At 39.1% G+C, this 57,671-nt stretch carries 38 protein-coding genes (2 of these 38 only partly in view); 2 read left to right on the top strand and 36 right to left on the bottom strand.

The features are described 5' to 3' along the window. The 3 genes from LY28_RS05020 to metG all read right to left on the bottom strand — a co-directional run. Positions 1-244, bottom strand: partial view of a hypothetical protein gene (locus LY28_RS05020; RefSeq protein ID WP_242981154.1) — the beginning only. Its footprint begins 479 nt before the window's first position; the window shows 244 of its 723 coding nt (coding positions 1-244); its start codon is at positions 242-244; the stop codon falls past the left edge of the window. A 91-nt stretch (positions 245-335) separates the two neighbouring features. Further along, positions 336-1,103, bottom strand: coding sequence for a TatD family hydrolase (locus tag LY28_RS05015; protein ID WP_110461083.1), 768 nt, complete (start codon positions 1,101-1,103; stop codon positions 336-338). A gap of 23 nt (positions 1,104-1,126) precedes the next feature. Further along, a complete protein-coding gene (gene metG / locus LY28_RS05010) occupies positions 1,127-3,100 on the bottom strand; it encodes a methionine--tRNA ligase (RefSeq protein WP_110461082.1) in 1,974 nt (657 codons plus the stop codon). A gap of 253 nt (positions 3,101-3,353) precedes the next feature. Between metG and LY28_RS05005 the strand changes: the two genes are divergently transcribed. Beyond that, positions 3,354-4,430 carry a DUF2600 family protein gene (locus LY28_RS05005; protein WP_110461081.1) on the top strand — a complete coding sequence of 359 codons (1,077 nt, stop codon included), beginning with the start codon at positions 3,354-3,356 and terminating at the stop codon, positions 4,428-4,430. 29 nt (positions 4,431-4,459) lie between these two features. Here the strand turns inward: LY28_RS05005 and LY28_RS05000 are convergent, their stop codons facing one another. Next, positions 4,460-4,990 (bottom strand): spore maturation protein, encoded by a 531-nt coding sequence (locus tag LY28_RS05000; protein ID WP_110461080.1) that lies wholly within the window; start codon positions 4,988-4,990, stop codon positions 4,460-4,462. Positions 4,991-5,002: 12 nt separating this feature from the next. Further along, positions 5,003-5,596, bottom strand: a complete 594-nt coding sequence (locus LY28_RS04995; protein WP_110461079.1) for a nucleoside recognition domain-containing protein — start codon at positions 5,594-5,596, stop codon at positions 5,003-5,005. 414 nt (positions 5,597-6,010) lie between these two features. Here LY28_RS04995 and LY28_RS04990 point away from each other — a divergent pair, with 414 nt between their 5' ends. Then, a complete protein-coding gene (locus tag LY28_RS04990; RefSeq protein WP_110461078.1) occupies positions 6,011-6,253 on the top strand; it encodes an AbrB/MazE/SpoVT family DNA-binding domain-containing protein in 243 nt (80 codons plus the stop codon). 112 nt (positions 6,254-6,365) lie between these two features. Here LY28_RS04990 and rsmI read toward each other — a convergent pair whose 3' ends face one another. From rsmI to LY28_RS04830, 31 genes are all read right to left on the bottom strand, one after another. After that, positions 6,366-7,214: a 16S rRNA (cytidine(1402)-2'-O)-methyltransferase gene (rsmI, locus tag LY28_RS04985; protein ID WP_110461077.1), complete on the bottom strand. Its 849-nt coding sequence runs from the start codon at positions 7,212-7,214 to the stop codon at positions 6,366-6,368. Beyond that, entirely contained in the window at positions 7,211-7,960 is a 750-nt protein-coding gene (locus LY28_RS04980) for a tRNA1(Val) (adenine(37)-N6)-methyltransferase (protein ID WP_110461076.1), read from the bottom strand. Before LY28_RS04980 ends, rsmI begins: the two co-directional genes overlap by 4 nt. 105 nt (positions 7,961-8,065) lie before the next feature. Next, a complete protein-coding gene (locus LY28_RS04975; RefSeq protein ID WP_110461075.1) occupies positions 8,066-8,236 on the bottom strand; it encodes a DUF362 domain-containing protein in 171 nt (56 codons plus the stop codon). A 115-nt stretch (positions 8,237-8,351) separates the two neighbouring features. Beyond that, positions 8,352-9,227 (bottom strand): PSP1 domain-containing protein, encoded by an 876-nt coding sequence (locus tag LY28_RS04970; protein WP_110461074.1) that lies wholly within the window; start codon positions 9,225-9,227, stop codon positions 8,352-8,354. Between the two features lie 70 nt (positions 9,228-9,297). Continuing rightward, on the bottom strand, positions 9,298-10,284 hold the full coding sequence (gene holB, locus LY28_RS04965) for a DNA polymerase III subunit delta' (protein ID WP_110461073.1): 987 nt from the start codon (positions 10,282-10,284) through the stop codon (positions 9,298-9,300). Positions 10,285-10,352: 68 nt separating this feature from the next. Then, entirely contained in the window at positions 10,353-10,769 is a 417-nt protein-coding gene (locus LY28_RS04960; RefSeq protein ID WP_278302769.1) for a YaaR family protein, read from the bottom strand. 71 nt (positions 10,770-10,840) lie between these two features. Continuing rightward, positions 10,841-11,179 carry a cyclic-di-AMP receptor gene (locus LY28_RS04955; protein ID WP_110461071.1) on the bottom strand — a complete coding sequence of 113 codons (339 nt, stop codon included), beginning with the start codon at positions 11,177-11,179 and terminating at the stop codon, positions 10,841-10,843. 25 nt (positions 11,180-11,204) lie between these two features. Next, entirely contained in the window at positions 11,205-11,825 is a 621-nt protein-coding gene (gene tmk, locus LY28_RS04950; protein ID WP_110461070.1) for a dTMP kinase, read from the bottom strand. Positions 11,826-11,981: 156 nt separating this feature from the next. Continuing rightward, positions 11,982-13,502, bottom strand: coding sequence for an aminotransferase class I/II-fold pyridoxal phosphate-dependent enzyme (locus LY28_RS04945; protein ID WP_110461069.1), 1,521 nt, complete (start codon positions 13,500-13,502; stop codon positions 11,982-11,984). A 133-nt stretch (positions 13,503-13,635) separates the two neighbouring features. Next, entirely contained in the window at positions 13,636-14,157 is a 522-nt protein-coding gene (locus LY28_RS04940) for a nitroreductase (protein ID WP_110461068.1), read from the bottom strand. Between the two features lie 73 nt (positions 14,158-14,230). Continuing rightward, complete coding sequence (locus LY28_RS04935; RefSeq protein WP_110461067.1) at positions 14,231-17,323, bottom strand: glycoside hydrolase family 2 TIM barrel-domain containing protein; 3,093 nt, start codon at positions 17,321-17,323, stop codon at positions 14,231-14,233. 390 nt (positions 17,324-17,713) lie between these two features. Continuing rightward, positions 17,714-18,628, bottom strand: coding sequence for a carbohydrate ABC transporter permease (locus LY28_RS04930; RefSeq protein ID WP_110461066.1), 915 nt, complete (start codon positions 18,626-18,628; stop codon positions 17,714-17,716). A 12-nt stretch (positions 18,629-18,640) separates the two neighbouring features. Continuing rightward, positions 18,641-19,624: an ABC transporter permease gene (locus tag LY28_RS04925; RefSeq protein ID WP_110461065.1), complete on the bottom strand. Its 984-nt coding sequence runs from the start codon at positions 19,622-19,624 to the stop codon at positions 18,641-18,643. Between the two features lie 162 nt (positions 19,625-19,786). Next, positions 19,787-21,478: an ABC transporter substrate-binding protein gene (locus LY28_RS04920; protein ID WP_110461064.1), complete on the bottom strand. Its 1,692-nt coding sequence runs from the start codon at positions 21,476-21,478 to the stop codon at positions 19,787-19,789. A 124-nt stretch (positions 21,479-21,602) separates the two neighbouring features. Then, a complete protein-coding gene (locus tag LY28_RS04915; protein WP_110461063.1) occupies positions 21,603-23,186 on the bottom strand; it encodes a response regulator transcription factor in 1,584 nt (527 codons plus the stop codon). Positions 23,187-23,231: 45 nt separating this feature from the next. After that, positions 23,232-25,016 (bottom strand): sensor histidine kinase, encoded by a 1,785-nt coding sequence (locus LY28_RS04910; RefSeq protein WP_110461062.1) that lies wholly within the window; start codon positions 25,014-25,016, stop codon positions 23,232-23,234. 23 nt (positions 25,017-25,039) lie between these two features. Beyond that, on the bottom strand, positions 25,040-26,611 hold the full coding sequence (locus LY28_RS04905) for a response regulator (RefSeq protein ID WP_110461061.1): 1,572 nt from the start codon (positions 26,609-26,611) through the stop codon (positions 25,040-25,042). A gap of 208 nt (positions 26,612-26,819) precedes the next feature. Beyond that, positions 26,820-27,626: a polysaccharide deacetylase family protein gene (locus LY28_RS04900; protein ID WP_110461060.1), complete on the bottom strand. Its 807-nt coding sequence runs from the start codon at positions 27,624-27,626 to the stop codon at positions 26,820-26,822. Positions 27,627-27,783: 157 nt separating this feature from the next. Then, positions 27,784-37,449, bottom strand: coding sequence for a non-ribosomal peptide synthetase/type I polyketide synthase (locus tag LY28_RS04895; protein ID WP_110461059.1), 9,666 nt, complete (start codon positions 37,447-37,449; stop codon positions 27,784-27,786). Position 37,450: 1 nt separating this feature from the next. Further along, on the bottom strand, positions 37,451-39,583 hold the full coding sequence (locus LY28_RS04890) for an AMP-binding protein (RefSeq protein WP_165835500.1): 2,133 nt from the start codon (positions 39,581-39,583) through the stop codon (positions 37,451-37,453). A gap of 34 nt (positions 39,584-39,617) precedes the next feature. After that, positions 39,618-40,727 carry a saccharopine dehydrogenase NADP-binding domain-containing protein gene (locus tag LY28_RS04885; protein WP_110461057.1) on the bottom strand — a complete coding sequence of 370 codons (1,110 nt, stop codon included), beginning with the start codon at positions 40,725-40,727 and terminating at the stop codon, positions 39,618-39,620. After that, positions 40,714-46,191: a non-ribosomal peptide synthetase gene (locus LY28_RS04880; protein ID WP_110461056.1), complete on the bottom strand. Its 5,478-nt coding sequence runs from the start codon at positions 46,189-46,191 to the stop codon at positions 40,714-40,716. Before LY28_RS04880 ends, LY28_RS04885 begins: the two co-directional genes overlap by 14 nt. Continuing rightward, the gene (locus LY28_RS04875; protein WP_165835499.1) at positions 46,188-48,008 is read right to left on the bottom strand and encodes a non-ribosomal peptide synthetase; all 1,821 of its coding nucleotides are present in this window, start codon (positions 48,006-48,008) and stop codon (positions 46,188-46,190) included. The genes LY28_RS04880 and LY28_RS04875 overlap by 4 nt, the downstream gene beginning before the upstream one ends. A gap of 690 nt (positions 48,009-48,698) precedes the next feature. After that, complete coding sequence (locus LY28_RS04865; protein ID WP_110461053.1) at positions 48,699-50,996, bottom strand: ABC transporter permease; 2,298 nt, start codon at positions 50,994-50,996, stop codon at positions 48,699-48,701. A 16-nt stretch (positions 50,997-51,012) separates the two neighbouring features. Continuing rightward, positions 51,013-51,714, bottom strand: a complete 702-nt coding sequence (locus tag LY28_RS04860; RefSeq protein WP_110461052.1) for an ABC transporter ATP-binding protein — start codon at positions 51,712-51,714, stop codon at positions 51,013-51,015. A gap of 533 nt (positions 51,715-52,247) precedes the next feature. After that, the gene (locus tag LY28_RS04855; RefSeq protein ID WP_110461051.1) at positions 52,248-53,423 is read right to left on the bottom strand and encodes an NAD(P)-dependent malic enzyme; all 1,176 of its coding nucleotides are present in this window, start codon (positions 53,421-53,423) and stop codon (positions 52,248-52,250) included. Between the two features lie 158 nt (positions 53,424-53,581). After that, positions 53,582-54,523, bottom strand: a complete 942-nt coding sequence (locus LY28_RS04850; protein WP_110461050.1) for an L-lactate dehydrogenase — start codon at positions 54,521-54,523, stop codon at positions 53,582-53,584. Positions 54,524-54,878: 355 nt separating this feature from the next. Continuing rightward, on the bottom strand, positions 54,879-55,649 hold the full coding sequence (locus LY28_RS04845; protein WP_110461049.1) for a type III pantothenate kinase: 771 nt from the start codon (positions 55,647-55,649) through the stop codon (positions 54,879-54,881). Positions 55,650-55,673: 24 nt separating this feature from the next. Further along, positions 55,674-56,144, bottom strand: coding sequence for a hypothetical protein (locus tag LY28_RS04840; protein ID WP_110461048.1), 471 nt, complete (start codon positions 56,142-56,144; stop codon positions 55,674-55,676). 42 nt (positions 56,145-56,186) lie between these two features. Further along, complete coding sequence (locus LY28_RS04835; protein ID WP_110461047.1) at positions 56,187-57,167, bottom strand: biotin--[acetyl-CoA-carboxylase] ligase; 981 nt, start codon at positions 57,165-57,167, stop codon at positions 56,187-56,189. A gap of 44 nt (positions 57,168-57,211) precedes the next feature. After that, a protein-coding gene (locus LY28_RS04830) for a hypothetical protein (protein WP_110461046.1) crosses the window boundary here: on the bottom strand, positions 57,212-57,671 show its 3' portion. The gene runs 164 nt beyond the window's last position; the window shows 460 of its 624 coding nt (coding positions 165-624); the start codon falls outside the window, past its right edge; its stop codon occupies positions 57,212-57,214.

Here is a 57,671-nt window from a genome sequence, read left to right as displayed (position 1 = left end):
GCCTCATTGCCTCGTTGTCATTGGTAAGCGTTTCTACCTTTGTAGCGAGCTCCTTATTAAGCTTATCAAGGTTAGTCATCTTTTCGCTCAGAGTATCAATTGTAAGGTTATTGGACTGTTTCATATTCTGATAGCTTTCGATTTGCTTTTCCCTGTCCCATAGCAAATAATTAAAAGAGATAAGTATGGCAATTAAAAATACAAATACAATTACAATAATAAACTTCTTCATATTTATGTCCATTCCTTTCACTTCATTCAAACAGCAGAAGCAACATTTCCTGAGCATACTCATTGTAAGAACTGAATATAGCATTGATAACCGGAGAACTCTGTCAGCCTATTTTTAATACTTTTTTTGCATTGGCGAAAGTCGTATCTGCTACCTCACTAGCACTTATGCCTTTTATTTCAGCAATCTTATCTATTACATAATTCAGATAGCCTGAATTATTTCGCTTTCCTCTATAGGGCTTGGGCGCCAGATAAGGACAATCTGTTTCAATCAGAAGCTTATCCAGCGGAACAGCCTTAACAACTTCTACAGTTTTTCTGGCATTTTTGAAGGTAACCACACCTCCAACAGAAATATAAAAATTATAGTCAAGCATTTCCATCGCCATTTCAGTACTTCCTGAAAAGCAATGGAAAATACCCCCTACCTGATAAGCCTTTGTTTTTTTTATAATATTTATAGTGTCCCCATGTGCCTCTCTGTCATGGATAATAACAGGAAGCCCCAGCTCCCTTGCCAGCTCAATCTGCCTTTCAAACCACTTTTTCTGTACGTCTGCGGAGGGCTCGCCGTAATAGTAATCCAAGCCTATTTCACCTATTGCAGCCACCTTTTTGTTTTTTGAAAGTACTCTGATTTTATCCAGCACAGCTTCAGTTATTCTGTCGGCATACTCAGGATGTATTCCCAAGGCAATATATACAAAGTCATATTTTTCCGCCAGCTCCATATTGGCAGCTAAAGATTCCAGACTGGAGGAAGCATTAAGAATATATGAAACCCCGTTCTTGTGCAGTTCTCTCAGCAAGGAATCCCTGTCCTCATCAAATTTTTCATCATCATAATGTGCATGTGTATCAAAAATCAATTTATCACCCGTCTTGGAATATTTTATCCTACTATTGCGCCGCTGCCCATATCCTTGTCTATCGTAACAAGTGAAAGCCCGTTTTCATCCGAAGCCGCAAGAATCATACCCTGTGATTCAATTCCTCTGAGCTTGGCAGGCTTTAAATTTGCAACAAGAATCAGTGTCTTTCCTACCATTTCCTCGGGCGTATAATATTTAGCAATGCCTGAAACCACCTGCCTTGTTTCTTCACCCACCTGAAGCTTCATTTTTAACAGCTTGTCCGCCTTTTCCACCTTTTCTGCCTCAATAACCCTTGCAACCTTTAATTCTATCTTTGAAAAATCATCAATTGTTATAAGATTCGCATTTGTTTCATTATCATCCTTTGCAGGTTCCTTTTCTGCTTCTGCAGCTTCTTTTATCTCTTCTGGCTTGTTTGCCTGACTGATTTTTTCAATTTCCTCCAGTTCCTTTTTTACGTCTATTCGAGGAAATATTATTTCACCCTTTTTGACGCTTGCTCCAGCCGGATATAGACCCCACTCCTTTGCTCTGCTCCATTCGAGCAGGCTTTTATCCTCTATCCCCAGCTGCCCCCATATTTTTTCAGGTGTTTCAGGCATAAACGGCTGGATAAGGATGGCTATTATTCTTAAGGTTTCGGCAAGATTATACATAACCTGTGCAAGTCTTGCACTGTTTGCCTCATTCTTCGCAAGCACCCAAGGCATTGTTTCATCTATATATTTGTTTGAGCGGGATACAACCTTCCATATCTCAGCTAATGCAGTATTAAACTGGAGATTATCCAGCAAATTCTCCACTTTTTCAGGTGTTTCCCTTGCAATTTTTATCAAATCATCATCAAAATCACCTGCTTCTTTTACATCAGGGATAGTTCCGCCGAAATATTTATCTATCATGGCAACAGTTCTGCTTACCAAATTTCCTAAATCATTCGCCAAATCTGAATTTATTCTGTTAATAAGTGCTTCATTTGTAAATACTCCATCCTGTCCGAACGGAACCTCTCTGAGCAGGAAGTACCTTATTGCGTCAAGTCCGTATTTTGCTACCAGTATCTTAGGATCAACAACATTTCCTTTAGACTTGGACATCTTGCCGCCTTCAAGCAAAAGCCACCCATGTCCGTAAATCTGTTTCGGCAGCGGCGCACCCAATGCCATAAGCATTGCAGGCCAAATTATAGTATGAAATCTTACTATTTCCTTTGCCATCAAATGAACATCCGCAGGCCAATACTTCCTGAAATCTGAATCGTCCTCAGACAAGTAGCCAAGTGCAGTAATATAATTTGATAAAGCATCTACCCATACATATACGACATGCTTATCATCAAAAGTAACCGGAATCCCCCAGTTGAAGGATGTTCTGGATACACACAGGTCTTCCAGTCCCGGCCTTAAAAAGTTATTCAGCATTTCATTCTGTCTTGATACCGGCTGAATAAAATCCGGATTTTCTTCAATTAATTTTATTAATCTATCCTGATATTTTGATAATCTGAAAAAATAGCTTTCTTCTCTTGTAAGCTCAACCTCTCGTCCGCAATCCGGACATTTTCCGTCCACCAGCTGGGTTTTTGTCCAGAAAGACTCGCAAGGGGTACAATACCAGCCCTCATATGAGCCCTTATATATATCACCCTGTTCATACAGTCTTTTAAATATCTTCTGGACTGCCTTGACATGTTCCTCATCTGTCGTTCTGATAAACTTGTCATTAGTTATTTTCATAAGCTTCCAAAGCTCTTTTATGCCGGAAACAATTTCATCAACATAGGCCTTCGGTGTTATACCCTTCTCCTCGGCCTTTCTCTGAATTTTCTGTCCGTGCTCATCAGTTCCTGTCAAAAACATTACATCATATCCGTTTAATCTTTTATATCTGGCAACAGCGTCTGCCGCAACAGTTGTATATGAATGCCCTATATGAAGGTTACCGCTCGGATAATATATAGGTGTTGTAATATAGTATGTTTTTTTAGTCATTTTTTCCTCCTCATTTGCCGCTAATTGTACTTCCTCGATGAAAACAACCGGACAACAGCATTTATTTGATATAATTATGTCCATATTCCTATACTATAACTAATAGTCCAATTAATTTCCCGTATAATTTTCTGTTTTCTTTCACATTAATTTATTAAATGTTATAATAAATAAAATTACATATTATTACTATACCTATTTGTTAATACTTTTTCAAGGCTAAAATTACAGGAAATTAGGCGTGGAGGTTAGTATGAGTTATTTACCAAACTGTATAAATTTCAAAAAAAACTACTCCGGCACCGTCTGCCCTCTGGTAACCAAAAGAATATATGAATACAGCCGGTATACACAGCAAATCAGAACGCGCCTGATAAGATCATATGCTATTGAAGCTTTAGATAAAAACAGATTTGATTTGGCAGTTTCCTCTGTTTTTACTCTTTATCCCAATGTAAATATTTCATTGGCTGCAGATATTATTTTTTCCTTTCAGGCGATAGTTCAGTACTTGGACACAATCTGCTCCCATTACTCATCAAGTACGGAATCCTTTCTCAAGCTGATTTTTTCATCATTAAAGGATGCTACAAATATCCGTTCAGACGATTTTATAAAATATTTTACGTTTTTCCCCTCAAAGGATGATGACGGGTATCTAAGCATTCTTGTGGAAAAATGCAGGCAAAAGGTGCTTCTCCTGCCTGCTTTCAGTGTAGTCAGGGATTATATTGTCGCTTATTTGACGCTGTTTATTGATTTACAGGTCCTTAAATATTCTTCTGACGAAGCAGATATTGAGTTTAATCTTTTAAGCTGGAGCAACGCCCATAATCAAAGATATTCAGAGATATCAAGCTGGGAATTCTGCATGTCAGTGGATTCACCTCTCATGCTTCAGCTTTTGCTTGCTTTAGCCACAAACCCTGATTTAACAGAGCAGGAGGTGGAAAATATAAGCAATGCCTTTTTTCCCTGGATATGCGGAATTCAAAAAATATTGGAAGGCTATTTGAGCTATAATGACAGCCTCTTTTCCAGAAGCATTAATTATATATTTTTGTATACAAATTTGAAGGAGTATGAAGACAGGATCACTTACTTTATTAAAAAAGCATATGAAAATAAAAATTCTTATTTTAAAAAGTATGGTTCTATAATTAAAATATTGCTGAGTATTTATGCCACACATCCGAAAGCTGACGCAGGTATGAAAAAAATAACCAGCAAGGTTATACTGAGAGCCGGAGGCCGGGGAATGTTTATATATACCGGTCTTATCAATGTGATAAGAGCAAAAAATCAGCTGCTGTCAAACAAAGACCAATAGCCCGTATTACTCGTCCGTAACCTGTACCTTTATCCGAATACCAGCCTGCATGCCCACAAGGATGCTATAACACTGATAATATCAGCCATTATAGCTGCCGCAAGAGTATATCTTATATTCTTTATGCCGACAGCTCCGTAATAAACCGCCAAGGTATAGAATATAGTCTCGGTAGAGCCCATCATGACCGCAGCCACCCTCCCTTCAAAGGTATCCGGCCCGAAGTTTTTTATTATTTCCGTTACAAACGCAAATGACGCACTGCCTGAAATAGGTCTTAACAATGCCAGCGGGGCTACCTGCGGCGGCATTCCCAAAAGATCAGTTAAAGGCCTCAGTATGTAAATTAAAATATCCATCGCCCCCGAAGCCTTAAAAACTCCCACTGCAACCAATAACCCAACCAGCGACGGTATTATCCTGATGATTGTTTCTATTCCCTCTTTGGCACCTTCAACAAACAAATCATAAGCCTTGATTTTTTTTATTACTGCCGCAAGCAATATTACAATAAAGATTACAGGGATTGCAAAATCCGAAAAACTCCTTATCACTCCCATAGTCACCACATTCTAGCTTTCATTTTTATCGTTCCATGCTTTTGATAACAGCTTTGCCGCAATAATGCCCATAATAGTGGCACATATAGATGCAATCCAGATACATACTATGATTTCGGCAGGCTTTTTTGAGCCTGCGGAGGTTCTAAGGGCTATAATATTGGCAGGAATCAGCTGAATTGCCGCAGTATTCAGCACTAAAAACATACACATGGAATCTGTCGCCGACCTCTTATTTTTGTTCAGACTTTGCAGCTCATTCATAGCTTTGATTCCAAGGGGAGTTGCCGCATTTCCGAGGCCTAAAAAATTTGCTGTCAGATTCATGACTATCGCACCAAGTGCCGGGTGGTCCTTTGGAATATCGGGAAATAAAAATTTCAGTACAGGTCTTACAAGTCTGCCGAGCACATTAATAAGCCCGCTTTTTTCCGCCACCTTCATTAACCCGGTCCAAAGGCACATTACCCCCAAAAGCCCAAAACACACAACTATAGCTGATTGTGCAGAATCCATCGCAGCTTTTGTCACCTGATCAAGCCTGCCGGTTAAGCCTCCTGCGATAAAGCCTATTAAAAGCAGTCCAACCCATATATAATTAAGCATATACACCTCTGTAAATCCTTTAAGCTGTTATCAGTAAAGCTTCATATTTTTTGGCAAACACAGCCTAAATACAGCAATACCTACTAATTATATATGCTGAGTTTCATAGCTTTTATGACTGGTTATTTAATCGTTTTTTGTCGAATAACCTCATGTAAATGATATCCTTTTCCCAGTATTATTTTTCTAGCTCTGTAATTTACTTTGTAATAAAAAATTCACAAAAATTTAATATTTTTTTCACAATGAGTAAAAAACCCTTGAAACGCACTAAAATCCAGTATTTTTCTTACATTCTTACTCTCAAATGTCATTTTATTTTTTTTATTTTAAAGTTGACGGTAAATGGAATATATGGTATTATAAATTCGAAGTTTGTCGAAATATAAAGTGTATATAGGAGGTTATATAGTTATGAAATCTACAGGTATAGTAAGAAAAGTTGATGAGTTAGGAAGGGTTGTTTTACCAATTGAGCTTCGTAGAACATTTGATATCGCAGAAAAGGACGCTCTTGAAATTTATGTTGATGATTCAACAATAATTCTTAAGAAATATGAGCCTGCATGTATATTCTGCGGCAATGCAAAGGATGTTCAGGTTTATAAGGGAAAGAATATTTGCCCTGATTGCATGAAAGAATTAAAAGGTAAATAAAATCAATTGATTTTCTAATTGCAACTAAAATAAAGAGAACCTGCATCAACGGTTCTCTTTATTTTTATATAAAAAGACCTCAGGTTAACCTTCCTTTATTTAGCGTCCCCTGTTATTTTTTCATGACAGCATTATACACATCTCTTTTACTTATGCCTCTATCCTCTGCCGCCTTTTTTACAGCCTCTTTTTTTGTCATTCCTTCCTTGACATATGTCTGAACATGCTCTTCAATGCTTATTTCGGAATACTTTTCTCTGGCACTGTCTTTAAGCACATCCTGCTTTTGTCCCTCCACTATAAGTACAAACTCACCCTTTGGCGGTTCAGTCTTATATTTTTCCATAGCCTCCCCGATACTGCATCTTACAACCTCCTCATGTATCTTCGTAAGCTCTCTTGCAAGCGCTATCCTTCTGTCTCCAAGGGCATTATATATATCCTTCAAGGTATATGCAAGCTTATGGGGTGCCTCATAAAAAATAATAGTACGGGTTTCGTTCTCCAATCTTCTCAGATGCTCCTGCCTAACTCTTTTATTCATGGGCAGAAATCCTTCAAAAACAAATTGTCCTGCCGGCAGGCCGGAAATTACCAAGCCTGTCATAGCGGCAACCGGCCCCGGAATCATTGTTACCTTGATATTGTTTTCTATTGCAAGCCTTACCAAATCCTCTCCGGGATCGGATATTCCAGGGCTTCCGGCATCTGAAACCAGGGCAATATTCTCCCCTGTCAGAAGCTGCTCAATTAAATAATTCCCTTTTGTATTCTTATTATGCTCATGATAGCTGATTAACGGTTTCTTTATTTCAAAATGATTAAGAAGCTTTATCGACTGCCTTGTGTCCTCAGCAGCAATTATATCCACCTCTTTAAGCGTATTTACCGCTCTGAAGGTTATATCCTGAAGATTTCCTATCGGAGTAGCCACAAGATAAAGAGTACCCTTTTCACTCAATTTTCTGTTACCTCTCTGCCATATATTTTGTTTATTTCATCTGAATATGTTCCATCCTGATTATATACATACAGAGGCTCCTGAACCTTTAGCTCGGGCTTTCCTCCCCTGTTTCCCTTTATCAATATCATATTTGGCTTTTTATAGGGCTTTGGATGTACAAATCTCAGATATTTAGGCTCTATTCCGTTATTTCTCATACTGCATATTATATCTGCCAGTCTTTCCGGTCTATGAACCATTGCCAGCTGTCCGCCCGACACTAACAATGCTGCGGCTGAGCTTACAACATCCTCCAGACTGCAAAGAATCTCATGCCTTGAAACAGCCTTGCTGTCATGTGGATTTACAAGGCCGCAGCCCTTATTTGTATAAGGAGGATTTGACACTACCAGCTCAAAGCTGGATTTGCTGAAATATTCACTATATCTTTTTATGTCTCCATGTATTATTTGAACTCTGTCTTCAAGTCCATTCAAAATAACACTGCGATTTGCCATTTCAGCCATATTCCCCTGTATCTCAAGACCTGCAATTGCTTTTGCCTGTGTTTTGCCTGCCAATAGTACGGGAATTATTCCTGTACCCGTTCCAATGTCAAGTACTCTGCAATCCTTTTTAACATCTGCAAAATCAGATAATAAAACTGCATCCACTCCAAAGCAAAAGGTTTCTGTATTCTGGATCAGTCTCAATCCTTTAAGCTGCAAATCATCTATTCGTTCCTTCTCATTTATCTCAACCAATGCGGCACCTCTTGACCTGTTGCATTTTATGGTTTAAATTATATCTGCTGAAAAAAAGGCCAAATAAAGGTTATCCCCTTATCTGACCTTCATTGCCTGAAAATATTACTTTTGTTCCGGAGCATCAACTGGACAGACATTTGCACATGCACCGCACTCAATGCAAGTGTCTGCATCTATTACATATGCGCTGTCTCCTGCAGCTATACAGGATACTGGACATTCAGATTCACAAGCTCCGCAGCTGATACATGCATCAGTTATAAAATATGCCATTAAAATACACCTCCTAAGAATTAAGAAAAAAGCAATCTCTAATTGTCATGCTATTCGCTATTATTTTAACATCATTTTTTATTATTGACAACGTAATTTATTTAAATTTAAAGATTTAATCCTCAAGCTGTTTGAGAGCCTCCAAGTCAATATCGGCATCATCTGTGGCAGCCGCATCCTTTATAACCTTTACTTCACCATCCTTGAAATTATATACTCTGAGCTCATTGTCATTTCCCTCATCAAGCTTTATCTTGAGAACCTCTCTCAGCAAATTAACTCCAACAACCGTTCCATGTCCCTCGGGAGTGTCTACTATGGCACCTGTCTTTGGAACTCTTCCCAAAAGGTCTTCATATGCCTCCTGCTCATATTTCAGACAGCACATAAGCCTCCCGCAGGTACCTGATATCTTTGTCGGATTCAAAGAAAGAGATTGTTCCTTCGCCATTTTTATGGAAACAGGCTGGAACTCACCCAAAAATGAGTTGCAGCAAAGAACTCTGCCGCATATTCCCATTCCGCCCATCATCTTTGATTCATCTCTTACACCAATCTGCCTTAATTCAATCCTTGTTTTAAAAACCGCAGCCAAATCCTTTACAAGCTCTCTGAAATCAACTCTTCCGTCAGCTGTGAAATAAAATAATACTTTGTTGTTGTCAAAGGTATATTCCACATCTATAAGCTTCATATCAAGCTTATGGTCATTTATTTTTTGAAGGCAAATATTGTATGCTTCCTTTTCTTTTCTGTCATTCTCCTGCGCGTGAGCAGCATCCTCTTCAGTGGCTATCCGTATTACTTTTTTAAGAGGCGCTACTATCTCGGACTCATCAACCTCTCTGTTCGGAACAACTACAAGTCCGTATTCAATGCCTCTTGCCGTTTCTACAATTACATTCCGGTTTAAATCAATCAAAAGCTCGCCGGGATCAAAATAATAAATTTTTCCCGCATTTTTAAACCTAACGCCTACTACATTTACCATTTATATGATTCCTTTCTTATTAAAACGCATATGTAATAACGAAGCTCAATCCAGAGCCGCAGCACCTCGCTTATGAAACAACGCTTTGCTTTGACGAATTCTGCTGAATTTTCATCAGCATTACTTCAATTGCAAGCTGAAAGTTCGCATTTACCTCTAAGCTCTTTTTTGCACTCCAGACAGCACTTATACACTTCATTATGCCGGATACTTTTATACCGGTATTCTTAATAATCATATCTTTTTTATCTGAATTAATCAATATCCTAAAATCACCTGTTTGCCTGTATACCAGCATATCCCTGAAAAACAGCAGCATTACACGCAATATAAAATCTATCTTGTCATCATTTTTTTCAAAAAGCCCATACAGCGAAAACAAATCCAAATCCTGCGAATTCAACAGCTGCACCACCTTATCCAAAACCTCATCCCGTATTTCCAGATAATGCGGTGAATCCAATAAACCTATTGCAGTACCAATTACACCGTCTGAATATGGCACTATAAAATCCCACTCAGGCTTACTATTTCCATATTTCTCTTTGAGGATACCCATAATTTCTTCATAAGTTAATTTATTAAAGAAAATTCTCCGGCATCTGGAACGAATAGTAGGCGTCATAGCTGCCGAGGACTGTACTGCAAGTATAAACACCACGTAAGGCGGAGGCTCTTCAAGTGACTTGAGCAGCGCATTCTGAGCCTGCACAGTCATTTTGTCCGCATTGTTTATTAGAAATATTTTATATTCCGAATATAACGGTCTTATTACAAGCCCCTTCAGTAAGTTTCTGATGTTTTCAACACTAATGCTTTTGTCATCCTCTGCATATATTTCCTGAAAATCCGGATGAGAGCCCTGCTGAAATAACAGGCAGGCTTTGCACTTTCCGCAAGGTCCGTCTTCAGCTTCACACATAAGCACAGAAGAAAACGCCAAAGCAGTCTCTCTTTTTCCGATGCCATTCGCTCCTTCAAATATATATGCATGACTTACATTATTGTTTTTTATCGCTGCCCTTAAGGTTTTCAACACCTTTTGGTGCCCTAACATTATAAGCTTCAACCTCCCGCCTACGGTATCCCTCTCCAAGAGCTGTCTTACGACTTAGAAGGCATATCCTATAAGAACAAATCCAGAATTAACCCCCTGATATCATCCAGCTTTTTTAATATGCTGATATTATCCTGCTCTGCTTTAAGCACCTCATTTGTAAGCTCAATCAGCTCTTCATTTATCTTATTGATAATAGCATACACCCTGTGCCTTCCCCGTCTATCCAAAAAGCTTTTTTTTGAAAAGCTGTGAGAGTGAGCAACTGCCTCATCAAGAAATTCGGATATTAACTGCTTGTAAATTTTCAAGTCACGTATATCCGCTTTTTTCCCCAGCTTCTTACCCTGACTCTGTATCTTATCGGCAAGTGTCCTTATTCTTTCCTCATAATTTACAGTTTCCAGCCTTCTCAGCTGAGATGCAAAATTAATATCTCTTTCATTTCTGACAGCCCTTTCATCTCTCTCAGGAAAGGTCTTAATTCTGGAATTGTTAGATGCATCCTGAATTTTTATGGCTTACTCACTCCCCAAAGTGCATATTTAATAATAATTTATATTTTATAAAATCTCTCTACATCGACTACAAATATAGTCGCCCCTCCAACAACTACCTCAACCGGATACGGCATATACATTCCACTCATGGCATCAAGTCCGCCAGGTGTAGCCGGTGTGTTAATAACCTGCTTTCTGCTTTTTGATTTTTTCTCAATGATAGCAACTACCTCATCCAGCTTTTCTTCCTCCACACCAACCAGTAAAGTTGTATTCCCTGCCTTCAGGAAGCCTCCCGAAGAGCACATCTTCGTGACCCCAAAGCCACTCTTATTAAGTTCATCCATTACTTTACGGCCGTCCTCATCATGAACAACTGCAAAAACCAGTTTCATAAAGCATGCCCCCTTAATAAATATTTTATAGAAGTTCATTCAGACACTCGATTATTTGAGAAGAAATCTCACTTATCGATTTATTGGCATCAATTGCCCTGATTCTTTCCGGAAAAAGTAATGCCATTTTTTTATAGCCCTCATATACACGTCTGTGAAAGTCTATCTTTTCCTGCTCTATTCTATCAGCCCCGGATGCATTTATTCTTCTTTTTATTGCCGTCTCAGGAGCTATATCAAGAAAAAATGTCATATCCGGGCTCATTCCATCTATAGCCACTCTGTTGACATCTGCTATTATCCTGAGATCGACTCCTCTTCCGCTTCCCTGATACGCATAGCTGGAATCAACAAATCTATCACAAATTACTACTTTTCCGGCTTCCACCGCCGGCCGGATTACCTGTGCAACATGCTGCGCCCTTGATGCCGCATACATTATCATTTCAGTCAACGGAGTAATATCTGTGTTTGAAGGATCAAGGATTATGTCTCTAATCGACTCGCTGACTTTTGTGCCTCCGGGTTCACGTGACAGAACTACTTCATATCCCTTTTCTCTCACATACCCTTCCAGCAGCTTTATTTGGGTGGTTTTTCCCGAGCCGTCTGTGCCTTCAAAAGTTATAAATTTGCCATTTTTCATTTGTATTTTCCTCCAGCCGGATTACATGCGGTTTAAATAATTCATTTTAAATAATATCAAGTCAATCGAGGCTTCAAGCCTTTGTACAATTAGTCCTTATGTTCAAATATCCTTGCACAATAAAATAATTATATTCCTATATAAAATTATAACATATTATTTTATAACTTGGATATATCTATTGTAGCTAATGCCGTTTACCTTACCGCTGCCCTCAATAACAGCGGATATATACCGTATATGGTATTTTTCAATAATTTCCCCGGGATATAAAACCGGTATTCCGGGCGGATATGGAGTTATCACATCTGCACATATTCTCCCGCAGCTTTCCTTCAAAGGTATCGCTTTCTTCTGCGCCATATATGCCTCATAAGGCAAGCTTCCCGCTTTTGCCTTTTCAAAGGCACTTGTCTGCAATTCCTCATAATATTTTTCAATTATACTCTGCTGTAGGTTTAACCCTTGCAGTTCTCCCCTGAAGGCTAATCCCCGAAGCCCCTTCAAAGCTGCAAGCAAGCTTGAGAATGTGTCAGGGCTGTCAGCTATCGTTGTAATAAATACCAGATTTTCATAATCAGCCATTTCCACCTGTGTTTTAAAGCGCTCTCTTAATAGCTTCTCCGCATAATAGCCGCTTATTCCAAGCTTTCTTATATTTATAACCAGCCTGGTGGGATCATGAGCTGCTTTTTCATTCAAATTTTGCAGGAATGCTGACCCGCATGTTGTTTCCCCTTTAAAATTGCTCTCAGACATACTATTTGATAAAATTCTATATTCGGGATACTCCCGCAGCTCCCTGCTGAACAATTCAATTTCGCTTATCAAGGCCTCCAGCTTTGATGCCCCTTCTGTCACCATCAATTCTCTGGCGATATCAAGGTATGACATTATAATATATGACGGACTTGAGGTTTGAAGCATACTTAAATTAAATTTCAGCCTTTCAGCATCAGCTCTGCTTCCTTTTATGTGCAAATAGGCTCCCTGTGTCACTGCCGGAAGGGTTTTATGGGCACTTTGAATGCATATATCCGCGCCATACTGCAATGCAGGCGAAGGCAGTCTGCGATTAAAGGCAAAATGTGCTCCATGAGCCTCATCCACAATCAACAGCTTATTATGGGCGTGAACCGCACAGGCTATCTTCTCAATATCACTGCATATTCCGTAATAGTTGGGCCTTGTTACCAGTACCGCCGCCGCATCAGGATGCTCCTGCAATAACTTTTCTATACTTTTTGAAGTTATTGCCCCGGCAATTCCAAATTCACAATTGTATTCAGGGTATGCAAAAACCGGCTCTGCACCGGATAGTATAAGACCTGCCGCCACAGACTTGTGTGAATCTCTCCCCACAATGATTTTCTGCCCTCTGGAGCAGGCACTCATGATTGCCGCCTGAATACCGCAAGTGGAACCATTTACAAGAAAAAATGTCCTGTCTGCTCCAAAAGCGGCGGCAGCCAGTTCCTCAGCTTCTTTTATAATTCCCTCCGGATAGTGAAGGTTGTCTGTTCCCTCAACTTCGGTCACATCAAGTCTCAATATGTCCCTTGCCAGCTCCTGCGGTATTCCTTTCGAGAGCTTGTGCCCCGGCATGTGAAATATATTCATGTCCTGTTCCGCGTATTCCCTCAGGTAGTTGTATATTGGGGTGTTGTAGGTGTTCATCGTCGGATACCTGTATTTTTCATTAAATTGGCTAATCCATCTATTTTCATCCGTTGTTTTCTTCTATCAGTGTAACATATTACCTTTAAGCGCACAATTATATCTGTTTGAGGACTATAAATAAAAGCAGCCGTCATACTCTTATAATACGGCCCTCTTTTCTGGGCCTTGCGGCAGGATACTCAGAGTCATAGTAGCCCAGTATGCAATTGCCTATTCCAACATAGCTGTCTTTAATTCCCCATTCCTTTAAAAGAGCCTTTCCTTTTTCGGTCATGAACATTTCCCTTGCCCTGTGAATCCAGCAGGAGCTCACTCCTACGGCATAGGCAGCATTCATAAGATTGCCCAATACCAGACTTCCGTCCTCCAGATATGTTACTCTGTCACTGTCAGCCAATACAACAATTACGGTAGGCGCACCATAAAACGGATCTGAATCCGGCGCCCCTGTATATGCTGCATTTAACTTTGAGAGCCTTTGAATTACCTCCTCTTTCTGGACAACTACCATTATTGCCGATTGGGAGCCCATGCCGCTCGGTGCATATTCACCGGCTTCCAATATCTGATTCAGCTGTTCCTCTGTTATCTGTTCATCCTTATATCTTCTGATACTTCTTCTTTCCTTCAAAGCCTTCAATGTTTCATTCATAATTAACCTCCCCGCCGGATTTCCGGCAAAAATCAGCAAATAAAAATATATGCGTTATGCTTCCTTACTTTTTTTAAATCTGTTTTACAATAGGCTTAAATGTCATGTTGAATTCAAATCTCTGGGCATCAAACCTGTACTTTTTTGAAAGCTCGGGCCCGCAGCTGTTAGACCCTATTCCGCTCTGAGTATAGTCAAGGCAGAGAACCGTATAGCCGCTTTCCTCAAGTTCAAAATTGTGCTTTTTGGCTTCAAGCTCCTCCTGTGTATAGTGCGAGGCATTAAAGCAGAAGGTTTCATTATTTGTAGCTGCCAAGCCAACGCCCTCCTCCGAAAGCAGCTTTATATAATGACAGCTCCAATGGCTTCCGTTTTCCTGAGGCCTGATGTAGTCCTCATGCAGCTCCTTGACCTTTGCCCTGAACTCACCCAGATAGGATGCCCTGTGCTTATCTGCATAGCTTTCATAGGGTCCGTAGCCAAAGTATTCAACATTATTGATTTCTCCCGGCAGAAAGAGCCTGAGTCCAAACCTTGGAAGAAATGGCATTTCCATATTCTTCTCAACCTGAATATTGAAAGCCACTGTTCCGGTGTCACCAACAAGCCACTGGGCACTGATGTTCAATATCCTTTGTATATGAACGGCAGATACTGATATTTCACTTACAATTCTTATACTGCTTCCCAGCTGTGTTACATTAGTTGAATATGCTCTTGATATAGTTCTGTCGTATCCGCATTCCTTCCATTTTCTGCACATAACCTTATCATTGTCCGTGGGCGCTCTCCAGATATTATAGTTCATCGGCTTGGCCAATATGACCTCATTGTTATAAACCATCTGGTCAAATGCGCCCGTATTCTTGTTATAGGTATACTTAAAGTTTTGTCCTGCAACAATCAGGCTGCGGTCACTTTCTCTTGTATTTATTGTACTTATTCTCTTTTCCTCCTCCTGAGTTCCGGAGTCAAAGCCGCCTGTATTATTTGAGAAATCCGCAAGCTCAGCTTCTATGCCGATGCGGTTCAGCATATCCCTTTTAATTATAGAATCAATTTTACTTTCTGTGTCATATTTTTTTTCTATTGACACTTCGATTTGGTCAAAACCAAGCACATGGCCTTTCTTTGTAAATTCCATATCATTCTTCTGTATATAATTAAATTTGACATAGCAATTTCCTTCATTTATTTGTTCTAAGGTCAGATAAATCACCTTTTCGCCGTGAGGCTTTACGTTCAGGACATCACTGTCTTCCACCGTTCCCTCATATACCAGCTGTCCGTTCTTGGTAACATGATAGTTTATATACAGATAATCCTTCAAATTATAGAAGTCCAGCATATTCTTTATGGTAACCTTTCCTTCTTTTAAATTGGCTTTAATTATCCGCACAGGTCTTATAACATTCTTATATTCCAATAGCCCCGTATACGGTCTTCTGTCGGGGTAAACAAGCCCGTCTATGCAAAAATTCCCATCATTGGGAAACTCTCCGAAATCACCGCCATAATAAAACTTTTCCCTGCCCCGCTCATTTTTCCCCATAAAAATAGCATGGTCACACCATTCCCAGACGAAACCTCCGCAAAAGCCATCATACTTTTCAATCAGCTCATAGTACTCCTCAATATCTCCGGGGCCATTACCCATTGCATGAACAAATTCACACTGAATGAAGGGCTTGTCCCAATTTCCTCCCTCAAAGTAGTTGACTATATCCTCACAGGAGGCATACATACGGCTGTAAAGATCTAAATTGCTGTAGTCACAAGCATACCCATTAGGCGGATACAAGGCGCTTTCATAGTGTGTAAGCCTGTCGGCATCATAATTTTTAAGCCATTTAAGGGCATTCTCAAAATTTCTTCCATAGCCGGATTCATTTCCTAATGACCATATAAGCACACAAGGACGGTTTTTGTCCCTTACAACGCATCTTTGCACCCTGTCCAGAATTGTATCTTCATACAGCGGATTGTGGGCTAACAGTGGATATTCGCTGCCATCCTTTGTTTCAACATATATTGTAGTAGTCCCATGTGTCTCTATGTCGGCCTCATCTATTACATAAAAGCCGTATTTATCACAGAATTCAAGAAAAACAGGTGAGTTGGGATAATGGCTGGTACGGATTGCATTTATATTGTGCTGCTTCATTATCATTAAGTCCAGAAGCATATCCTCATATGTTACGGCCGGCCCTGTTACAGGACTGCTGTCATGCCGGTTTACTCCCTTAAATTTAACTCTTGCTCCGTTTAAATATACTACCCTGTCCCTGATTTTAATCTCTCTGACTCCCAGCCTTGTAGAAATAGCCTCATTATCTGTACTTAAAACCAGCGTATACAGATTCGGATTTTCGGCGTTCCACAGCCGGGGATTATTGATTGTAAAGCTTATAAGCTTTTCTTTAGCCCGCCCTTTTTCTATTACCTTCCGCCCATCAGCATCAAAGAGTGAATACTCAACAGCTATCGGATTTTTCAGAAATTCAAGCTCAACTAATATCTCTGCCTGTTTATAATCCTTCTTTAGAATAGTTTTTATAAAAAAATCCCGTATATGCTCCTCCGGCCTGTATAATATATAAACATCCCTGAAAATCCCGGACATCCTGAATTTGTCCTGATCTTCAAAATAGCTTCCGTCACACCACTTTAAAACCAGTACTGCTATAGTGTTCATGCCTTCATGCACAAAATCGGTTATGTCAAACTCACTTGTGGCATGGGACACTTGGCTGTAGCCTATAAACTGACCGTTTATCCATAAATAGAAGCAGGAATCCACGCCCTCAAAATTCAAATACTTTCTCATATTATTCGAGCTTCCGTTAATTTCAAATTGTCTGACGTATGCCCCGCACGGATTATCCGCCGGTACGTATGGAGGGTCATATGGAAACGGATACTTCATATTGGTATACTGATGCTTATCATACCCGTAATTTTGCCATGCTCCCGGTACAGGAATCTTTTTTAATCCGGAGGCATCATATCCGGGTTCGCAGAACTTGCCCGTAACATCATAAATGCTGTTGAAGTATTCAAAATTCCAATAACCGTTTAATAATTGAAAATACCCGGAACATTCCCTGTCTCCCGATAAAGCCTTGTCAACAGCAGGATACGGTATGAAATACGCCCTGTTTTTCATAGTATTTACATGAAGTATATTTGGATTTTCAAAGAACTTTTCTACTATCGTACTAACCTCCTTTTTTTATTAATTATTTCCAATATTATAATATTTTTTACATTTTTTCAATACTATTCAAAAATCATCCTTTTGCAAAAAAGCAAGCTTTTCCTGTGCGCTCTAATGTGAAAGCTCACCATGTTTGTACGGTATTTACGAGTATTCTCTATTGTTAAATCAATAATACCTCATTTGCTAAAAAAAATAACCCTATTTGCTTAAACAATTAGGGTTATTTGCTCATTATTATTTTTTAGTTAAAGTCTATTGCCTTTTACTTAATGTAAATTCACTGCATACGAAAAGAAATTTGTACCTTTTACTCAAAGCAGCTTCTCCTATATAAATTTATTCTTTGACGCTGCCTACATTCAGTCCAACAATAAAATACTTCTGGAGGAACGGGTATACCACAATTATAGGCATTGCAGCGACGATAGTTATGGCGGCTCTGATAGAGAGCGGAGTAACCAAGCTCGAGGAGGCCTGGGAATTTGCACCTACACCCGCTGCCATAGCCGGATTTGCATTTGCATTTGAAGTAGAGGAAAGCAATTTCATTAATTCATACTGCAAAGTACTCAGCTCCTGCTTGGAGGAGCAGTATATAAATGTATCAAACCATGCGTTCCACGAACCAACAGCTACAAACAATGCTATTGTTGCAAGACATGGCTTGCACAGAGGAAAGATTACCTTGAGGAATATCCTGAAATCTCCTGCGCCGTCTATCCTTGCGGATTCAATCAGGCTTTCAGGGATACTGCAGATATAAGTCCTGATAACAACCATGTTAAAAGCGGAAATCAGGGTAGGAATTACATATACCCAGAAATTATTCAGCAGCCCAAGACCCTTTATCAAAAAGTAATTAGGTATAAGTCCTGCGTTGAAATACATAGTAAGAACACATATAATAGTTATAGGCTTTCTTAAAACATATTCCTTCCGGCTCAAGGTATATGACAGCATCGTCGTCAGGAATAAATTCAGCACCGTTGATAAAACTGTTCTTGCTATCGAAACAAAAAATGCATTATAAACAGTACCCGAGAAAAAAACCGCCTTGTAATTCTGCAGGGAAAAGATTCTCGGCCAGAGATAAATTCCGCCTCTGATTGTATCAAGACCATCATTAAAAGACACCGCTATTGTATTAATAAAAGGATAAAGTGTAACTATTGCCAATACCAGCATGAAAGCAGCATTAAAGGTATTGAATAATACATCTTCTATCTTTAATTGTTTTCGTTTTATATTCATAGTAGCACCACCCTATATAAGCCTTTCTTCACCCAGTTTTTTAGCTACAAAATTAGCTGCAAACAATAACACTATACTGATTACACTTCTTATAATTCCTGCCGCTGTGGCTAATGAATAATTAAATTGCTTGATACCGTATTTCAAAACATAAATATCAATTGTTTCTGACCAGTCAGATACCAAGCCGTTGCCAAGTATGTATTGAATCTCAAAGCCGGCATCCATTACACGTCCTATGTTCATAATAAGTAATATAATTATCGTAGACTTGATTCCCGGAAGAGTAACATTCCACATCTTTCTGAATCTTCCCGCACCATCCATTTCAGCAGCTTCATACTGGGCCGGATCTATAGAGGCTATTGCCGCTATATAAATAATGGTATTCCATCCCAACTCTTTCCAAACATTGGCGGCTCCGACTATACCCCAGAAATATTTCCCCTCGCTCAGCCATAAAACAGGAGAATCAATAATTCCCAAGGCCATCAGAACTTCATTTACAATACCGCCTTCTGTAGACAAACATGTTGACACAATTCCGCATACGATTATCCATGATAAAAAATGCGGTAAATAAGATATAGTCTGAATTGTTCTTTTGAAAAACATATTTTTTATTTCATTCAACAGCAATGCCAATATTATTGCTGTTACAAAGCTAAGCACAAGATTAATAACACTCATGCACAGCGTATTTACAAAATCCCGTATAAATGCTTCATCCTTAAATAAGTACTCAAATTGCTGAAGACCAACCCACTTCTGGTTAAAAAATGATTTTGCAGGCTTGTAATTCTGAAAAGCCATAAGCCAGCCCCAGATCGGTGCATAAGAAAACAGCAATATGTATATAAGCAAGGGCACAGACATGAAAACCAGCTGTTTCTGATTCTTTAACAAACTCCACTTGCTGGTTTTTAAGGATGCTTGTAATTGTACTTGCGCGCTTGGACTTTTGTTGTTATTTAAAGCGGATATATTATTTGCCATACTGCCCTCCAGTCAATCAGAAAATAAACTTCTTGTAGTTTATTTTCACCGGAGCATATTCCCATATGCCCCGGTGAATTATTTTTATTAAAAGTCAATTACTACCGGATAAAAACCGATTTCATCGGGGATAGTACCGTAATTGACTTTAGTCAATAAAGATTACTTCCAGTTCTCTGCTCTCCACTTAAGCTGGTCATTCATTCTGTCCAGATAAGCCTGAATATCACACTTGTGCAGCTCAGTAACATATTCATCCCAAACCTTGTCAAAATCAGCAGGCTTAGAAAGAATTGCCTTTGGCAGGAACTTAGTTCCGACCTCGCCTATCTTGGTGTTAGCCATACTTGCAGCCGAACCGTCAACCAAATCTATTCCCCATGCCGGATAAGATATTCTGTTTTCAGGAGCTTCATTCAGGAATTGTGTCCAAGTCTCATAGCCGTATTGCTTCAAGAAATTCTTATCATAATCTGATAAGGATGCGTAGAATTCTTTTGGCTGGAAGCCCGGAGTACAAGCATTTCCGTCTGCGAAGGAGCCTTCCATCTTAGGTGCATAATACCATAAGGTATACGCCATGTTCTGAAGTCTCCAGGACTGGTCATCATAGTTTTTACGCTGTTCAGGAGTTCTGACGAATTCTCCGTTTGAATCCACGGAATAATCTTCTCCTTCAATACCCCAGCCAAGTATTCTCTGCCATTCCTCAGTTACCAAGGTATCAAAGAATTTGATAACTCTTTCAGGATTCTCACAGCTGGTGGTTATAGCAAATCCGGTATTTACATTTAATACATTTCTGTCCTGATAGTAAGGCTGTATGCTCTCGTCCAGTGTTATAGCACATGGTGCCCATGTTCTCTCAATTTTGTTCTGCTGCTTGAGTGTCAAATCCGCATTGCTGAAATTCCAGAACTGGTCAAATGTACCGAGTACTCTGCCGCTTGATAATTTTGCCATGTACTGGTCATAATTCATTGTAAAGGTCTCAGGGTCTATTAAGCCCTTGTTGTACATATCATTAAGCTTTTTGTAGTATGTTTTTGCGTAGTCCTTATCCCAGAAGAATTCAGCCACGTTGGTATCGGGATCAACAACTACCTGCCCGTCATTTGGATGTCCTATCAAATGCTCGGGAGGATTCTTCAAGCAGAAATCTCTCCATCCGTCAGAAAGAACTTCAAAGCCTATTGTTTTCTGTCCGTCAATTTCTGGATACTTTGCCTGATATTTTTCAATCAAATCAAAATACTGGTCTAATGTCTTAACCTGAGGATATCCTGCATCTGCCAATACAGCCTTCTGTATCCAGAACGCAGCTCCCTGCCATATGTTTGTCTGATAATCATTATAATATACGCCGTAATCAGGCATTACATAAAAATGTCCGTCATTTGAGTCCTTAACCTTATTTTTATATGGTTCATAGTGTTTTTGAAGATTCGGAGCATTCTTTGCGATTAAATCCTCGAGAGGTATCAGTGCTCCTGCTCCTGTAAACTTAGGATTAGTAAAGGTATCAACGAAAACCACATCCGGATAGTCACCGCCGGCAACCATGACACCTATTTTCTGGTCCTTGTCGCCTACAAGAAATTCAAACTTGCATGTAACGCCCAGCTTTTCCTTTATCAACTTGTAAATCTTATTGTCCGCTGTCGGTGCTTGACCTGGGTCAGAGATGAAAAAGCTTATTTCGATTGGATCAAGTGCAGCATCTTTTGAATCTGCTGTTGTTGTAGGCGCAGTGCCGCTGTCTTTTGATTCAGAAGCTCCGCCGCAGCCAGCCATAACAGAACCCATCATTGCCAGTGCTAAACACAAACTTACAAGCCTTTTTTTTCCTAACATTTGTTTTCCTCCTTATAATATCTATGATCAGCATTAGAACAGATAAATAATGCTGTACCTATATTATCGTTCAAAGTTAGGATTTTCTCAATTTGTAAAAATACAGATTTACTACCTAAAAAGTTTAGGTGTTAGCCTTGAATTTGCTTCTGTATTCACTTGGTTTCATTGAATATGCCTTGGTAAATTGTTCAAGGAAGCTGCCATATGAGGTATATCCGAGATTTTCGGCAATATCGTGCACCGTTTGATTTGTACACTTAATAAGCCTTCCTGCTTCCTTCATTCTAAGGCTGTGAAGATAATCATTGAAGCTGCAGCCAAACCATTTGCTGATTTGACTTCCTAAATATGTGGGATGGATGTATAGCTTGCTTGAGATTTCTTTAATTGTAATACTTCTTCTGAAATTTTCATTTATATATTCTTCTACTTTCAGCATATCTGCCATTTTGTATCTGCTTTTTATTTCCTGGGCATGCTTGCAGAAATCAATGCAATACTTTTTTATTTGCTCCTCTGTTTCATTTATTGTTTTCCCTGTGCTGAAAAGCAGACCTGCATCACTGATAAAAGGTATGCTCTCTATGCCTTCTCCCATTGCGGTTAAAATGGACAGACTTTTATAAATAATGCTGTTTAAATACATTTCAATCATTTCACCGGCTATATGCTCCTCCTTAAACACCTTGAAAATTGAGTCTATCGCTTTTAATATCCTGTCTATATCTATATTTTCAAAGGCATTCTGGAGTTCCTCCATATATGCTATATTTTCAAAGCTGCCGCCCGGTTCTCTTTCGGTGTAATCCCTGTATTGAAGAATACTTCCGGGTGTGCTGTAAAAGCGGTAGCACATTGTCTTTTCTGCTTCCTTCATTGAATTTCGGAGCTGTGAAATTTCCTCAACCGGATTCCCAACGGATAAATAAAAACCGTTATTATATATTTCCTTCAATAAAGCACAAAGTGTCTGTGATATTTCATAAATCGAAGCTTCTCCGTTGCTGCACAAAACGAACCCGCTGATTCCTTTATTAACAAATACAGGGTATATGAATATATCCTTCATACCCTTTGATATCAGAGAACCTTTAATTTTATCAATAATTTTAAAGCCAACGTATTCATCCTTGTCAAATTCATGCATATCGTAATTGTGAATAGTATCAAGGCTGGCAAATGCCCATGCAGTATCCCTGTCCAGAAGCTTGCTGCCCAATGCGGTCCTAATTTCAGCCTCACCGGCTTTCCCCGACAAATATCTCTCGAATAAAATACCCACATCAACCTCAGCACTTGCAGAATAAATGTTTTTTAATTTCTTGCTCTGCTCAATACCGGGCAATAGCTGAAGCAGCACTTCTGTGAACTCCTCCTTAAAAACAGGCTTCAGAATATAATGCTGAACACCCAGCCGCATGGCACTCTTTACATACTCAAACCGCTCATGACCGCTTATTAAGATAAACTTAATATCGGGGTCAATATCTTCCGCAACTCGTTTAACAAGCTCAATACCATTCATTACAGGCATATCCGCATCAGTTATTATCAAATCCGGTCTGATTTCCTCAGCCAGCCTCAGTGCTTCTTTTCCGTTGGTGCATTCTCCGCATACAGACAACCCCAGTTTATCCCAATCAGCGGCTAATTTTATTGCTTCAATAGCCATCGGTTCATCATCTACAATTAAAACCTTGAACATTAAGCCCTCCAAAATCTCAAATAATTTTATTCTCTATATTATGGCCTACTTCTGGCAGGGTATAGTAAACCAAACCTTTGTGCCGGTATCCTTCTCACTTTCAATTTTAAAGGAAATTGTGCCTCCATAGTATAGTCTCAGCCTTCTGTATACATTTCTAAGGCCTATATTTGAACTTAGCTCTTCATTACTGGTAATATTGCGAATCAACTCAGCAAGCTTGTCTTCTTCCATACCGGTTCCATTATCCTCAACACAAATTCTGAGCTCCTTTTCATCAGCCCCGGCACTGATTCTTACTGTTCCTATTCCCGCAATTGCTTGAATTCCATGCTTGCATGCATTTTCAACTAAAGGCTGCAGGCTCATTTTGGGCAGCTTGAATTCCATAAGGCTATCGTCTATGTCAATGGAATACTCGATTTTATCACCGAATCTGAATTTTTCAATTTTCAGATACATTTCAGTAAATGAAATTTCTTCCCTGACTGTGACTAAATCATCCTTCCAGCTCAGCAGCCTTCTTAAAGTTTTTGAAAGATATTTAAGGATATCAATAATATCAGTATATCCGTTTTTTGTACTTACAACGAGTATTGCATTTAATGTATTAAACAGAAAATGAGGATCCATTTGACTTTGTAAAAAATTAATTTCCGCACGGACACGCTCAAGCTCAAGATCCTTTTTTTGCAGCTCAAGCTTATATACGTCATTTATTAATAAATTTATTTTAGAAGCCATACGGTTAAAGCTTCTTATTACTCCGCCGATCTCGTCCTCTCCCTCTTTTATTTCTATCAGGTCAAATTTCCCGTCCGTAATTTTGTTCATATGCTTTGAAAGCTTTTTTAACCTGTAATTATATGAATTAGCCATAATGAAAATAAAAACAGAGGAAATTAATATACTTAATAATGCCAGAAGCAAAACAAAGCTCAGTGTTTCCATTACAGACTTCTGCACACTCTGGGAGGTTGATACTCCTACCAGTCTCCATCCCTTCAGATATGAAGAATTGCTTAAAGCGGTCTCAAGAAAAATATTGTCCTTATTTATAGCTTCGCTGCCGTATTTTTGCAAGCTGTCTATATTTTCATAGCTATAAGCTGGAGAAGAGGAGCACACAATATTATTTTGAGGATCTAATAAATATAAATTAAAGAAGGTCTTTTCCCTTTTTAAAATATTGTTCAGCTTTTGCATATTTATATCTACTTTAAGTATTTTTCTTTTATCATAATCGCCGGAAGGATAAAAATTCAGCTTCCTAAGAATGCTCAGATATTGTATGCGCTTTGTGGGCAAGCTTTTCGTATATCCCAGATAGGTATTTATAAGCACCGACCCCTTGGAACTATACAGGCTTTTATACCACAAGGTACTTTCCACAGCCTCGTCTATCTGATAGTATGTTCCGCCGCTGCTTATTGTCGGATTATCAATATAAATTTCTATATTACTTATATTATCATAGGCCGACATGTATACATTCAGTCTGTTTCTGAGCTGGCTGTCATAAATATCAAAGTACTGTTCGCCGTCTGTAAAGCTTCTGTCCAGAATATTATACAAGGTTCTGTCTGAAAATATCGAGTGGCTTGTGGCAATACAGCCGTCAAAGATTGTAACAATATCGACTCTGGTTCTTTCCAGAGATATTTTATAATTGCTTTCCTCTCTGTCCTGTATAATTTTAGAAAACTTACTGACAAAAGAAGCATTAATAATAATTATAGGAATGAGAAGACAAATAATATATATTATTAAAAATTTAAATTTTAAAGGTATATCATTTACTCTATAAATTAATTTCCTATTATTAAGCATCCTCTTTTCCCTCTCCCGAAACATTAATTACATGATTTAAAAGACGACGGCGAAGTATTTGTGGTAGCCTTAAATTTCTGCACAAAATACTTGGGATCCTTATAGCCGACAACCTTCGATATTTCAACCACCTTCATATTCGTTTGCCTGAGCAGCTTTTTAGCTTCCTCAATACGTACATAGTTCAGATAATCATTAAATTGCATACCCGTAGCCTTCTTAAATAACTGCCCCAGATATACGGGATTCATATAAAACATGGCGGCTACCTTTTTCAGCTTAATGTCCTGATGATAATGCCCGTTTATATAATTTTTAATTTCATAAATAACATATTGAGAATCACTTTTTTTCAGATTGTCTATATAATTTGCAGCATAAATACATCTTTCCAAAAAGGCTTCCGATAAGCTGTCAAGGGAAGGATACCCTGAAAAATTGTCAAATTCCAGCACCATTTGAAGAGTATCCTTGGATACCCCGTCAAATTCATGTATTACCCTTACTAATTCCAGTAAAAAGTTATTGAGATAAGCCACTATAATCTCAGGAGCACTTTTCGCATCGCAAAAGCAGTTAAAAATTGATTGTACCTCCTCCTTTAAGCTTTCACTGCCGTTTATTCGTATATGATGCAGCAAGTCACTAAAATCCGGATTATACACCTGATAGCAAAGCTTTTCATTTTGCACCTCTGTATACCCGATAATGCTGTTATCTCCCATATAAAATTTAAAATCTAAAGCAAACAAGGCTTGTCTGTACATTTCCGAAAGTACTGCAATCTCCTTTGCAGGAGCACTGTATGCCAAGGATACGCAAGCCCCTGTCATATTCCTCAGCTTCAGCTGGAGTCTTGTCAAAAAAGCTTCAAGCTGGTGATAAAACGGCATATCTTCACATATTATCAGGCATATTCTTTCTTCCTTATCCTCAAAAATATTATATTGATACTCAATGCCAAGCTCAGCCTGCAATAGCTCTATGACTTTATTTCTCTTTATTTCCGTATCCATTTTCCCTGTTTTCCTTGCCAAACCATTCAAGCTGTCTATGTACAACATTACACATCTGTATTCGTATCTTTCTTTAAGGTTTAGCAGCATTTTTGTTCTTTCAATAAGTGTCGGCTTATTTTCTCCGTTGATTAATCTTTGCAAGCACTGATTTGCTATAAAGGTGAGCTGCTTATTTATGTTCTCTGCTTTTCTCCGTTCCAGCATTATTTCTGCTGACAGCTTTGAAACAACATCCCTCAGCTCATCATCATCCAGCGGCTTCAAGAGATAATTTTTAATTTTGTACATCATTGCCTGTTTTGCATAGTTAAAATCATCATACCCACTGAGAATAACAAATTTAGCCGTTGAGCGAAGCTTTTCACAGGCTGTTCTGATAAGCTCCAAGCCATCCATTCTAGGCATTCGTATGTCTGTAATTATAAGATCCGGATCACTCATTTTAATTATTTCCAGAGCATCTTCTCCGTTTGAAGCCTCCCCGCATATATTAAAGCCATATGATTTCCAATCAATCATAACCCTAAGTCCCTCGAGCATATATGGCTCATCATCTACAAGCAGTACCTTGAGCATTCTATCCAACCCCTCTAATACTAATTTCGTGTATTAAAATTATTTCGGCTTCCATACAGATTCATATACCACTTTTTGTAAATTAAAAACAGATTTTTAGATTTATTATTAAATTTATATATTTATTGTAGTATAACATACATTTATGTCAAAAGCCCCTGCTTTGTCCTCCTTAAAGCAAATATAATTATGGCATACCGGTATTATTTTAACTCAATTGGTCCAGAATTACTGTAAGTCCTGATTTCACTTCAATTATTCTCTGGCCTGCTCCTATCCAAACCGGAATGCATGTGGGATTATAAACCAAGGTCTGATCAACATTAAAAATCAGCTGTCTCATCGCACATATATAATCCTTTATTTCAATATTTGTCGCATACCAGACATCAGGGTCATATGCGGCTTTTTCGCAAAATTCTTCTATAAGCTCCCAATTATTCTGCATAGGAAATTCAAAGCTATGCCCATAAATATAGAATAATGACAGAGCTGCCCAATGAGGCTGGTTTTTAAAAGAATTAAGCTTACTCATTATATTATCATTATGATGGCAGGTTGGATTCCATTCCAAAAAATTACCGGGCAGCAAAAAGCAATCTGTCGTGTTTACTGTGCGTGAATACGTTATTCCCAGTACCTCCAGTGACTTGACAACAATATCGTCATACTCACCGAAGGGATATGACATACCTCTTACCGGATATTTGACAAGGCTCTCAAAATATCTCCTGTCTTCCCAAATTTCATAGACAATCTCTTCCTTTGATAAATGTGTGAGGTGAGGATGGCTTACACCATGACAGGATACCTCGTGTCCTTCATATAAGGACGGAAGCTCCTCTCTTGAAATAAAGCCTTCAGTCCCGATAGTCCCTGAATTCAGATGAAAGGTAGCCTTCATGCGGTATTTGTTAAAGATTCCCACAAGCCTTCTGTCATGTATCTGACCATCATCATAACTAAAAGTCATTGCCTTCTTCTTGCCAAACGGATAATATAATTCAAAGCTCATTTTCTAATTCCTCCCTAAATTTATTATCGAATGCAGCTCCGTTTGTATGCATCCCTCGCAAATATTTATTCATTTTGCAAGGGAAAAACATACAAACCTTATTATAAAGCTGCAATATTAATTTCTCAATAACTCCTTGTGCTTTACTTTATACCCCTTACTCTTCAAATATTTCTATATATCCGTCTTTTCTCATTACTGCTTCCATACCGCTGTCAAGCAGTGTATATTGTTTTCTGCCAGTATCGTATTTTTCGTAAAATAAGCCTCCCTTTACGTTCACCGGACAAATTTCCCTCTCGTAATTTAAGACCTGACTTTTTATACCTGCCATAACATAACCGCCTTGAATTATTTTGCGTTCCCTGATAACTGTAACATGATTTTTCAGCAGCCACAAGCTGCTGTCACTTTCAGTCATAACAGTCATGCCGGAATTTACACACATCTCTCTGAGTCTTTCAAGCAAGCCTGCCGCAACTGTTCTTCCGCTTATAAGGATATGTCTGACGTTATTCAGCTTTCCCTTTGAATCAATCTTCTCCGCTTCCTCACAAGTCATATTTAATACTGATACCTCTAAATTCTTTATCAAATCAAAATTGATTTCATCTGCGATTTGAATAACTGATTTTCTGGCAACAGCCCCAAAAATTGCGTATACAGTCCTGAAGGAATTATCCCCTTTAACCAGCAAAATTTTATCCTCTTCAGAAACATTCAAATCGTTGTTTATTTCATTAATAATTCCTGTAAGATATCCTTTTGTAACTGCTGACTTTCCGATGACAAACAATTCTTCTGAAGGCCTGACATCAAAATCCTGTACGGACAGGCTGGTATCCCTCAATGCCGGCAGCAGCTCTTCCTTTCCAAGAAACAGGTCTTCCATTCCGGTGCTTTCACCAAGTACGCAGGTATTACCCGCCTTCAGTATTCCGAGAATACCGGCAATTGAAATATATCCGTCAGAGCTTGAAATACCGGCTTTTTTACCTGTACAACCCATTTTTATTAATTTACACGCCACCCTGTTGCTTTCCTTATTTAGCTGTTCATAAGTATACCTCTTCCCATTATCAACCACAGCAACGCTTTGAGAATCAAAGCGGGCAAGCAGCAGCTTTTCAAGGCTTAACAGCTCCTGTATGTCATCCGTATGCTTGTAAAGTTTTTCCGCGGCTTCACAAAAAGGCTTGATTATCTCAACTCCGCAGCATATGTCATCAAGCAGGGATATGTATGAGGAATACATATCGTTAATTACTTCACTGTCCAGAACATTTTCAACATAGTCCCATGCAACTGTCAATTCTCCGTCAAGAACAGTTATCTGATTATCCAGCAGAACCTGTGAGGTCTGACTGACAGCATATTTCAAGTCTCCGATTTCCTTCCAGCCCTTGACATCCTTATCAAATATCGCACAAGTAAAAATAACCGGAACGATTGTTTGACTCCGTGCTTCCCTGTTCAGGCTCAAATCCTTCATAAAATCAATACCATCATAATTTCTGTGATCCATGCCTTCCGCAAAGACCTTCTGCATTTCCGCGGCCTGCCCCCAGAAATCCAATCCTGCCTTCATATTTGCATCAAGAAGCATTGTTGATGTGAAATCACCCATAATATTCTCTATATCTTCATAGAAATTATATCTGTTGAAAATTGTAACATTAACAGCGAATCTTTCTTTGTTGCAAAAATATGCCAGCACCTTACAGTAGGCACAGCAAATTGTTGCGGCAGGTGTGATGCCGTATTGCGCCGAAACCTTCTTAAGTCTTTCCCAATGTTTCTTGCCGAATATTTTTGACAGGCGCTTAAATCTTGGCGATTTGATATTTTTAACAGAATTTTTCACAGGCAGCTGGACAGAATCCGGAAAATCCTTGAGCCTGCCCTGCCAGTATTGTCTGTCCTGTTCATAAAGCCCGGTCTTCTTATAATTGTTTAAGGAACGCAGGTAATCTGAAAATTCAAACTTGAATTCAGGAAGCTTCATTTTATTATTATAGTAGTAGGTCAGCTCCTTTCCCATAATGTAAAAGCTGGCTGCATCTGCAATCATTACATCAATATCGGCAACAAGCAAATAAATGCCTTCTCCTGTTTTTATAGCTTTAAACCTGAACATTGGCCACTTGCCAAGTTCAAATATATCATGGGATACTTCATTTCTGTATTTCATTATTCTCATTTGCTTCTGGAAATCACTTAAATCTGAAATATCCGTTACTTCTATTATATACTCCGGCACCTCATCCAAAACCTGCTGATAGCCATTACTGTAAACCACTGAGCGCAGAGCGGGCTGATGCTTCACAACCTTGTTCAGGCTTTCCTGCAATCTTGCGATATCAAGCTTTGTTTCAATCTCCACATAATAATGGCAGGATATATTTCCCAAATCAAAGTCCTTGCTCCTTCCCATCAAATAGGCCTGCTGTATACTGTTCAAATCATATTTTTCCCTTGTTCTGACAGGCTCCGCACTGTACCGGGATATATCCCCAAGGCTCTTATTTTCAGAATTGTTAATTAAAAAGGAGGATAGCCTCTTTATTTCCGGATTACCGTATATATCTGCAAGAGTTGCATTAAAGCCTTGCTCCTGCAGCTTTGAGACAATTTGTATTGCCTTTAGAGAATCTCCCCCTATTTGAAACAGGTCCTGATTTGTTCCTATCCGGTCAATTTCGAGAACCTCCGCAAAAATATTGCACAATGCCTCTTCTGTAGGGTTTTCAGGGCTTACAAGCTCTATGTCCAGATTGTTGAAATCGGGAATCGGAAGCAAGCTCCTGTTGACCTTAGCGTTACTGTTCAGAGGAATAGACGAAATGGGATAAATTTTATATGGAAGCATATAAGACGGCAATTTATGGCGTATTTTTTCCTTTATCAAGTCCTGACTTTCATATCTGAGGTTATTTCCTGCGCAGCATAAAATGACATTCTGTTCGAAATTACCGGCAGGGCTTCCCTTTTCAGGATATGAATATATACTGCTGAATTTATTTTCCAATAATTTTTCTCTCCACTGTTCAACGGAAAGTAAAGGCTCATTTACCGCCACCCTTTCATCCTCGTACCCTGAGAAGCCTTCAATCAGTCCTATTGAAACCTTGTAGAACAGTTTATTGGTTGTCAGCTCCAATATTACAAGCATCCCCTGATTTGTAAGCAAGGAACGCAGATACTGCAGGGTCGTATTGAGAATTTTTGCATCGTGAAGTACATTGGCTCCTATTATTATATCGTATTTGCCATAATCATAGCCTTGTGTCACAGGATAATTGTCAATATTATAAAGTCCGTAATCAACAAAATCATATTCCTTGAACATATTACGTGCTTTTGTAGTAAAAAAGGTGGATAAATCCGTATATGTATATTTTAAATTCCGTCCTGCTATCCTGCTTAGAATCTCCGCTGTAGTTCCGCCTGTTCCCGCTCCGAATTCCAGCACCCTGACAGTATGATCACTGTCGTATTGGCTTACATACTCCGCTATAGCCTGTGCAACAATATTATTATTATAGCTTGCAACCGGATTATACCGGTAGAAGTTTTCCGCCCGGCTTGTTGTCCCCTCTTGAAATAATATAGCAAGAGGGTTTACGTCGGCACGAAGAATTTCAAGTATCGACTTGTTGCACAATACCAGAAATTCCAACGAGTCAGCCCAGTAGGAAACGTGCTCATAGCTGTTGGTTTCCTTCAGAATAGCGTCAATATCCACAAATTCCAATTTCGTTTTAGGCCTGTAATTCATTCCTGTTTTTTCAATATAACCATGCTTTACAAGAGAATCAGCCCACTGAGTTAATAATTTCTTGTATTTTTCAGCTGCCAAACCTTTGCTCACCAGTTCGTTAACAGATAAAACAGGATTCTCGGAAGTAAGAACCTTCATATTTAAAAATGTATTAATCATAATACCAAGGCTCATGCTTTCCATACTATCGGATATCTTCCTGAACTCCTGAGGTGAAATATTTTGCGGAAGCTGCCCGGAAGCTTCCTTCGCCTTTTTGGCAACACGCGACAAATCCTCCGTGTGTTCTGAAGCTATTTCTATCGGGGTATAATATGCAAGCAGATACTTTTCATTCTCACTTTTTTTATAGAAGGCAGCAACACTGTCAGAAACCAGCCCTGTACTGATAATTTGATTTTCTATTTCGCCCAGCTCCACCCTGAACCCATTTATTTTGACTTGGGCATCCTTTCTTCCCAAAAATTCTATGATACCGTTGTTCATATATCTTCCAAAATCACCTGTATTGTACATTCTTTTTCCTGAAAGGCTATTGATTGTAAAAGCATTTTCCGTTAATTCCCTTTCCTTTAAATAACCCTCTGCCACTCCGCTTCCGTATATATGCAGCCTGCCTTCAACCCAGTCCGGGCAAGGTCTTCCAAACTCATCCAATATGTAATATCCCTGATTTGCCAGCGGATACCCGTACGGAACAGACACCCAGTCCCTTTCGATTTTTTCCACATCAAAATAATTTGACCAGATTGAAGCTTCAGTGGCTCCGCCCATACTTGTAAGCTTCGCAGCGGGCATGACCCTGTTCACTTTTTCAAGTATGTGAAGGGGTATCCAGTCTCCCGAAAGTATCACGCGTCTTATGGAGCAATCCTTTTTTTTATGCCGGATAAGCCAGTCAAGATACAGCTCGAGCAAGGCCGGAACACTGTTCCATAGGGTAAGGTGCATCTGTTCTGACATTTCAAACCATGCTCCGGGATTAGTCTTGTCATCCTCTCCGGGCAAAACCAGTGTGCCTCCGGCCGACAGTACTCCAAAAACATCATAAACCGATAAATCAAAGCTCAGGGATGACAATCCAAGTATTACACTCTGGGAATCCACAGCATATTTCCGGTTAACATCATAGATTGTATTCATTGCTTCAAAATGATTTATGCAGACACCCTTTGGTGTACCGGTTGAACCGGAAGTAAATATGACATAAGCAAGACTTTCGGGTGAAACCTGATGACTGCACTCATCTGTTTTGTCTGACTTCATTTCTGCTGTTATAACTGAAATTTCCTTGCCAAAACCATTCTTTAAGGACTCATCTGTAAAAATGATATTTGCTCCGCTTTTTCTCAGGACAGCTTCGGTCCGCTCAATTGGCTGGTTATACAAAACAGGAACATAGGCCGCCCCCAGTCTGGTAATTCCTATTACAGCCGCAATTTGCTCAAAGGATTTTTTCATCTGAACAGCTACAAAAGTATTTTGCCCGACACCGTTTTCAATCAATAAAGCTGATATCCTGCGAGCTTCATATGCAAGCCGGGAGTATGAATATTCCCGCCCTTCAAAAACAACTGCTGTCTTATGGGGATATTTTACGGCATTTTCTTCAATATTCTCAAACAAAAGCATAGAACCGCAATTCTCTTTATATGTATCATTTACTCTGGCATGCACCTCCGCTTGTTTATGAGGGCGCATATCCTCCAGACAGGTTTCCCAAAAGGCTTCAGCCTCACTGGCCATTAGCACAAGCTCACAATACCTGTCAAACATATCATTTACTACATTGTCACAAAAAACCGATTCATTGGCATCCCATGATATGACAATTCCTCTGTGCTGTGAAAACAGCTGGAAGTCCAGCCATACCTGAGGAGTTGATGACATGCTGAAGCCCAGGTTTTCATAGAAGCAGTTTGAAGAGTTCTCCCATGAATTTATACCTATTGCACTTGTAAATACTATGGGATAAATCGCATCTCCCTGTTTTTTATTGATTTCCCTTACAAAATCAACTGCCGAATAATCATTATACTGCATGCACTCCTGCATTTTAGCCTGAAGCCTGAATGCATTGTCCTTTACCGGAACATGTTCGCGCTCTGCATCAACCAGCATAAGCTTTGTAAAGTCACCTACCACATCATTGATCTGAGGATGAACATTTTCGCGTTCAAACACAGTAAGCATTACACCAAACCGTTTCTCGCCGCCCCATGCGGACAACACCTCGGAATACAGACCCAGCATTGCCGCCGAAGGTGTAAGCTTAAATTTCGCGGCATTCCTAACAAATTTCCCCCACGCTGTATAATCAATTACATGCTGCTTTCGTGAAAACTTGCCCTTTGAAGAATTATCGCTTATATTTCTCACAGGAAGCCTCGGCCTTCCGGGAAAATTCTCAGCTCTTGACAGCCAGTATTCCCTGCATCCTTCATAATGCCTTGTTTTCTTTTTTTGCTCCCTGTACTCAAGATATTCCTTGTATGTAACCTCTATTTCAGGAAGTTTTTCCCCTAAGTACAGCTTATATAAATCATTCCAGAATATTTGCAGACTCATTGCATCTGCAATGAGAAAATCTATTCCAAAGTGTATCCTGTATAAATTATCGCTTCTCATTGTCACTCTGATATCAAACATTGGTTTCCCCAGAGGAAGTACCTGACTGCTCATTTCTTTTCTGATTCTTTCAAGATGAAGCTCAGTCCCCTGCATTTCAGTAAAATTATATACTGTATAAGGCAGACTTATGCTTTGTTCAATTTTCTGTATGCCGTCCTGTGAAATGACAGCTCTTAGCATAGGATGCCTTTCAACAAGCTTTTGAAGCGAGCCTTTGAATTTTTCATTATCAAGCTCCTTCAAATCCACTTCAAAGTATGCATAGCAGCCTGCCCCACCCCATTCGACGGTGTCATTCCTTCCGATACAATAGGCGTATTGTACCTCATTTAAAGAAAACTTTTCATATTGGCCACTCTTGTCCGGCACAAATTTTATGTCTTCGGCACCGGCACCATCCTTTTCTCCCTCCGCATTCCCGGCGGACCATAATAATTCCGCCCAGCCTTTCAGAGTAGGGTTTTTTATAAGCTCAACAGCTGTTAAGGTTATATTTAATTTATCCTTCCATGAAGAAGCAAGCTTCATTATCACTATTGAATCCATTCCGTACAGAAGCAGGTTATCCTTGTCAGTAAAATCACCTTCCTGAATTCCCAAGGCTGAAACAATCTCCTTTATTAGAAATTCTTTTGTTTCGGCAAAGGATGACAATACTGTATTTTCTTTTTCAGTATAATCCGATAAAACACTGCTTTTTTCAGTTAATTGCTGTTCCTTCATTCCTCCAATTGACAGCACCTTTTCATCAAATGCATAATTAGGAACCCTAACCAATAGGAATTTTATATTTAAGCTTTGATAATAGCTTCTCCAATTGATTTCACAGCCGTTTACAAAAAGCTCACTCAAAAGCTGTTTAAGCAGATTGTTTGGGTATTTTCCCCCCGAGAAATTTTCAAACAGGCATTTGCTTCCGGCACTGACAATTTCTTTTGCAATTGCCGTCAGAACTCCTTTCGGTCCTATTTCAACGAAAACGGCATTCTCATCTTTAAGTGACATGAGCTCATCGTAAAAATGGACCTCGGAAAGCATATGGCTGATCCAATACCCAATCTCTGTATATTTTGCACCTTCCTTCTCTCCTGTGACATTTGATAATATTTCAATTACAGGCATATTAAACTTAATTGTGCCAAGAAGCTTTCTATATTCCTCTGCCGCATCATTCATTAAGGGTGAGTGGAAGGGATGTCTGACCTTGAGCTCAGAGGTTTTAATGTCCATTGCCTTCATTTCTTCGCAAAACTCTTCTATTTCACCGGAACTCCCCGTTATTACCGTTTGATTTCTGCTGTTTGAAGCTGCAATGGAGAGCTTTTCATACCCTCTCTCTATTTTCTTCCTTACAAATTCCCTGTCGGAAAAAACTGCCGCCATTTTACCCGAGACGTTACTCATCAGCCGTCCTCTTTCGGTTATCAATTTAATTGAATCCCTCAGGGAAAAAACTCCCGCAAGGCAGCCTGCTACATACTCACCCACACTATGCCCCAGCATTATGTCCGGGGTTACTCCAAAGCTCATGAGCATTTTTGCAAAGGAATATTCCACAGAAAATAATGCAGGCTGGGTGAAATACGTATTTTCTAAAAAATCACTTTCCTGAAAAATAATATCTTTCAAGTCATGTGAGGTTTGCAGCATATAGTAAAGATTGCACTCATCAAAGTATTTTGCAAACACCTTATTTTCAGTATACAGCTTTTTAAACATTCCCGCCTGCTGTGATCCCTGTCCTGTAAACATAAATACGATTTTCTTTGACTCATTGCCGTATTTAATGCATGAGTCTATTTTATTATCCAGCAGCATATCAAAGGACTTTATCAATTCCTCATAATTTTTTCCGTTTACAATTGCCTTTTCTCTGTAATCCGACTTTGAAATGTTTATGCTGTATTCAATATTTTCAAGAGAGATATCCTTGCTCATATAAAATTTTTTAAATAAATTTTTATATGCCTTTGCCTGCTTTTTCAAGCCATTGACTGTAGGTGAGCTTAATTTTACGGAATACTCTTCAAAAGCTTTTTCCTGTATGACCGGCCTGTCCTCCTTGTACTCCTCCAGTACAACATGTGCATTTGTTCCGCTCAGTCCGAAAGCACTTACTCCTGCGACCCTTTTTTTATCAGCTCTCTCCCATTTTATATTTTTATACGGGACTTTTATATTATAATTCTTCCACTGGATATTTTGAGAGGGCTCCTTAAAATTGGCAACAGCCGGAATAGTTCCGTTATTTATCATTAAGACGGTTTTTATCAGTCCTGCAACTCCTGCCGCCGCTTCCAGATGCCCGATGTTTGTTTTTACCGTACCTATATATAGAGGCTCTTCCCGCTCTCTGCTCACTATATTTCCAAGAGAGGTGATTTCTATTGCGTCTCCAAGTTTTGTACCCGTACCATGCGCTTCAATATAGTCAACCTCTCTTTCCGCAATTCCGCTTCTTTCCCATGCTCTTTTCATAAGACTCTCCTGCATTGGCCCATAGGGAGAGGTAAGTCCGCTGCTTGCTCCGTCCTGATTTATATTGCTTCCCTTGATAACAGCAAGGATATTGTCTCCGTCCTCCTGTGCCTTATCGAGCTTTTTCAGTACCACAATACCGCATCCCTCTCCGCGGACAGTCCCGTTTGCCCTGTTGTCAAAAGTACTTATGGTGCAATCCGGAGAAAGAATATTAAGCTGGGATAGAAGTTCAGTAGTCTCCGGCGAATATATGATATTTACTCCACCGGCAAGTGCCATGTCACAGTCTCCGTTTCTGATACCGCTGCAAGCCTCGTGTACGGCGACCAGAGATGACGAGCATGCTGTATCAATTGTTATACTCGCCCCATGAAAGCCAAAATAATAGGAGGTTCTGCCGCTGAGAAAGGAAAAGCCTGTCCCCGTTATGTCCTTTGGATTACTGCTGCCGTTCTTTTCTCTATAGGCTTTGAGAGTATTTGCATAGTCCATAAGTGAAACTCCCGTATAAATTCCTGTATTGCTTCCTTTCATTGATGTTGCCGAATACCCTGAATTTTCCAGAGCCTCATAGCAAACCTTTAAAAATAATTTTTGCTGGGGGTCCATACAGCCGGCCTCATCAGGTGAAATTTTGAAAAGCAGGCTATCAAAGCTCTCAACATTGTTTTTCAGATAGCCCCCCTTCTCCGTATATTTGTTTTTACAGTCATAGCTTTCAAAACGGCGGCTGTCAGGAAAATCAATTATACACCTGTTATCGCTTATTACCTCCCAGAAATCACTTATATTATCTATTCCTCCGGGAAATTTGCAGGCCATTCCGATAATTGCTATATCCCCGTAAGAAACATTTTCCTTTTTATAAAGAAGCTTTTTCAATCTTTGTATTTCCAGCAACGATTTCTTAATCATATCCTTATCAGTCATATCAGCCTCCTATTTCCGTATTTAACAATTCAACAAGCTGGTCATATGACATCCTGTCCAGCTCTTCCCCATTATAGACCGCTTCTTCTTTTTTCCCATATTCATTGCTCCTGAGTGAAAACAGATATTTGCCCAGAGCCTCTATGGTGTTGTGGCTGAACAGTTCCTGCACCTGCAAGTCAGTTTTAAGGTATTTATTTATATATCCGCACATTAAAACAAGCATTATAGAATTCATGCCCATTTCCGTAAAGGGGCGGGAGGCATCCAAGGCTGTCCTTGAAACTCCCAAGATGCCGCTCACCAGCTCTTCCGCAAATTCGATATAGTCATATGGAGCAATACATTCCTTTTCCAATGCCTTGTAATTAAGCTTGAATTCAGAGACACCCACTATTCTTTCCCATGCTCCGGATATTTCTGTCTGTTTCGCCTTCAATCTCTGTATTTTCCCGCTGGAGGTTCTCGGCAAATGCATCTTGGGAATAAAGGTTATTTTATGTACCTGCAAATTATGCTCCTTTGCAACGGCTGCTCTTATTTTCATGGCCCATGCTGTGCAATCGGCATTATGCATTCCGCTCAGCTTAACCTCCTGAACAACCGCAAGCCTTTCCTCATCCTCCCCGAATTGTACTGAAAACGCAGCCGTCCCATTTTCACAAAAATTATTGTCTGAGCAGGAAATTGTTCTCTCAATATCCTGAGGATAATAGTTGCAGCCATTAATTATCATCAGCTCTTTTTTTCTTCCTGTGATATATACTTCTCCGCTTTCATCAACAAATCCCAAATCACCTGTAAGCAGTGTTCTCTCACCATTTTTTCCTGTACCGAAGATTTCCCCGGTAATATCCTTTTTCCCCCAATACCCTTTAGTTACTGATTTCCCGATAAATTTTATTTCACCGATCTGATTGGCTCCAAGCACTTCCTTCGTTTCCGCATCAATAATTTCAATTCTGTGCTCTTCTATCACAAAACCGTTGCCTGCAAGGCAAATTTGGGTATCTGCATCTATTTCCGGAAGCTTTTCCAGATAGTTTTTCTCGATAATTTCCACCTTGTTATGTGAAAAAGCCTTTTTATCTAAAATAGCATATGTCATTTTTTGTTCAGTTCTTACATAGCCTGAAACAATAAGTGAACCTTCTCCCAAGCCATATCCTGCAAATATGTTAAACCCCCTGAACCCAAATCCGGCAGCCGTCGAACCAAATCTGTGCATGGTTTTTGCATTTATGGGTTCAGAGCCGCAAAATACACACTTCAGCGATTCAAAAGATATATCCTCCCCTTTGTAGCTCTCCAGCTTTTCGGCTAAAAGGTTATATGAAAAATTAGGTGCTCCCGTATGAGTAGCTCTGTATTTTGAAATTGCCTCAGCCCACATGATTGGATTTCTCACAAAATCCATAGGCTCCATAAAAACTAATGGAAAGCCCGCATATATTGCGAGCAAAAAGCCTCCTATAAGGCCCATATCGTGATAATAAGGCAGCCACATTACCAGAACAGTGTCCCTGTCAACCCCCAGTATCCGCTGAATCTGTTTTATATTGTTGAGTACCGCGCTCTGAGTTACCATTATGCCCTTTGGTAAAGCAGTAGAGCCTGAGGTATACTGTAGAAAAGCAATTTCATTTCCATCATATATGTCCTCTGTAAATAAAAGAGCTTCTTCATAATTTTCCTGTTCGTGTATAATAGGTATTACCTGTAAAATTTCCGAATTGCTGAAAAGCCTTTTCAGAGAAGCATACTTTTTTCCCGAGGTCAGGACAGCTCTTGTGCCTGTCTCCTGTGCTATCTTTTCCCATTTGGAAAGGTTTTTTATTTTAGCAGGCATATTTAAAGGTACCGGTATGGCTTTTATAATGCCGCATGCAAAAAATGCAACTGCAAAATCAATACTTTGCTTGAACAACAGCATACAAAAATCATTTTCCTTTATTCCTGTATCCTCCAAATACCGGGCATAGCTGCAAGCCCTTTTATATAGCTGAAGATATGTAATAGTCTCTTCTGTGAAATCCGAATTTACAAAAATATATGCTTTACAGTCAGGGCTTTCAACGGCTCTTTCCTTTAAAAGCCCTGATAAATAAACCCCCTCAAAATAATCATTTTTCAAGTTTCCCAATCTCCCTTCAATTTTATATAGCGGCTTACAGGGTTCCTTCTTCAAAATCCGCGATGTCTGCGTCATCCAAAGAGGTATATTCAAATATATTCTTATATTCCAGAAGCTTAGCCATGATTTTTCCTGCATCAGTGATTTCAAAAGGATAATATATCCCGCAGGGTATATCTTTGCCTGCAAGCTCCGCAGCAACCATTCCGGCTACAATCCCTGTGATTTCACAGCTGCTTTTAACCTTTACCGATACTCGCTTGGTCCGGGCTTTTCCTGATTTACTGCCGGTAACAGCAGCAACCAGAGTATACCCCGGCTTCCTTCCAAACAAGGACAGCTCCATTTGCGTGTTTATTTCTTCTACACATTTTTCAAGGGACCTTCCAGCCCTTCCGGCAGCCAGCTCTATACAGCTGTTTACCATTGCCTCTCCCAGCTGCTTTGAAACTACGGTATTATAGCAGTACCCCTTTTTGACTCCCTTCCTTTTGCAAAGTGCCGCAAACTCACTCCCAATGAAAGGCTTTGCAAACACTTCCTCATCAAAACCCCATATTTTAATTCTTTTACTTGTATCCGCCAATTCACTGCATATTTCTCCGCAATTATAAAATGAGCCGGCATACCCATAGCCCTCCAGTGAGCTTAGAAGAACATCTGCCGTGGAGCTGAAGGTAGGGTAATCCAGTCCCCCTGCATATACCTCGATTTCGTCAACCTCATCAAAATATTCACTGATCAGGCTGCATGGCAATATCTCAGATAAACCGGGAACATTGCCTGCTGAAACCACACAAACGCCGTTTCTTATACTTTGTGCATATGCGTTGTCAATAAGAAAGGTTCCAAAGGTATCTACATATTTCGCACCTGCTTTTACAGAAGCTGCGGCCACCTTTTCTCTTATCAGACAGGACGGCCCCGCACAGTTTATGACCAGACTGCACCTTCTGCAAAAAGCTTGCAGCGAAGCTTCATCATAAATATCAGTTTTAACCCACTGGAAACAGCTGTGGCTGAAACCAGCCGGATTCCTTTGCCCTCCCTTAACCCTGTATCCTTTTTCTATTAAATATTCACAGGCTGCATGGCCGACTTTTCCGCCGCAGCCGATTACACCTATAATCTCATTTCTCATCATCCTTCAATCCCTTTTCCAGCATCCGCTTAATCAAGTCCGAAACATGGGAACCATACATGCAGGAAATATGATCTCCTTTTATGATTGTTTCATCAATCTCCTTCTGAACAGCCTCGTATATAAATTTCATATTATTGTCTCTTTGGAAGGGCAAGAAGCCGGTGGACTGATCCTCACACTTGAACATATACACCTTTCCGTCATACTTTTCAGGCGTATAGCCTATAACACTCTTATAGCTGTGGCAGAACACCCTGTAATAATTGTAAATTCTGTCAGCTTCATATTCTGAAATATTGTTTTTATCAATACCGGGAAGCGTTGTATACAAGCTTTTCAGACGCTCCTTCTGGGAAAAAGCGGACAAATCGGCATAGCTTTTCCCTATGTCTTCATATTTTCCGCCCAAATTGCAAAGCTGTTCTTCTGAAATAAGCGTTCCTTCATTCCTCAAATATTCATCAATTGCATCTCTCAGAAGATAATCATCGGGATAGTGACCGGCCTGTGAAATATCAGCAGTCAATAATTTACCAAACCCTCTTTCCAGCAGAAGCTCATTGTCAATATACCTTCCTCCTGCTTTTGAATCAATCATAGAAACGGTAAAGTTTGAAAAGCCTTGCTCTTTCAAGCTTCTTGCAGTTTCAAACGCAATAAGCCCTCCCATGCAATGTCCGATAAGGTATAACTTATCAGGCATGTTCTGCATTAAGCGTTCCGCATATTTTTTGCCAAGACTCTTAATCAGGGAGGAAGGCTCATAATTCAGATATTCTTCAGTATTTTCAATATTAAAGCCTGATATCCTTATACTTTTATCTGCTATTTCAGAAAGCTTTCCGATGAACTCTTTATATATTGAAATCGTTCCTGTTCCATCCGGGAAAAGAACAATTTCCTTTCCGCACTTTACGGCTTCTTCTCTAATAAGCTTGTATTCGTCAATAGAACACACTCTCTCACAGCCGGTCTCAATGCTTTTCGCAAAATCGGAAACTGTAGGCTTTTCTATCATATGCTTCATTAAAGTTTTCCACTCAATATTGGATATCTCCGGTATATTCTTTTTCATTTTGGCTATGGCCTGTGCAATAAGTAAGGAATCTCCGCCAATCTCATAGAAATTCTGGTTTAAGCCAACCCTTTCCAGATTCAGGACCTCAGCCCATATTGCCGCGATTCCTTTTTCAAATTCGGAAGCCGGAAGTCTGTCATCTTCGGTCTGAATATTACCTTTAAAAACTATTCTTTCTGAGAGCTTTTTCCTGTCAATCTTGCCATTACCAGTGATCGGCAGTTTTCCCAATATTTCTATCCTTGCGGGAACCATGTAATGAGGGATTTTTTCAAGCAGAAATTTCTTTATCTGGTCAGGATACACCTTAACTGAATCAGAAGCTTTAATTCCAACAAAAATATGCTGTCCGGAATTTGAGAGAGGAGCATCAATTAAAGGAAATTCTCCCGCAATATTAAAGCCTCCGCAACGGAACATTTCAAGCCAATGAGGGTAGTCAAAAAACACCTGCTCTGCCTCCAAACGATAGTCTGTCACAGGAATCGTATATTCAAAGCCCATTGATGTAAGAAGTGAATAAGGCTCTTTTATACTGTCGATAACTACAAGCGCCCCGTTTGGGGTTATCATTTCACTTAGCATGCTTATGCATGCCTGACCGTCTGCGGCGTTGTGCAGGACATTGGCACACAGGATTATATCCCATGAGTTTGCCGTCATATTCTGATGAAGAAAAGGTGTGTTTATATCAAACAAGCCGTATCCAATCCATGAATATTTTTCAAAGCGTTCCTTTGCTGCATTCAGGAAGAACATTGAAATGTCGGTAAATCTGTATTCAACCTTATGCCTGTCCAAAAGCGGAATAAGGTCAATACTTGTTCCTCCGATTCCTGCTCCCACCTCAAGAATTCTTACCGGATTCCCATTATTCTTTTCAGAATACTGCCTCACCAGCTTCATTATGGCTTCAATGGCAACTCTGTTCAAGCTTTTGGCAAACAAGTTGTCATGGTAGGCGGACATTGCGTTTTCCAAGCGTCCTTCCGGGAAAATATAGTCCAATGGATTCTCTTTCCCCGAAATTAATTTTAAAATAAGCTCATGGGGATTATTTAAATAATCTGTGAGGATTTTGCTGTTGTGCAATTTATCCTCTGTATCTTCAAGTGTATTTTTAAGGTCTGGCAGCTTGGACAGCTCTTTTTCATTAATCAGCCGGAAGGCAGAAATGCTGAAATCATATTCCAGAATTTCCTCCTTGCATAATGCATTCAGCCATCTCCTGAGCAGCGGAATATATTTGGGATCGGCATATATGGCTTTTTCTATTTCCCCTTGGGTATGCAAGGCTTCCTTATCAATAAATAACCCGGCAGTTCTGAATGCCCCCAGTATATTCAGCAAAGAAATTTTTTCTGACAGCTCCATCCACCTTATAAGCAAATTATCATCAAATTCTGAAACCATCATTTGTCCGGTTTGTGTACATAACTCAGATATTTGACTGTAATCCGGCTTTGGTATCTTCTCTGATTCTTTTGGAACTGCAAAAGCATTCAGCTGATATTCATTATCCTTTTTACTCATCAGCACCATAGCGTTTTCGATTGCGGGATGTTCCTTTATCGCATTTTCAATTTCCCTCAGCTCAATCCTGTAACCATGAATTTTAACCTGTGTATCCTCTCTCCCGAGGAACTCAATTGAACCATCCTGCCGGTATCTTCCCAAATCACCTGTTTTATAGACTATCTCACCACTATCAGGCCTTCTTATAAATTGCAGGTCTGTTTTTTCCTTGTCCCCGTAATAGCCTTTTGCAAGACCGATGCCTCCAATATATAAATCTCCGGTAACTCCAACCGGACAATACTCAAGACTATCATCAAAAACATAAAATTGCTGATTTTTCAGGGGAAAACCATAGGGCACACTTTTGTCCTCATCCGTGATGAGCCTTGTAGGATAATAAATAGACCAGATAGAGGCTTCTGTTGCTCCACCCAGACTTATAACCTCTGCTTCGGTGCACATTTCTCTGACCTTTTCAGGCAGATTTACGGGAATCCAATCACCTGACAAAAGCACAAGCCTCAAGGAAAGCTTAGCTTCTGCCGTATCACTGCTATAACAGGTTACAAGCATCTGCATGTGCGCAGGTACGGAATTCCACACAGTAATCTTATTTCTTCTTATAAGTGACAGCCAATACGAGCTGTCTCCCTTTGCTTCCTCGGAAGGAATTACAAGCGTTCCTCCTGATGAAAGACTTCCGAATATATCATATACAGACAGATCAAAAGCTATATTTGCCAAATAGAAAAACACATCATTTTCAGTGATATTAAATCTTTCATTTATATCATAGATTGTATTTACTGCCGACTTATGGCTGATTTCCACTCCCTTTGCCTTTCCGGTGCTCCCTGACGTATAAATAATATAGGCCGAATTATCATTATTTACAGCCAATTCCTGCCTTTGAACCTTACCCGCCTTTCTAACCAGCTCTTCCGCAATTATTTCCTTAACACCGTCTTTTTCAAACAAGCCTTTGTTTTCATTGTCGGTAATTATAAACCGGGCTCCCGAATCCTCTGCAATGGAGAGCTTTCTTGCGGCAGGCTGGCCGTAATCTACCGGAACATAGACACCTCCGGACATTATTGTCCCCATAACGGAAGCAATTTGAACAATACCCCTTTTTAATACAACAGCCACCTTGTCATCAGGCTTACAGCCTTCCTTAATCAAATAATTCTGAATTTTTACAGACCTTTCAAGCAAGTCCTTATATGAGCAGTTTTCCTTGTCAGTTATCAAAGCTGTCTTTTGAGGAAACCTGCTTACATTTCTGATAAAAGCATCAAATAACAAATCCTCAGATACCTTGCCATTAGTATCATTCACCTTGTTAAAAAGGCCTATATCCCCGGGTGGTGCCTTTACAACAGATACACAGTCCCATATTGCATTGTTTTCCGCGATATCCTCCAGCAATCTTTTTAAAGCATTAAACATATCTTCTATGATTTTTCCCTCGAATATACCTTTTCTTATATCCCAATTAACAAGCACGCCTCCCTGAATATCTGAAACCTGACAATCTATATACACCTGTGGAGTCTGGCTGATTTTATACTTGATATCAATATTCCCCTGCTCTCCTGAATGTGCATTCATCCCAAGAGTGCTTGTGAAAACAATAGGAATAATCACATTTTTCTTTTTACATCTTGCCATTTCCCTCAGGACCTCAACTCCTGAAAAGCTGCTGTGTCCCAAATCTGTCCACAATCTGTTCTGCAGAGCACGTGTCTTCTGCAAGAAGCTTGCATCCTTTTGCCAGTCTACCTCCAGTACGTTTGTGTCCGTAAAATCTCCCACTATTCTGCCAATCTGAGGGTGTATGTCCGGCCTGTTCAAAATCGTCAGATTTATACAGAAGACCTTGGTCTTAGACCATTTTCTCAAGACTTCACTATAGGCTGAGAGAATTACAGAGGAAGGTGTAACTCTGTTTTTTTCGGCGCCTTCTTTTAATGCTTTCCATTTGCTATTGCTTATTACAAAGCTCTTTTGCTCAAATTCAACATTATGGTTGCTTATATCCCTGCTGATATTTAATTCCGGAGCACCCGGCAGGTCTGCAATCCGTCCGAGCCAGTAATCCTTGTCTTCTTCTATACGTTTTCTTTCCTGAAAGCTTTTCTTTCTTGCCTGACGAAAAAGCATTATGTCTCTGAAGGATATATCCAACTCAGGCAATTCATCCTCAGGCTTGTTATAATAATGCATCAGTTCTTCCAGAATTATATTTACACTTACAAAATCTCCTATCAGCATGTCTATTGAAAAATGTAAAATGCTGCTGGTATCCGTATTTGTCAGCACCAGCTCATACAACGGCCATTCACCGGCACGATACTGCTTGTTTGAAAGCTCTCTGCGGACCTCTGATATTTGATGTCCGGCATCACTGTCATTTACCTTGTATGTTTTAATTTCAGGTAAAGCCACACTCTCCTGAACGCACTGATACCCCTCGGGATAAACAATCACTCTGAGCATGTCATGGCGCATTATCAGTTTGTGCCATGCAAACTCGAGCCTTTCCTTATCGATAGCTTCCATTTTCAGCTCACCGTAAGCATGACAGCTTACCCCTCCGAGCTTGTAGCTGCTGTCTCTTCCCATGAGATATGCCGATTGAATATCAGTAAGAGGGAAAATATTATAACGATTATTATTGTCAGCAATAACAACGTTTTGATTTATATTACTGAGGTATGTAATTATAGCTTCCTTATATAATTTCAATTCTTTTTTATTCTCATCGGTTAAAGCATTCTTAGGCGCTCTGAATTTCAGATTGTTGTCCTCAACCCAAATTTTAACTCCTGAGTTTTCATATTTTTCGATTATTTCTTCCGCACTCATATTTCACCCTCCTCAAAAATTTCATCACTTTCTTCCTGTTCAGCCCTTTGGTTAAAAGCTGCTATTTCTTCCGCAAGCTCTATAATCGTGGAGGTGAGAAACATTGTATTAAGAGGCAGCTTTTCAGTGATTATTTCCCTGGCTGATAGTTCTTCCATAACACGCATGGCCTTCAGGCTGTTGCCTCCCAGTATAAAGAAATCTGAATATCTGTTTATTTCAGAATTTTCGAGAACACTCCTCCATACATCAATCAGCTGTTTTTCCAGTTCATTATCCTCCCGTTCCTCAATATTATCCGAATATTGCTTAAGCAAAAAATCCTCTATTGCTTTAACATCAATTTTCCCATTTAAGGTTACAGGGATTTCTTCTATTTCTTTTATCAGCAAAGGAATTGAATAGTATGGCAATTTTTCCTGAAGATAACGCTTTATTTCATTAGCTGTTATATTTGAATCTAAGGCTCTGGTATATACCATTCCTAAAAGCTTGGATTTATCTGCCGGCTGCAGGCTGACAACCTTTGCCTCCTTGATTCCATTGCAGCACACAGCTTGACTTTCGATTTCTCCAATTTCAATTCTGAAACCATTTATTTTTATCTGGCTGTCAATTCTCCCGCAAAATTCAACATACCCATCCTCTTTAAAAATGCCGTAGTCTCCTGTCTTATATATATATCCAAGTTCTTTTGCATGTACAAAAGCTTTATTTGTCATTTCTTCGTTATTGATGTATCCCTTAGCGACGCCCATGCCGCCTATATATATTTCTCCTTTTTCACCAGCCCTGCAAATTTTCTGGTTATCATCAAGAATATATATCTGCTGGTTGGAAAGCGGGTATCCGTATGGAATATTACTCCACTCAGGCTTAATCTCATCTATTTTATAATAAATTGACCATATGGAAGCCTCGGTCGCTCCGCCAAGGCTTGTAACAGCGGCTTGTGGAAAAATTTTTTTTATTTTGCCGATCAGTTTCAAGGATATCCAGTCACCGCTTAATAATATATTTCTCAAATAGGATAAATTAACGATAGAAGCCTCGTATTCGTTCAGCAAAAATTCCATGAATGCCGGAACTGTATTCCACAGTGTTATTTTTTCTTCCTTCAGTAAATTCACAATATTTTTCATATTTCTGTGGTCACGTACCAGAACAAGCTTTGCCCCGGTGCTTAACGCGCCGAATATATCATAAACAGATAAATCAAAGCAAAGTGAAGAAAGGCCTATAATAACATCCCTGCTATTTATTTCAAATCTATCATTTATATCCAGAACTGTGTTTGAAACAGCTCCATGTGTAATTTCCACACCCTTTGGAAGTCCTGTACTCCCTGAGGTATAGATTATATAAGCGGTATCGCCTGCATCAATTGATATTTTTTTAATAAACCGTCTGCAATCAGAAAGCTCAATTTTTTCGGGATAAAGCAAAATGCTGCATTTACTGTTTCCCATTATGTATTCTCTTCTTTCCTCAGGCAAATCCGGATTTACAGGCACATATGCGCCGCCGGCCTTGAGTATGCCGATTATATTTGCCAGTGTATTAACTTTCTTTTCTGCAAAAACCCCTACACAGTCCCCTTTTCCCACCTTCTGCTCTAAAAGCCGTACCGCTATTTCATCTGAAATAATATCAAGCTCGCCGTAAGTCAAGGTTTCTTCACAATCACTGACGGCTGGCTTGTCCTCATACAAATTAAAGCCTTGGGAAAACAGCTGGTTCAGGGTATCACAGCTAAACTTTTTTTCTGTACTGTTATAGGTTTTTAAAGCAATTTCATTCTCTTCTTTTACCAACATATGTACCTCCATTAGCTCGGCATAAAGCCAAGGGTTTTTTTAGAAAAATACTGCTGATTAACGGTATATTATGACAGTTGTGCATAAGCCTATAAGCATTTGTAAGGAATAAACCGTCAGAAGGTTTTTTTACAATGCATTATGCCGGCCTTGCAACCGAAATAATAAAGCTGTATCATAAGCTATTTATTATTTGAAAAATTGTATTTTTGCCCTGTTGGCATAAGATGATTTAATAATTTTTGAATCACAGGGTATAGAAGTGAATTGTTCAGCCCTTTAAAGGCCTGTTTTAAAAATAAACTGCTTTGTTTATTCAGCCAAATACATATTGAAGCTATACAAATTAACCCCATAAAAGCATCTAAGGGTTTGTCATATCCGGTTGCACTCGGGCGGAAAATCTTTAACTCATGGCTGTACAAATCCCCGCACCAATTTTCCAAAACTCAATTGCTATCGGCTAAAAACCCGGTTCCATAAGCCGATAGCTTGGGTCTTAGGCTGTGAAACTTCCTAAAGTCAAAACAAATTCAAAATTACCGTTATAAAAATATCTCCTCGAAGGCTTGAACCGGATTGACTTCAGTAAGCTTCTTCGTAAAATGATGCAGGCTTTGTAAATACCTTTGCTGCAAGATGCAAGGGTTCAAATGGAACAATCATCATGTCTATTCCTTGCACCCTGTCTTATTCTCTGGTCTTAAGCGCCTGTACATGTGAAATCCTGTTTATCCTTCCGATAAGCAGACTGTTTACAATTATGTATGATATTACAACAATAAGAACAACCAATATATAAAGCGGCGGTTTAAAGCTTACATCTGCTCCGGCTGCCAAGTTTGCGAGCATTGACGGAAACATCCTGCCCATTATCATCTTTGCAAGAGGAATACTTATTGCTGAAGAAACTATTATCGTGAATAAATTTGCATCCAGATAAAGCTTTCGAATTTCTTTATTTTTATAGCCGAATACCTTAGCCAGAGAAATATTAAACGAGGATCTGTCAAGCATCATTTTTAGCATTAAATACATCACTATAAAGAACATTGCCGTTGCTCCGGCACCAACCATTACAAACATCCCCATATTCTTTTCCATGAAAATATCGGCAGTTTCCTTAATATCAGCCCGTGTTGTCACCGCCAGAAGCTTACTGCTGTCAATATCCAATTCCTTGTCTGAGAGAACCACATTATAATAATCCTTATCCTTGCCAAGCAACTCCCTCATGCTGTCAATATCCATAAACGCATATAATGCCACTGAATATTGCACCACATCACTGATTTTAAGAGTATATTCCTTGTTTTCCAGCTCATCCTTAATTACAAAATCGTCCCCGGTCTTCAGACCATATTTATTCGCAACAGAGCTTGAAATAGCTATCTGATTTTCACCCTTTTTTACATCAAAGTCAAAATACGGGTTGCCTTTTTTTATACCCATCACATTGACTGTAAGATTATATCCGTAAATTTCCTTTTTAAACGGTTTTTCAAAGCCTTCCTCTCCTCCGGCAGGCACCTCCCTGTCAGGAATTTTGCAGGTGTACATGTACTCATATTTTATGTCTCTGTTATTTTGATCAATCATATTGTTCAAAAACGAAAAGCCTGTCAATGATTCCATAAGCAGCAGCATGGAAATAAAAATTCCGGCAAAAACGATAACATATATTTTTATTTCCCTTAAAAATTGTCTTACGCGGAATTTGCTTAAAAAATTTGCATTATTGAGCTTTATTCCCTTTCTGGCTGAAAAAACCTTCCTTTCATTCCTCAACAATTTCAAGGCAGGGACATTGAGCTTTTTAAATATAACAATAATGTTTACAATGGCAGCTATTACAGGAGGAAGAACACAGCCGTAAACTATAACCATAGGTGAGAAAATAATATCCATATTCGCAATTGAATAATATGATGCCTGTGACAGCATCTGCTTTTCTATTCCAACCGGAGTAAAGCTCAGTACCGTTCCAAGCAGACCCCCTGCAAGACATATAACCACAGGCAGTATTATATAATGCATTAATAAGGTTGACTTCTTAGTACCGAGAGAATATAATGCTCCGATGATTGTGCTTTCCATTTCAATACTATGGGTTATAAAGACAGAAATTATATATGCAATCAATATAATAACTATCACCCCTGCCATTTGACTTATCTTCTTTTTGATTGCCACATTGTCAGAGCATGCACCTATTCTTGCATTTTCATCGCTTTTAATGAAGGCTGTCAGATTATCAATCCTGACATTTTCCAAAGGTGTTCCAATAGCTTCCTTTCCGTACGGTGAGACCTTGTTTTTCTTCAGATACTCCTTCAGTTCGTCTGAGTCCATACTCTTCCCCAGAGTATAGCTGTATAAATATTCTTCTGTTTTTTTGGATAATCCGCTGTTCTTCAAGGCTTCATACCCATCCTCACTTACAAAGGCTGTCCCGAAAAGCTTTGAATTTGTTCCTGTATCATAAACATTTGCAAGAGGACTTTCATAATCAGGTGAGGTTCCTATACCAACAATTTTATAATTTTCATTGCCTATTTTAATTGAATCACCAAGTTTATAGCTGTTTTTCTTTGCATACAGCTTCTCAAGAACGACCTGATTTTTATCTGCTGCGGCAGAACCCTCATCCAGCTTTACAAGATTAATGTCTTTTCTGTTTTTAAAAACTCTGAGGGTAGTATCTCCGCCAACTGTAAAGTCAAGGAAGAAATTTTCTTCAAAGGTAATATCCCTTGAGGAAATTTCCTTCTTCTCATCTGCTGTAAGCGGCATAAAGGTCGTAAATTGCCCGTCCTCAACCCTTAGCTCCCTTGAATATTCCTTTGCTCGTGTTATAATTGTGTCCGCTGATCCAAACATTGATGTAATAACAAATATCCCCATCACTATTAATACAAACAGCGCTGCATAGCGAACCAGATTTTTTTTCAAATCACGGAAAATACGTTTATTTAAAATCCTGTTCATATAAGCATCCCTTTCATTATTCCCAATTTACTTCAGAAGCAGCTTTTTTATTGTTATTTAGTGTATCACTGCTGACCTGACCATCTTTTATATGTATAACATGATCTGCCATCTCTTTGATTGCAGTATTATGAGTGACAATAATCATTGTTGTTCCATACTTTTTATTAATTTTTTCCAATAAAATCAGTATGTCTTTTGAAGATTTTGAATCCAGTGCACCTGTTGGCTCATCGCAAAGCATTAAGGCAGGATTCTTTACAAAGGCCCTTCCTATTGCACATCTCTGCTGCTGACCTCCTGAAAGCTGCGCCGGGAACTTGTGCTGGTGTTCCTTCATTCCCAGATCTCCCAGCACCTCATCTATATCAAGCGGATTATCGGATATATACTTACACAGCTCAATATTCTCCCTGACTGTTAAATTCGGTACTAAATTATAAAATTGAAATATAAAGCCCAGATAATCTCTTCTATACTTTAACAGCTCCCCAACTTTTAAATTTGCAATTGTAACACCGTTTACAATTATCTCTCCGCTGTCTATAGTATCCAAACCGCCTATAACATTCAAAAAGGTAGACTTGCCTGATCCGCTGGGTCCAAGCACCAAACAGATTTCTCCTTTTTTAATACCCACATTGACACTGTTGAGCACCTTGACGGAGTTTTCCTTTTCTCCATAGCTTTTGCTTGCATTTTTTACTTGTATAAACATACACTCATCCTCCCTGAAAACTGATTCTTTGTGGCTATTACAATAGTTAGTCCAAACTAACTCGTGCATACAAACATATCTGAAAAAATTACAAACATGATATTGACCTCCTGTTATATTCAATACATATAATCAACAATTACCCATTTATGTCTTAAACAGTTTAATTATTCGCCAGTAATTGTATAATATTACTCCTAACCAATAATATTACTCTAAGTTACCAATGTCAATCACATTGTATATATTTTTTTTCAATATGTAATTCATAATTTCTAATACGGAATGTTCCCTAAGAAATGAGGATGGATAAGCTCTAGTTATACAACCCTTTACAGCTTCGACATACTCTCTCATTGATAAGAAGAATTTTGCCATACCGGTAGCTCCGATGTTAAGAGAGATACTCAGCTTTGTTGAGGCAGGGGACTAACTAAAAAGAGACTGCCCGTAATATATGCGGCAATCTCTTTCTTAAATTATTTATATAACAAATGAAGTGCTATCTGTAATTTTTAACTGCTTTAATTCAATTATACTCTTGCAACGCCTGACTTTCTAGCTGCTTCAGAAACTGCTGCCGAAACTGCCTTTGCTACTCTTGGGTCAAACGGAGCTGGTATAACATATTCTGCATTTCTTTCTGAATCACCCACAAGTCCTGCTATAGCATAAGCAGCAGCTATCTTCATTTCATCGTTTATTTCACGGGCTCCTACATCAAAAGTGCCTCTGAATATACCAGGAAATGCAAGAACATTATTAACCTGATTCGGGTAATCTGAACGACCTGTTCCAACAACAGCAGCGCCTGCCTCAAGTGCCTCTTCAGGCATAATTTCAGGAGTCGGGTTGGCTTGAGCAAAGATAATCGGATTCTTTGCCATTGACTTAACCATTTCCTTGGTAACTGTACCTGCAGCTGAAACACCTATAAATACATCAGCTCCAACCATAACATCCTTTAATAATCCTCTCTTGCCTTCGAGGTTAGTAATCTTAGCCATTTCAGCCTTAATTGGATTAAGATTATCTCTGCCTTCATAAATGACACCCTTTGTGTCGCAAAGAACAACCTTTCTGAGGCCCATTGAGAAAAGAAGCTTTGTAATAGCTATAGCGGCTGCACCGGCACCATTAACAACTATAGAAACATCTTCCATTTTCTTTCCTACAACCTTCAACGCATTTATAAGCCCTGCAGCTGTAACTATTGCAGTACCATGCTGGTCATCATGGAATATTGGAATATTAGTTTCCTTCTTCAGTCTTTCTTCTATTTCAAAGCATCTCGGAGCTGCGATATCCTCCAGATTTACACCACCGAAGCTTCCTTCCAATAATTTTACTGTATTCACTATTGTATCTACATCTTTTGATTTTATACAGAGAGGGAAAGCATCTACATCACCAAAAGTCTTGAAGAGACAGCACTTTCCTTCCATAACAGGCATTCCGGCTTCAGGGCCTATGTCTCCAAGACCTAAAACTGCTGTACCATCAGTTATAACAGCAACAAGGTTATGTCTTCTAGTATACTTGTATGAATTTTCAACATCTTTTTGAATTTCCAAGCATGGTTGAGCAACTCCCGGTGAATATGCTAATGATAAATCCCTTGCATCTTTTAACGGAGCTTTGCAAATAACTTCTATTTTTCCTGCCCACTCTCCATGCACTTTAAGTGAATCTTCATAAATAGTTCCCATTTTTTATTCCTCCACAATTTATAATTAAGATATTAGTTTTTAACATAGCTATATTATACACTTTTGTGAAAACTTTCACAAGTTATTTATAGAAATTTAAAGCGAAACTTATACAAGCTTCGCTTTAAACTCACAAATGATTGAAAATTATTCAATAATTATATATTTTTCACTTCATCAAGTACAAGCTTAACTTGATCTGCTGAATATAAAAGAGCCTTTAACTCAGCATCTGTCAAATCTATTTCCAATATTTTTTCACAGCCATTTCCATTAACCACGGCAGGAACGCTTAATGCTACATCGCTTATCCCATATGGTCCGTTAACAACTGTACCTATCGGCATAATAGTGTTGTAGTTCTTAAGTAAAGATTCACATATTCTGTTGATAGACAACGCTATACCGTAGTAGGTTGCTCCCTTGTTCTTTATGATTACTCCGCCTGCTGTTTTAACATCAGCAATTATTTTATCCTTGTCAACAGCTATATTGTTCTTACTGATATAGCTGTCAAACTTGGTTCCTGCAATATGTGTAGCACTCCATACAGGCAGCTGTGAATCACCATGTTCACCGATAATATATCCATGTACATTCTTTACGTCAACATTCAAAATACCGGCAATATGATTTCTGAATCTTGAGCTGTCCAATACTGTTCCTGAACCGATTACCTTGTTTGCCGGCAATCCGGACCACTTCTGAACCATGTAAGTCAAAATATCAACCGGATTTGATACAACCAAAATTACACCCTTGTTGTAATGCTTCATAATGTTTGCAGTAATATCCTTCATTATTGAAACATTCTTCTTGGCCAAATCCAGACGAGTTTCGCCCGGCTTTCTGTTAGCCCCTGCTGTAACCACTATTATGTCACAGTCCTTACAATCTGAATAATCTCCAGAGTAAACATTCATTTGTCCTACAAATGATAACCCATGGTTAATGTCTAATGCTTCACCATATGCTTTTTCTTTGTTAACATCAATAAGTACCATCTCTGATACTAAATTGTTAATTGACATTGCAAAAGCTGCTGATGCACCAACGAATCCACAACCAATTATCGCTACTTTAAAGCCTTTTCCTGCCACAATAATCCCTCCATTTTTCGCAATTGTTATTAGCGTACCACATTACATTTTAAGATACAAATGTTAAAAATACTTTTTTGGAGATACATTTTGTTATTATTCGGCAATCATCGAAAATACATCATTCATTGTCGCTCATTCTACTAATTTCATGTCAATCTTTTAACAATGTATACAAAATATTTAAAAATCCTGTCAAACAGCCATATCAGTTTATTTAAAATTCATTAGTGCAGATTATTTTATTCTTTAATTATTATACTATTTATCAAAATATTTATACAAAAAAAGACGAAAAACGTCTTTTTATTATAAATCAATTTATATAAATATACCTTTTTGTTCTGATTTCTTTTTAATTTTGATTTCTTTCGTATACTATTCGAAGTCCATTGAGTGTCAACGTAGAATTTATTTCAGTTATAACATGAGATTCCTCGGCAATCAGGCGCGCAAATCCTCCTGTTGCAATTACCTTAACAGCACTTTCCTTCATCTCTGATTTCATTTTTTTAACAATATAATCAATCTGTCCCACATAACCATAGAAAATTCCCGACTGCATACTTGCCACTGTATTTTTTCCGATAACATTCTCCGGCTTAATCAGATCAATTCGCGGGAGCATGGCAGCCTTCTGGTACAAGGCTTCAGTACTTATCTTTATTCCCGGGCAAATGGCATTTCCCAGATACTCACCCTTTGCCGAGATAGCACAAAATGTGGTAGCAGTTCCCGTATCAACGATAATGAGAGGTCCTCCATACATTTCATATCCGGCCACAGCATTTACAATTTTGTCAACACCTACTTCTTTTGGATTCTGACATCGTATATTTATTCCCGTCTTAGTACCCGGCCCGATAATCATAGGATCAATTTTTAAGTACTTTTTTATCGAATGCTCAAGCGAATATAGTAGAGACGGTACTACGGAGGCAATTACAACTGCCGCAACCTCTTCCACATTCAATTTGCCATATGCGAACAGGTTCAGCAGCAGCATTCCCAGTTCATCCGCACTTCTGTCCCTGTCTGTGCTTATCCGCCAATTTGCCAGAATTTCCTTTTCTTTAAATGCACCTAATAAAGTATGTGTATTCCCAACATCTATAACAAGAATCATGTTTCCTCCGCAATAGGGCTAAAACTATAAGCCAAGCCTTAAGCTCTTTATTTCTTTGATTTCAAGATCAATTTCCTTCTCTATCCTGACGATATCAGATGCAATGTCTTCAACCGTCTCCTCTGCCTTTGGCTTAATTGCAGGTCTTTGATAATGCTGCCGGTAGGCTTCCCTGTTCTCCTTGCCGTTTTCTCTGTTTTGGCTGTTATTTTCTCTATGATAGTTCTTCTGGTGATTTTCCTTCTGCGGATTTTCTTTTTGAATGCCATCCCTTGCCTGATTAACACGAGCAGTATTTTCTCTTTTTGGGTCTCTGCGCTGGTGCTCTTTCTGCTGATTGTTGTTTTCCCTTTGCTGATTTTCTCTTGGTGGGCGGCTGTTCCTCGTATTATTCTCTTTATGATTAAATTCTCCGACTTTTTGAGCAGAATTTAATGGTGCGGATGTATTCGCCTGTAAATCATTCTTTTTATGGTGTTCATTCTTTTTAACCACTGATAAGTTCCTCCTACGCTTTATATTAGTTGAAAAAACATGTCATGTATAGCCAAGCAAGCCTCTTACCTGTATTTCACCTGCTGCTATTTCTCTTATCACTCCATCATTACACTTAACTATCAGCCTGCCGTCCGAAGCTATGGATTGGGCTAACCCAATATACTCAGTATTCTTTAAAACTATCTTAACTTCTTTTCCAAGTGTTACTGAATAACCGCTCCAGCTATCTATTATTTCCTGGGTCCTTCTTTGAAGCATTATACTGTAAATCCTGTCAAATCCGGTTAAAATGCCCTCTAATAGTCTGACCCGCGAAACCGTTTCTCCTGTATGTATTCTGAGGGATGTGGCTTTATTCTTAATTTCAGCATTAAAAGAATTTTTATCCTGATTAATGTTAATTCCGATACCAACCACCACATAATTTATATGTTCAGGCTCAGCGCTTAATTCTGTCAGAATCCCGCCTAACTTACGGCCATTTAATATTATATCATTCGGCCACTTGATTCCGCAAACTATTCCTTGCACCTCAGATATCCCTTCCACTACGGCAACTGCGGCGGCAAGCGTAACTATCTTGATATATTCAGGCTCCAAATCAGGTCTCAGAACAATTGAAAACCATAAGCCCTCATTTGTAAATGACTCCCACTGTCTTCCGACTCTGCCCCTTGCCATTGTCTGCCTCTCTGAAACAACAACCGTTCCGTCCCTGCACCCTTCGTTTGCAATTTTTTTAGCATAGTTATTTGTAGAATCAATCTCTTCAAAATGAATTATCTCCTTGCCTATCAGCTGACCGGCAGGAATTCTCACTTCTCTGCTGTCCAATATATCCGGCGTATCAACAAGCTGATAGCCCTTCCTTGTAGATGATATTATGTGATAGCCTTCTTTTCTCAGCTCATTTATATGCTTCCATATAGCTGTTCTTGAAACATTAAAAAGTCCGCTCAGTTCTTCCCCCGAGGTATAGTCCTTTTTCTGCTTCAATTTTTCCAAAATCAGGTTTTTCAATTTGGCCTCCTCTCCTCATGACCTTCTGACTGTTTCTGACAGCTTTAAGGGCAAAAGCTGCTGAAATCCGGTTTTTTAATGCAATAAGTCTTGCCGGACTCATTTTTGAAAATAGTCATTCCTGCGTTAATGTTCTCAACCTTTTCAAGCCTTCCCATAACAGTAAGGTTATCAAGAAAAAGATAAAGCAGCACATTATCCATTTCTGCATAATTATCCCTGAGATCTTGTAAGATATTATTTATATACAATTCCTCGGAATTGGAATAAATAATCGGTGAATCTATCCTTTTATCCAGAATATAAGCCTCATCCGGTAAAATAGTAGTGGTAATAAGGCACTCAGGAAGCCTGTATGTTCCAAACATATATTTTTCTATGGGAATAATTGTTTTATAGTACAGCTCTATATTATTGTCCTGAACAGTTTCAAATATGAACCTGTCAGCAACAAAACATTTTTCACTTTTCACCTGCAGCTTTAAACAACAGAAAGAGGCTGAC

The organism is Ruminiclostridium sufflavum DSM 19573, from assembly GCF_003208175.1.
Classification (GTDB): Bacteria; Bacillota; Clostridia; order Acetivibrionales; family DSM-1351; genus Ruminiclostridium; species Ruminiclostridium sufflavum.
The sequence above is the reverse complement of the archived record's forward strand: the minus strand, read 5'-3'. Positions and strand labels throughout refer to the sequence as shown.

What these genes read in the sequence shown, in the direction of transcription:
- LY28_RS04935 (WP_110461067.1), bottom strand. Translation starts at nt 17,323, where the DNA reads ATGAAAAACAGGGCGTATTTCATACCGTATCCTGCTGTTGACAAGGCT.
- LY28_RS04880 (WP_110461056.1), bottom strand. Translation starts at nt 46,191, where the DNA reads ATGAGTGCGGAAGAAATAATCGAAAAATATGAAAACTCAGGAGTTAAA.
- LY28_RS04855 (WP_110461051.1), bottom strand. Translation starts at nt 53,423, where the DNA reads ATGGGAACTATTTATGAAGATTCACTTAAAGTGCATGGAGAGTGGGCA.
- LY28_RS04860 (WP_110461052.1), bottom strand. Translation starts at nt 51,714, where the DNA reads ATGTTTATACAAGTAAAAAATGCAAGCAAAAGCTATGGAGAAAAGGAA.
- LY28_RS05005 (WP_110461081.1), top strand. Translation starts at nt 3,354, where the DNA reads ATGAGTTATTTACCAAACTGTATAAATTTCAAAAAAAACTACTCCGGC.
- tmk (WP_110461070.1), bottom strand. Translation starts at nt 11,825, where the DNA reads ATGAAAAATGGCAAATTTATAACTTTTGAAGGCACAGACGGCTCGGGA.
- LY28_RS04895 (WP_110461059.1), bottom strand. Translation starts at nt 37,449, where the DNA reads ATGACTGATAAGGATATGATTAAGAAATCGTTGCTGGAAATACAAAGA.
- LY28_RS04915 (WP_110461063.1), bottom strand. Translation starts at nt 23,186, where the DNA reads ATGTTCAAGGTTTTAATTGTAGATGATGAACCGATGGCTATTGAAGCA.
- LY28_RS04905 (WP_110461061.1), bottom strand. Translation starts at nt 26,611, where the DNA reads ATGCTCAAGGTACTGCTTGTAGATGATGAGCCATATATGCTCGAGGGA.
- LY28_RS04995 (WP_110461079.1), bottom strand. Translation starts at nt 5,596, where the DNA reads ATGCTTAATTATATATGGGTTGGACTGCTTTTAATAGGCTTTATCGCA.
- LY28_RS04910 (WP_110461062.1), bottom strand. Translation starts at nt 25,016, where the DNA reads ATGCTTAATAATAGGAAATTAATTTATAGAGTAAATGATATACCTTTA.
- LY28_RS04930 (WP_110461066.1), bottom strand. Translation starts at nt 18,628, where the DNA reads ATGAATATAAAACGAAAACAATTAAAGATAGAAGATGTATTATTCAAT.
- LY28_RS04940 (WP_110461068.1), bottom strand. Translation starts at nt 14,157, where the DNA reads ATGAATGAAACATTGAAGGCTTTGAAGGAAAGAAGAAGTATCAGAAGA.
- LY28_RS04900 (WP_110461060.1), bottom strand. Translation starts at nt 27,626, where the DNA reads ATGAGCTTTGAATTATATTATCCGTTTGGCAAGAAGAAGGCAATGACT.
- holB (WP_110461073.1), bottom strand. Translation starts at nt 10,284, where the DNA reads ATGTTAGGGCACCAAAAGGTGTTGAAAACCTTAAGGGCAGCGATAAAA.
- LY28_RS04945 (WP_110461069.1), bottom strand. Translation starts at nt 13,502, where the DNA reads ATGAACACCTACAACACCCCAATATACAACTACCTGAGGGAATACGCG.
- LY28_RS04845 (WP_110461049.1), bottom strand. Translation starts at nt 55,649, where the DNA reads ATGATTCTTGTTATAGATGTTGGGAATACACATACTTTATTAGGTGCA.
- LY28_RS04920 (WP_110461064.1), bottom strand. Translation starts at nt 21,478, where the DNA reads ATGTTAGGAAAAAAAAGGCTTGTAAGTTTGTGTTTAGCACTGGCAATG.
- LY28_RS04990 (WP_110461078.1), top strand. Translation starts at nt 6,011, where the DNA reads ATGAAATCTACAGGTATAGTAAGAAAAGTTGATGAGTTAGGAAGGGTT.
- LY28_RS04975 (WP_110461075.1), bottom strand. Translation starts at nt 8,236, where the DNA reads ATGGCATATTTTATAACTGATGCATGTATCAGCTGCGGAGCTTGTGAA.
- LY28_RS04885 (WP_110461057.1), bottom strand. Translation starts at nt 40,727, where the DNA reads ATGATGAGAAATGAGATTATAGGTGTAATCGGCTGCGGCGGAAAAGTC.
- LY28_RS04875 (WP_165835499.1), bottom strand. Translation starts at nt 48,008, where the DNA reads ATGTTGGTAAAAGAAGAGAATGAAATTGCTTTAAAAACCTATAACAGT.
- LY28_RS05000 (WP_110461080.1), bottom strand. Translation starts at nt 4,990, where the DNA reads ATGGGAGTGATAAGGAGTTTTTCGGATTTTGCAATCCCTGTAATCTTT.
- LY28_RS04865 (WP_110461053.1), bottom strand. Translation starts at nt 50,996, where the DNA reads ATGAACAGGATTTTAAATAAACGTATTTTCCGTGATTTGAAAAAAAAT.
- LY28_RS04970 (WP_110461074.1), bottom strand. Translation starts at nt 9,227, where the DNA reads ATGGTAAATGTAGTAGGCGTTAGGTTTAAAAATGCGGGAAAAATTTAT.
- metG (WP_110461082.1), bottom strand. Translation starts at nt 3,100, where the DNA reads ATGACTAAAAAAACATACTATATTACAACACCTATATATTATCCGAGC.
- LY28_RS04955 (WP_110461071.1), bottom strand. Translation starts at nt 11,179, where the DNA reads ATGAAACTGGTTTTTGCAGTTGTTCATGATGAGGACGGCCGTAAAGTA.
- LY28_RS04925 (WP_110461065.1), bottom strand. Translation starts at nt 19,624, where the DNA reads ATGGCAAATAATATATCCGCTTTAAATAACAACAAAAGTCCAAGCGCG.